This window comes from Pseudomonas sp. SZ40 (assembly GCF_052958135.1).
The window spans coordinates 1-49,728 of sequence record NZ_JBQWIF010000038.1; the positions used below are offsets into that span (position 1 = coordinate 1).

General features: G+C 63.7%; 47 protein-coding genes and 1 pseudogene. 27 read left to right on the forward strand and 21 right to left on the reverse strand.

Annotation, left to right across the window (positions count from 1 at the left end):
• Positions 1–494: 494 nt before the first annotated feature.
• Together ACT9T4_RS22220 and ACT9T4_RS22225 are read right to left on the reverse strand one after the other, a co-directional pair.
• The gene (locus ACT9T4_RS22220; protein WP_499118969.1) at positions 495–1,139 is read right to left on the reverse strand and encodes a UPF0149 family protein; all 645 of its coding nucleotides are present in this window, start codon (positions 1,137–1,139) and stop codon (positions 495–497) included.
• A gap of 81 nt (positions 1,140–1,220) precedes the next feature.
• Positions 1,221–2,102, reverse strand: coding sequence for a LysR family transcriptional regulator (locus ACT9T4_RS22225; protein ID WP_499118971.1), 882 nt, complete (start codon positions 2,100–2,102; stop codon positions 1,221–1,223).
• 187 nt (positions 2,103–2,289) lie between these two features.
• On the opposite strand from ACT9T4_RS22225, the gene ACT9T4_RS22230 reads away from it, so the two are divergent.
• The 3 genes from ACT9T4_RS22230 (at position 2,290) to ACT9T4_RS22240 (ending at position 6,668) form a co-directional block, all read left to right on the forward strand.
• Positions 2,290–3,273: an MBL fold metallo-hydrolase gene (locus tag ACT9T4_RS22230; RefSeq protein ID WP_179537770.1), complete on the forward strand. Its 984-nt coding sequence runs from the start codon at positions 2,290–2,292 to the stop codon at positions 3,271–3,273.
• Positions 3,274–3,463: 190 nt separating this feature from the next.
• A complete protein-coding gene (locus ACT9T4_RS22235) occupies positions 3,464–5,467 on the forward strand; it encodes a peptidase U32 family protein (protein WP_499118973.1) in 2,004 nt (667 codons plus the stop codon).
• A gap of 142 nt (positions 5,468–5,609) precedes the next feature.
• Positions 5,610–6,668 (forward strand): hypothetical protein, encoded by a 1,059-nt coding sequence (locus ACT9T4_RS22240; protein WP_499118975.1) that lies wholly within the window; start codon positions 5,610–5,612, stop codon positions 6,666–6,668.
• Positions 6,669–6,716: 48 nt separating this feature from the next.
• On the opposite strand, the gene ACT9T4_RS22245 is transcribed toward ACT9T4_RS22240, so the two are convergent.
• On the reverse strand, positions 6,717–7,616 hold the full coding sequence (locus ACT9T4_RS22245) for a DMT family transporter (RefSeq protein ID WP_499118977.1): 900 nt from the start codon (positions 7,614–7,616) through the stop codon (positions 6,717–6,719).
• Positions 7,617–7,747: 131 nt separating this feature from the next.
• On the opposite strand from ACT9T4_RS22245, the gene ACT9T4_RS22250 reads away from it, so the two are divergent.
• The gene (locus ACT9T4_RS22250; RefSeq protein WP_042552749.1) at positions 7,748–8,185 is read left to right on the forward strand and encodes an Lrp/AsnC family transcriptional regulator; all 438 of its coding nucleotides are present in this window, start codon (positions 7,748–7,750) and stop codon (positions 8,183–8,185) included.
• Between the two features lie 55 nt (positions 8,186–8,240).
• Here ACT9T4_RS22250 and ACT9T4_RS22255 read toward each other — a convergent pair whose 3' ends face one another.
• Positions 8,241–8,798, reverse strand: a complete 558-nt coding sequence (locus tag ACT9T4_RS22255) for a methyl-accepting chemotaxis protein (protein WP_413694638.1) — start codon at positions 8,796–8,798, stop codon at positions 8,241–8,243.
• Positions 8,778–9,611 (reverse strand): annotated as a pseudogene (locus ACT9T4_RS22260) (PAS domain-containing protein); the annotation flags it as partial. The gene ACT9T4_RS22255 and the pseudogene ACT9T4_RS22260, both read right to left, overlap by 21 nt.
• A gap of 239 nt (positions 9,612–9,850) precedes the next feature.
• Here ACT9T4_RS22260 and ACT9T4_RS22265 point away from each other — a divergent pair.
• Both ACT9T4_RS22265 and ACT9T4_RS22270 read left to right on the forward strand, forming a co-directional pair.
• Complete coding sequence (locus ACT9T4_RS22265; protein ID WP_042552747.1) at positions 9,851–10,276, forward strand: thiol-disulfide oxidoreductase DCC family protein; 426 nt, start codon at positions 9,851–9,853, stop codon at positions 10,274–10,276.
• Positions 10,269–10,625: a DoxX-like family protein gene (locus ACT9T4_RS22270; protein ID WP_042552746.1), complete on the forward strand. Its 357-nt coding sequence runs from the start codon at positions 10,269–10,271 to the stop codon at positions 10,623–10,625. Before ACT9T4_RS22265 ends, ACT9T4_RS22270 begins: the two co-directional genes overlap by 8 nt.
• 6 nt (positions 10,626–10,631) lie before the next feature.
• On the opposite strand, the gene ACT9T4_RS22275 is transcribed toward ACT9T4_RS22270, so the two are convergent.
• The 3 genes from ACT9T4_RS22275 to ACT9T4_RS22285 form a co-directional block, all read right to left on the reverse strand.
• Positions 10,632–11,216, reverse strand: a complete 585-nt coding sequence (locus ACT9T4_RS22275; RefSeq protein WP_042552745.1) for an eCIS core domain-containing protein — start codon at positions 11,214–11,216, stop codon at positions 10,632–10,634.
• A 286-nt stretch (positions 11,217–11,502) separates the two neighbouring features.
• Positions 11,503–12,900, reverse strand: a complete 1,398-nt coding sequence (gene hglS / locus ACT9T4_RS22280) for a 2-oxoadipate dioxygenase/decarboxylase HglS (protein ID WP_042552744.1) — start codon at positions 12,898–12,900, stop codon at positions 11,503–11,505.
• A 132-nt stretch (positions 12,901–13,032) separates the two neighbouring features.
• Positions 13,033–13,941, reverse strand: coding sequence for a LysR substrate-binding domain-containing protein (locus ACT9T4_RS22285; protein WP_042552887.1), 909 nt, complete (start codon positions 13,939–13,941; stop codon positions 13,033–13,035).
• A gap of 197 nt (positions 13,942–14,138) precedes the next feature.
• On the opposite strand from ACT9T4_RS22285, the gene amaB reads away from it, so the two are divergent.
• From amaB to ACT9T4_RS22300, 3 genes are all read left to right on the forward strand, one after another.
• Positions 14,139–15,629 carry an L-piperidine-6-carboxylate dehydrogenase gene (gene amaB, locus ACT9T4_RS22290; protein ID WP_499118980.1) on the forward strand — a complete coding sequence of 497 codons (1,491 nt, stop codon included), beginning with the start codon at positions 14,139–14,141 and terminating at the stop codon, positions 15,627–15,629.
• Between the two features lie 13 nt (positions 15,630–15,642).
• Positions 15,643–16,929: an L-pipecolate oxidase gene (gene amaA, locus ACT9T4_RS22295; RefSeq protein ID WP_499118981.1), complete on the forward strand. Its 1,287-nt coding sequence runs from the start codon at positions 15,643–15,645 to the stop codon at positions 16,927–16,929.
• A 256-nt stretch (positions 16,930–17,185) separates the two neighbouring features.
• Positions 17,186–17,731, forward strand: coding sequence for a GNAT family N-acetyltransferase (locus tag ACT9T4_RS22300; RefSeq protein ID WP_042552741.1), 546 nt, complete (start codon positions 17,186–17,188; stop codon positions 17,729–17,731).
• Positions 17,732–17,747: 16 nt separating this feature from the next.
• Here ACT9T4_RS22300 and ACT9T4_RS22305 read toward each other — a convergent pair whose 3' ends face one another.
• A complete protein-coding gene (locus ACT9T4_RS22305) occupies positions 17,748–18,938 on the reverse strand; it encodes a sugar transporter (protein WP_042552740.1) in 1,191 nt (396 codons plus the stop codon).
• 456 nt (positions 18,939–19,394) lie between these two features.
• Complete coding sequence (locus tag ACT9T4_RS22310; RefSeq protein WP_042552739.1) at positions 19,395–20,111, reverse strand: UTRA domain-containing protein; 717 nt, start codon at positions 20,109–20,111, stop codon at positions 19,395–19,397.
• A 314-nt stretch (positions 20,112–20,425) separates the two neighbouring features.
• Here ACT9T4_RS22310 and ACT9T4_RS22315 point away from each other — a divergent pair, with 314 nt between their 5' ends.
• From ACT9T4_RS22315 to ACT9T4_RS22340, 6 genes are all read left to right on the forward strand, one after another.
• Entirely contained in the window at positions 20,426–21,484 is a 1,059-nt protein-coding gene (locus tag ACT9T4_RS22315; RefSeq protein ID WP_499118984.1) for an ABC transporter substrate-binding protein, read from the forward strand.
• Between the two features lie 121 nt (positions 21,485–21,605).
• Positions 21,606–22,412, forward strand: a complete 807-nt coding sequence (locus ACT9T4_RS22320) for an alkaline phosphatase family protein (protein ID WP_499118986.1) — start codon at positions 21,606–21,608, stop codon at positions 22,410–22,412.
• Positions 22,409–23,257, forward strand: coding sequence for an ABC transporter permease (locus ACT9T4_RS22325; protein ID WP_499118988.1), 849 nt, complete (start codon positions 22,409–22,411; stop codon positions 23,255–23,257). Before ACT9T4_RS22320 ends, ACT9T4_RS22325 begins: the two co-directional genes overlap by 4 nt.
• A gap of 139 nt (positions 23,258–23,396) precedes the next feature.
• Entirely contained in the window at positions 23,397–24,185 is a 789-nt protein-coding gene (locus ACT9T4_RS22330) for an ABC transporter permease (RefSeq protein ID WP_042552735.1), read from the forward strand.
• The gene (locus ACT9T4_RS22335) at positions 24,182–25,168 is read left to right on the forward strand and encodes an ABC transporter ATP-binding protein (RefSeq protein ID WP_499118990.1); all 987 of its coding nucleotides are present in this window, start codon (positions 24,182–24,184) and stop codon (positions 25,166–25,168) included. Before ACT9T4_RS22330 ends, ACT9T4_RS22335 begins: the two co-directional genes overlap by 4 nt.
• A 265-nt stretch (positions 25,169–25,433) precedes the next feature.
• The gene (locus tag ACT9T4_RS22340) at positions 25,434–26,087 is read left to right on the forward strand and encodes an HAD family hydrolase (protein ID WP_042552733.1); all 654 of its coding nucleotides are present in this window, start codon (positions 25,434–25,436) and stop codon (positions 26,085–26,087) included.
• Between the two features lie 228 nt (positions 26,088–26,315).
• Here ACT9T4_RS22340 and rbsD read toward each other — a convergent pair whose 3' ends face one another.
• The 6 genes from rbsD to ACT9T4_RS22370 are packed head-to-tail and all read right to left on the reverse strand — an operon-like array spanning position 26,316 to position 32,173.
• Positions 26,316–26,720 carry a D-ribose pyranase gene (gene rbsD, locus ACT9T4_RS22345; protein ID WP_042552732.1) on the reverse strand — a complete coding sequence of 135 codons (405 nt, stop codon included), beginning with the start codon at positions 26,718–26,720 and terminating at the stop codon, positions 26,316–26,318.
• Complete coding sequence (gene rbsK, locus ACT9T4_RS22350; RefSeq protein ID WP_499118993.1) at positions 26,717–27,625, reverse strand: ribokinase; 909 nt, start codon at positions 27,623–27,625, stop codon at positions 26,717–26,719. Before rbsK ends, rbsD begins: the two co-directional genes overlap by 4 nt.
• 44 nt (positions 27,626–27,669) lie before the next feature.
• Positions 27,670–28,668, reverse strand: coding sequence for a LacI family DNA-binding transcriptional regulator (locus tag ACT9T4_RS22355; RefSeq protein WP_499118995.1), 999 nt, complete (start codon positions 28,666–28,668; stop codon positions 27,670–27,672).
• Between the two features lie 6 nt (positions 28,669–28,674).
• Positions 28,675–29,655, reverse strand: a complete 981-nt coding sequence (locus ACT9T4_RS22360) for an ABC transporter permease (RefSeq protein WP_042552729.1) — start codon at positions 29,653–29,655, stop codon at positions 28,675–28,677.
• Entirely contained in the window at positions 29,652–31,205 is a 1,554-nt protein-coding gene (locus ACT9T4_RS22365) for a sugar ABC transporter ATP-binding protein (protein ID WP_179540016.1), read from the reverse strand. The genes ACT9T4_RS22360 and ACT9T4_RS22365 overlap by 4 nt, the downstream gene beginning before the upstream one ends.
• 11 nt (positions 31,206–31,216) lie before the next feature.
• Complete coding sequence (locus ACT9T4_RS22370) at positions 31,217–32,173, reverse strand: sugar ABC transporter substrate-binding protein (protein WP_499118997.1); 957 nt, start codon at positions 32,171–32,173, stop codon at positions 31,217–31,219.
• A gap of 720 nt (positions 32,174–32,893) precedes the next feature.
• Here ACT9T4_RS22370 and ACT9T4_RS22375 point away from each other — a divergent pair.
• Entirely contained in the window at positions 32,894–33,145 is a 252-nt protein-coding gene (locus ACT9T4_RS22375) for a hypothetical protein (protein ID WP_179537759.1), read from the forward strand.
• An 18-nt stretch (positions 33,146–33,163) separates the two neighbouring features.
• Here the strand turns inward: ACT9T4_RS22375 and ACT9T4_RS22380 are convergent, their stop codons facing one another.
• The 3 genes from ACT9T4_RS22380 to ACT9T4_RS22390 all read right to left on the reverse strand — a co-directional run bounded on the left by ACT9T4_RS22380 (position 33,164) and on the right by ACT9T4_RS22390 (position 34,969).
• Complete coding sequence (locus tag ACT9T4_RS22380; RefSeq protein WP_499118999.1) at positions 33,164–33,565, reverse strand: hypothetical protein; 402 nt, start codon at positions 33,563–33,565, stop codon at positions 33,164–33,166.
• On the reverse strand, positions 33,562–34,440 hold the full coding sequence (gene pdxY / locus ACT9T4_RS22385) for a pyridoxal kinase PdxY (protein ID WP_499119001.1): 879 nt from the start codon (positions 34,438–34,440) through the stop codon (positions 33,562–33,564). Before pdxY ends, ACT9T4_RS22380 begins: the two co-directional genes overlap by 4 nt.
• Before the next feature lie 130 nt (positions 34,441–34,570).
• A complete protein-coding gene (locus ACT9T4_RS22390; RefSeq protein ID WP_499119003.1) occupies positions 34,571–34,969 on the reverse strand; it encodes a nuclear transport factor 2 family protein in 399 nt (132 codons plus the stop codon).
• A gap of 187 nt (positions 34,970–35,156) precedes the next feature.
• Between ACT9T4_RS22390 and ACT9T4_RS22395 the strand changes: the two genes are divergently transcribed.
• From ACT9T4_RS22395 to ACT9T4_RS22425, 7 genes are all read left to right on the forward strand, one after another.
• A complete protein-coding gene (locus ACT9T4_RS22395; protein ID WP_499119004.1) occupies positions 35,157–36,341 on the forward strand; it encodes an ABC transporter substrate-binding protein in 1,185 nt (394 codons plus the stop codon).
• A gap of 47 nt (positions 36,342–36,388) precedes the next feature.
• Positions 36,389–37,258: a branched-chain amino acid ABC transporter permease gene (locus tag ACT9T4_RS22400; RefSeq protein ID WP_042552722.1), complete on the forward strand. Its 870-nt coding sequence runs from the start codon at positions 36,389–36,391 to the stop codon at positions 37,256–37,258.
• Positions 37,255–39,750 carry a branched-chain amino acid ABC transporter ATP-binding protein/permease gene (locus ACT9T4_RS22405; RefSeq protein WP_499119006.1) on the forward strand — a complete coding sequence of 832 codons (2,496 nt, stop codon included), beginning with the start codon at positions 37,255–37,257 and terminating at the stop codon, positions 39,748–39,750. Before ACT9T4_RS22400 ends, ACT9T4_RS22405 begins: the two co-directional genes overlap by 4 nt.
• A complete protein-coding gene (locus ACT9T4_RS22410; RefSeq protein ID WP_499119007.1) occupies positions 39,747–40,964 on the forward strand; it encodes an amidohydrolase family protein in 1,218 nt (405 codons plus the stop codon). The genes ACT9T4_RS22405 and ACT9T4_RS22410 overlap by 4 nt, the downstream gene beginning before the upstream one ends.
• Positions 40,965–41,145: 181 nt before the next feature.
• The gene (locus ACT9T4_RS22415) at positions 41,146–42,168 is read left to right on the forward strand and encodes an ABC transporter substrate-binding protein (protein ID WP_499119009.1); all 1,023 of its coding nucleotides are present in this window, start codon (positions 41,146–41,148) and stop codon (positions 42,166–42,168) included.
• A gap of 11 nt (positions 42,169–42,179) precedes the next feature.
• On the forward strand, positions 42,180–42,944 hold the full coding sequence (locus ACT9T4_RS22420; RefSeq protein WP_042552718.1) for an ABC transporter permease: 765 nt from the start codon (positions 42,180–42,182) through the stop codon (positions 42,942–42,944).
• A complete protein-coding gene (locus ACT9T4_RS22425; protein ID WP_463564441.1) occupies positions 42,941–43,762 on the forward strand; it encodes an ABC transporter ATP-binding protein in 822 nt (273 codons plus the stop codon). The genes ACT9T4_RS22420 and ACT9T4_RS22425 overlap by 4 nt, the downstream gene beginning before the upstream one ends.
• 70 nt (positions 43,763–43,832) lie before the next feature.
• Here ACT9T4_RS22425 and ACT9T4_RS22430 read toward each other — a convergent pair whose 3' ends face one another.
• Positions 43,833–44,528 carry a GntR family transcriptional regulator gene (locus ACT9T4_RS22430; protein WP_499119012.1) on the reverse strand — a complete coding sequence of 232 codons (696 nt, stop codon included), beginning with the start codon at positions 44,526–44,528 and terminating at the stop codon, positions 43,833–43,835.
• A 414-nt stretch (positions 44,529–44,942) separates the two neighbouring features.
• Between ACT9T4_RS22430 and ACT9T4_RS22435 the strand changes: the two genes are divergently transcribed.
• Genes ACT9T4_RS22435 through ACT9T4_RS22445 form a run of 3 tightly spaced genes read left to right on the forward strand, consistent with a single transcriptional unit; the run spans position 44,943 to position 47,332 of the window.
• Positions 44,943–45,425 carry a L,D-transpeptidase family protein gene (locus tag ACT9T4_RS22435; protein ID WP_042552715.1) on the forward strand — a complete coding sequence of 161 codons (483 nt, stop codon included), beginning with the start codon at positions 44,943–44,945 and terminating at the stop codon, positions 45,423–45,425.
• Between the two features lie 24 nt (positions 45,426–45,449).
• Positions 45,450–46,766: a PQQ-binding-like beta-propeller repeat protein gene (locus tag ACT9T4_RS22440; protein WP_179537748.1), complete on the forward strand. Its 1,317-nt coding sequence runs from the start codon at positions 45,450–45,452 to the stop codon at positions 46,764–46,766.
• A gap of 47 nt (positions 46,767–46,813) precedes the next feature.
• Entirely contained in the window at positions 46,814–47,332 is a 519-nt protein-coding gene (locus ACT9T4_RS22445; protein ID WP_179537747.1) for an O-acetyl-ADP-ribose deacetylase, read from the forward strand.
• Positions 47,333–47,346: 14 nt separating this feature from the next.
• On the opposite strand, the gene ACT9T4_RS22450 is transcribed toward ACT9T4_RS22445, so the two are convergent.
• A complete protein-coding gene (locus tag ACT9T4_RS22450; protein ID WP_179537746.1) occupies positions 47,347–48,549 on the reverse strand; it encodes an MFS transporter in 1,203 nt (400 codons plus the stop codon).
• Positions 48,550–48,717: 168 nt separating this feature from the next.
• Between ACT9T4_RS22450 and ACT9T4_RS22455 the strand changes: the two genes are divergently transcribed.
• Complete coding sequence (locus tag ACT9T4_RS22455; protein ID WP_042552711.1) at positions 48,718–49,608, forward strand: LysR family transcriptional regulator; 891 nt, start codon at positions 48,718–48,720, stop codon at positions 49,606–49,608.
• Positions 49,609–49,728 lie beyond the last annotated feature (120 nt).

Below are 49,728 nucleotides of genomic sequence, written 5' to 3' on the forward strand. Positions count from 1 at the left end.
ATAACATCGCCGCATCCGCGCTGCCCGTGTAGGAGCCCGCTTGCGGGCGATGCGTTAGTGGTCATCCAGCAGAATCGACAGTGACGCCGCCATTCGCCGCCGGGTCGCGGTTCCTACGAGGCCCAGTGGATCATCAACTCGGTAGGAGCCCCGCCCCCGGGGCGAATCGATTGCGGCCGTCAGGCAATCTGCCGGTTCGCTTACCAATCGCCGGCAAGCCGGCTCCTACGGTCCGGTACCCCGATAACATCGCCGTATCCGCGTTGCCAGTGTAGGAGCCCGCTTGCGGGAGATGCGTGGGTGGCCATCCAGCAGAATCGGCAGTGACGCCGCCATTCGCCGCGGGGTCGCGGTTCCTACGAGGCCGAGTGGGTTATCAACTCGGTAGGAGCCCGGCCCCCGGGGCGAATCGATTGCGGCCATTCGGCAAACTGACGGTTTGCTTATCAATCGCCGGCAAGCCGGCGCCTATGCAGATGATGCCCGGGGCGAGCTCACTGCATGCAGCATTGCTTGTATTTCTTGCCGCTGCCGCAGGTGCATGGGTCGTTACGGCCAACCTTGGTTTCGTCCCGACGTACCGGCAGCAACGGTTCGAGATGTTCCTGCCAGTAGGCGTAGATCGCCACCGCAGCTGGTTCGAGGGTGGCGACGGAGGCATCGTACTCATCGTCTGACATGGCATTGAGCGCTTCCGAGCCGCTCTCTGCACCGTGCAGAATGATTACCGCCAACGAGGCTTCCAGCGCCTCGGGCAACCCGTCATCCAGCCAACCGGCAGTATTCGCGCCATGCAGGTAACCCGCACACCACTCGGAAACGATGAGCTTTTCACCCTTGCCGTTGTTGTCGGCCAGGAAGATCGCCTCGTAATCGTCCGGCTCTTCGCCAAGCATGTAAGCCGCTTCGCTCATCAGTTCGATGGCCAGCTTCCTGAAGGTTTCCGCCTCCTTGTCGCTTGGCCAGCGGGGCAGTTTGTCGGCCCAGATGGCCGGATACCAGACACCCGGGTCGATCTGCCGCGGCCCGGAGACGATCCCGGCAAAGAAACCATCCAGCTCGCTGGCGGACAGAACGGAATCATCGTTGCCGTACTTGAGCAGCAACTGGTCGAGCTTTTCGAGCCCCTTGTTATCCATCGAAAACGCTCCCCGGCAAAAAAGGCCGCTAATGTCCCACAGTTAGCCATCGCCCAAAAGCCTTGCCGGCAATTGTGCCGATCAATGCCCTGCCGTGATGGCTTCGATGAAGCGCTCACGCAGCCAGATCGACCCCGGATCATGGTGCGCCCTCGGGTGCCAGGCCATCGAAAACTGGAACTGAGGAATATCGAATGGCAGGTCGACCACTTCGAGCAGGGAATCGTAACGAGCCAGCAAGCGGCTTGGCATGGTTGCCACCTGATCACTGTGCGCCAGTACCAAGGCGACCTGGTTGTAGCTGGGCACGGCCATGGCGACGTGGCGTACACGCCCCAGATCCGCTAGAACATCGTCGATGGCGGTATGAAAATGCGCCCGTTGCGACACGATCACATGCTGCAGCTGGCAGTACTCGTCCAGGGTCGGCACCACCTTGCCACGCGGGTGGCCAATGCGCTGGGCCATCAGGAAGTGATCGCTCTTGAGGAAGCGAATCTTCAATACATCCGGAATCCTGGCCGCATCACCGAGAAACAGATCGACTTCACCGCGCGCCATGCGCTCGACCAAACCTTCTTCGCTCGCCGGTATCGAGGCAATGCGCAGTCCCGGGTTTTGCAACGCTGCGGCCTGAGCCATTACCGAGAGCCCGGCGATGGTGAATACGTTGTCGTTGGCAGCGATGACGAAGGTTCGCCGCGAGGTTGCGGGGACGAACTCGCTGTCGCTCACCACCGCCTCACGCAGGCCTGCCAGCGCCTGGCCAAGCGGCCCGCGCAGCTCCAGCGCTCGCGGGGTCGGCACCATACCGCGCCCGTTGCTGGATGGCATCAGCAGTGCATCGCCGAACAACATACGCAGCCGCGAAAGCTGCCCGGACAGGGTCGACTGGCTGATATTCAGACGCCGGGCGGCGCGGGTGACATTCTGCTCTTCCAGCAGCACGTCAAGCGAGATCAACAGGGGAAGCTCCGAGCGTCTGATATCCAAATCACCAATACCTCGTATGGAATCTGCCCACTAACACCCCTGAGCCTGGCGGCGTTAGCTTAGCAGCACCAGAGAAAACAACCTATGTTGGCTTACAGGCATCCTTAATACCGATACCTGATCGAGCCCGAGCGAACCAATCGACAACGGAGCATCCATGTCTCGCACGCCCCTCGCCCTCCTCCTCAGCGCCCTGACCCTTGCCACTGCAGGCGCGCTCCCCGCCCATGCTGCACAACCGGCGCTGGCAGCGAGCGCAACAACCGAGCAGGCCACTCAGGCCGGTTACTACCGCTTCAATGTCGGTGAGCTGCAGGTCACGGCACTGAGCGACGGTTCGGTTCCGGTGGACAGCCATGCGCTGCTCAAGGGACTGTCCACCGAGCAGATCGACAAACTGCTCGCGCGCGGCTTCCAGACCAATCCGGTGGAAACCTCGATCAACGCCTTTCTGATCGACACTGGCAAGCGTCTGGTGCTCGTCGATACTGGCGCAGGCACTCTTTTCGGCGCCCACACCGGCGGCAAGCTGCTAGGCAGCCTCTCGCGGATCGGCGTGAAGCCGGAGCAGATCGATGACATTCTCATCACCCACCTGCACAGCGACCACAGCGGTGGCCTGGTTCAGGGCGGGCAGATCGTGTTCCCCAATGCCGTGGTGCATGTGGCCAAGAGCGATATCGACTATTTCCTGGCCGCCGACCGCCAAAACGGCGTACCCGGTTATGACAAGTCCTACTTCAAGATCGCCAGCGACAGCATCTCGCCCTACCTGGCATCGGGTCAGGTGAAAACCTTCGAGGGCAGCAGTGAAGTGCTGCCAGGAATCACCACGATCCCGGCTCCAGGCCATACGCCTGGGCACAGCAACTTCCGCCTGAAGAATGGGGAAGACAGCATCACCTTTATCGGCGACCTGGTGCATGTCTATGCCGTGCAGATGCCCAACCCTAAGGTCACCATCGATTTCGACCTCGACCAACCGAGTGCCTCCGCCCAGCGCAAGAACCGCTTCGATGCCTTCGTCGCACAGCGCGAGCGCATTGCCGCTGCTCACCTGCCTTATCCCGGCATCGGCCATCTACGCCAGGACGGCCAGGGCTATGCCTTCGTACCGGTGGATTATCGTTTCCGGCCATAGTGCTCCTAGCTTTCCAGGGCAGGACGGCACCTGAACGACTTGCGAGGGCGGCAGAGTTGTGCAGGCTCGGCGCCTGCTGGCAGGGCTGGCCGCCGGCTACAGGCAACCAACCGGCGGCTCGGGGTGCCCTCCGCCCCGCAGGCCGGTACAATGCGCACCTCGACCGTGCTCAGCCCTATAAAGAAAAAACATGTCCTTGCCCAAGAACCACCTGGAACTGCTCAGCCCTGCCCGTGATGTCAGCATCGCCCGCGAGGCCATCCTGCATGGCGCCGACGCCATCTACATCGGCGGCCCGAGCTTCGGCGCACGGCACAACGCGTGCAACGATGTCAGCGATATCGCCGGGCTCGTGGAGTTCGCCCGCCGCTATCACGCCCGGGTGTTCACCACCATCAACACCATCCTGCATGACGATGAGCTGGAGCCAGCGCGCACGCTGATCCACCAGCTCTACGACGCGGGCGTGGATGCATTGATCGTGCAGGACCTGGGCGTGCTGGATCTGGACATTCCGCCGATCGAGCTGCACGCCAGCACGCAGACGGACATCCGTACCCTGGGCAGGGCCAAGTTCCTCGATCAGGCCGGTTTCTCGCAACTGGTCCTGGCCCGCGAGCTGAACCTGCAGGAAATCCGCGCCATCGCCGATGAAACCGATGCGGCCATCGAATTCTTCATCCATGGCGCGCTGTGCGTGGCCTTCTCCGGGCAATGCAACATTTCCCACGCCCAGAACGGCCGCAGCGCCAACCGCGGCGACTGCTCCCAGGCCTGTCGCCTGCCCTACACCCTGAAGGACGATCAGGGTCGCGTGGTAGCCTTCGAGAAGCATCTGCTGTCGATGAAGGACAACAACCAGAGCGCCAACCTGCGCGCGCTGGTCGAAGCTGGCGTGCGTTCGTTCAAGATCGAAGGCCGCTACAAGGACATGGGCTACGTGAAGAACATCACTGCCTACTACCGCCAGCGTCTCGACGACATCCTCGAAGACCGCCCGGATCTCGCCCGTGCCTCGAGCGGCCGCACGGCGCATTTCTTCCTGCCCGACCCGGACAAGACCTTCCACCGCGGCAGCACCGACTACTTCGTCACCGACCGCAAGGTCGATATCGGCGCCTTCGATTCGCCGACCTTCACCGGGCTTTCCGTTGGCCACGTCGAGAAAGTGAACAAGCGCGACCTGATCGCCGTTACCTTTGAACCGCTGTCCAACGGTGACGGCCTCAATGTGCTGGTCAAACGCGAAGTGGTGGGCTTTCGCACCAATATTGCCGAGTTGAAAGAAGAGTTCGAAGAAGACGGCGAGAAGCGCTGGCGCTATCGCGTCGAGCCCAACGAGATGCCGGCGGGCATGTTCCGCCTGCGCCCCAACCATCCACTGAGCCGTAACCTCGACCACAACTGGCAGCAGGCACTGCTCAAGACCTCCGCAGAGCGCCGCATCGGTATCCAGTGGAAAGCAGAACTGCGCGAAGAACGCCTGACCCTGACCGCAACCAGCGAGGAAGGCCTGAGCGCCTCTGCCAGCCTGGACGGCCCGTTCGGTGCGGCCAACAAACCGGAGCAGGCCCTCGATGGGCTGCGTGATCTGCTCACCCAACTGGGCACCACCATCTACCATGCCCAAGGCGTCGAACTGGATGCGCCCCAGGCGTTCTTCGTACCGAACTCGCAGCTCAAGAGCCTGCGCCGCGAGGCCATCGACGCGCTGACCGAAGCCCGCATCGCCGCCCACCCGCGGGGCGGGCGCAAGGCCGAAAGCACACCGCCCCCGGTTTACCCGGAGTCGCACCTGTCGTTCCTGGCCAACGTCTACAACCACAAGGCTCGCGAGTTCTACCATCGCCACGGCGTACAGTTGATCGACGCAGCCTACGAGGCCCACGAGGAACTGGGTGAAGTGCCGGTGATGATCACCAAGCACTGCCTGCGCTTCTCCTTCAACCTGTGCCCGAAACAGGCCAAGGGCGTCACCGGCGTGAAGACCAAGGTCGCACCGATGCAACTGGTACACGGCGATGAAGTGCTGACCCTGAAATTCGACTGCAAGCCTTGCGAGATGCACGTGATAGGCAAGATGAAGGGCCATATCCTCGACCTGCCACTACCCGGCAGCGCCGCGGCTCAGGTGGTCGGCCACATCACCCCGGAAGACCTGATGAAGACCGCACGCCAGCGCGGACCGCACTGAGCGAGGTGAGGGACCTGTGTAGGGTGGAACACGCTGCATCGTTCCCCTATGGTTAAGGCCAAGGCCGAACGCTACAGCGAAGAACTCAGACAGGCGGGCACACCGATGAGCCCGCCTCGACTATCGACAAGGATGTTGCCGCATGACCCGCTGGCTGGATAAACCCTCGATGGACAGCGACGAACTGATCGATCACGTGATCGAGCGTTCGCAGCGTTTCTTTGCCCGGTACTCCTCTCCTGTCGCCAAATTCTGTCCGCCATTATTCGGCTTCGCCATCTTCCTCTTCTACTTCAACCGACACGGGTTCTACCCGACCTTCGATCTGTTCCAGTTTTCCTCGTTGCTGCTGGCCGCAGCCATTCTCGGCTTCGTGCTCATCGGCACTTACGTTTTACTGCTGATGGTTCCCGGCGCCTGGCTGCACTACGGATTCACCAACTCCCCCGCCATCAAAGATGACCTGCGCTATATCCGACCGTCCAGCGACAGGCAGACCTATCGGTTTGTCGGGATTTTGATCGGCCTGGTCTACATTGCGCCATTCGCCGGCAGCGCGCTCAGCGTGATGTACGTGACAATCAACTACACGTCGCTATTTCAGCCGGCAATTTTTCTGATCCCAGCTCTGGTCACCCTGGTCTCCGGGCTGGCGGTGCAAAAGCTGCTGGAGCTGCGCAGCTACAGTTTTCTACGCTACATGTGGTCCGCCTATATTCCGGCCGTGATCGTTGCGCTCTTCAGTTTTCTGATCATTCGCGACGCAGCCACCGGCATTGACCGGATTGAGAGCGGCCTGCTGCGGGCCTGCGTCGTCTACGGCACCCCGCTCTTGATCAGTGCCTTGGCTGGACTCTGTGCCATCAGCTTCGTGGCCGGTTGGAGCTTCACCCTGCACTTCGCCACTTTCTTCGCGCTGCTGATCGCCTTCTACAGCGGTCTGTTAACCGCGTTGCCTGACAAGACCATTGGCAGCATCGGCCTGGGCAACTACCAGGCAGAACGGATCATCTTCGACGACGCGTATTGCGACGCAGAAACCAGGCAGGCGCTGGCGCTGGATGAGCGGTGCTCGCTGGAAAACGTGCATGTGGTCTGGCTGATGGGCGACACACTGTCGTTCAAGACCACGGCAGAGAGTGACCGGTTGATCCAGGTGCCGTCACGCTTCATCAAGCTCGTGATCAAGGCGCCCAAATGAGCCGAGTCACCCGCGTCAATGCGCCCAGCGATCACACGCGGCGGTGGCTCATCCGCCAATAGCCCTGAACGATCTCGAACGCAGCCCCCACCCCTGCTGCATACCCGCGGCGGCCAGCAGGATCGCCGCGACACCCAGCCACTGCAGCATGCTCAGTCGATGGTCGAACGCGATCCAGTCGACGGCGATCGCGGCGACCGGGTAGATGAAGGACAGCGCACCGGTCAACGCCGTGGGCAGTTTCTGAATGGCACCGTACAGCAGCACGTACATGCCGCCCGTGTGCACCACACCCAGGGTGATCAGAATTGACCAGACCTGCTCACCATGCGCAAGGCTGGAAAGGTCGACCAGCGGCGCCAGCACCAGTACGCCGACGCTGACCTGAATCAACGCGATCAGATGCGGCGGTACGCCCGTCAGCTTCTTGATGATCAACGCTGCAATCGCATAGAGAAACGCTGCGCCAAGCGCCAGGCCGATGCCCAGCAGATAGTCGCCGCCCCCCTGCTCCTGGCTGCCATGGGCACCGACGATGGCGAGCATGCCCAGGAAAGACACCGACAACCATGCCAACTTCTGCAGGGTGAGTTTCTCACCGAGAAAGATCGCCGCCAGGCCGACCAGCATGAAGGGCTGTACGTTGTACACCGCGGTGCCGATGGCGATCGAGGCGCGCGAATAGGAGGCGAACAGCAGGAGCCAGTTGCCGACGATGGCCAGGCCACTGGCAACCGCCAGCAACAGGGTGACGCGGGTCAGCAGGCCGGGGCGCAGCAAGCCCATGCAGGCGCAGACCAGCAGCAAGGTCACGGCGGCGAACACGCAGCGCCAGAACACCACGTCGATCACCGGCAGGCCAGACAGCATGACCAGCCAGCCGATGGTGCCGGAAATGAGCATGGCAGCAATCATTTCCAGCGAGCCTCGATTCACTTGCTTGTCCATTAGGGAGCTCCTTTTGCAGTGCGCAAAGTATGGCAAGCGCACCGGGTGCCACTCCATGGCGAAAGAAAGGCAGAAACCCCATCCAGCCTTTACTATCATGGCACTTAGAGAAAAAAGCCTAAGGTTCGACCATGACCGACGAAATCGACCATCTGCTGATCGTTGCGCTGACCGAAGACTCCCGGCGCTCGCTCAAGGCCCTGGCACAGATCAGCGGCCTGTCATCGCCAAGCGTTGCCGAGCGCCTGCGCAAGCTCGAAGAACGAGGCGTACTGAAGGGCTATGGTGTGGATATCGATCCCCGTGCCTTTGGTTACCAGCTACAGGCAATCGTGCGGATCCGCCCGCTGCCGGGGCAGTTGCATGAGGTGGAGCGGCAGATCGAGGCGACCCCGCAGTTCACCGAATGCGACAAGGTCACCGGGGAAGACTGCTTCATCGCAAAGCTTCACGTTCGCTCGATGGAGCAGTTGGACGAGATACTCGACCGCATCAACATCCATGCGGTGACCAACACCGCCATCGTCAAGAAGACCACGGTGAAGCGTCGCCTGCCGCCGATGTCGTGATAGCCATCGGCGGCACAGCGGCCGTCTTTCTCCAGCGCACTCCCTGGTTGACGGGCTACTTCAACTGGCTGGCGAAACGTTCGACCGCAGCCAGCACCTGCTTGGCGCCCTGGCGGATTTCGACGATCACGTCACCGGCCTCGTTGGCAAGCTCCAGACCCGCTTCGGCCTGGGTGCGGCTGCTGGCCATGTCACGCACGGCGGCATCCACCAGTTTCTGGTTTTCCTGAACCACGCCGACGATTTCCTCGGTGGCGTTGCTGGTGCGGCTGGCCAACTGCCGAACTTCATCGGCGACCACGGCGAAACCACGGCCCTGCTCACCGGCCCGCGCTGCCTCGATAGCGGCATTGAGCGCCAGCAGGTTGGTCTGCTGGGCGATGCTGCCGATGGTCTGCACCATGGTGCTGATCAGCACTGACTGCTTGCCCAGCGCTTCGATACCCTGGGACGCGGAGGTCATCTGCTCGGAAATCCGCTGCATGGTCTGCACCGTGTCGGTGACCACCTGGGCGCCGCGCTGGGCGGTGGTGTCGGTCTGCTGGGAAATTCCGTAGGCGATACCGGCGGCGTCGTTGACCTCTTCCTCACGATTCACCTGGTCGGTGATCACCGTGGCGAACTTGACCACCTTGTAGAGCTTGTCCTGGGTGTCGTGTACCGGGTTGTAGGTCGCCTCCAGCCAGACCACCCGGCCGTGGCTGTCGATGCGTTTGAAACGGCCAGCGACGAACTCGCCACGGTTGAGGCGCTCCCAGAACTGCTTGTACTGCGGAGTATGGGTTTCCTGAGGATCGCAGAACAGGCTGTGGTGCTTGCCCTTGATACGCTCCAGGCCATACCCCATGGCCTGCAGGAACTGATCGTTGGCGGTCAGCACGTTGCCACCGAGGTCGAACTCGATCACTGCGGTGGAGCGCAGCAAGGCGTTGATGAAATCCTCGTTCTCACGTGCCCGGTTCATGCTCTCGGTAATTTCCGAGCCGAAACACTGGACCCGTCGTACCACGCCGCTCTCGTCCAGCACCGGTTGCCAGCAGGCCTGAATCCACACCAGCGCGCCATCGGCACGCAGAAAACGGTAGCGATCACTTACCGATTTGCCGGTTCGCACCGCCTCGCGCAGGTTCTTGAAGCACGGCAAGGCCTTCACGTAGGCCGGCACGATATCGGTCATCGGCCGACCGCCCAGTTGTTCGGCGCTGTAGCCGACGAAACGGGTGAAGTTGGCGTTGCAATCGATGATTCGATACTCGGGATCGACCGTCAGCATGATCATCTCGGTCTGGATACCCTGATAAAGCTGCCGCAGCAATGACAGTTCGGCATCCTTGGTCTGCAATTCTTTTTTCAAGCGACTACCGAACATGCTCTTTCTCCATAAGCAATAAGCAATCTTGTCGAAGGTCATCGGCCGCTCGGGCATTTAATTGAGCGAACTTGGTAAACGACGCGAGCGCGTGCTGCGCCTGCCATCAAGCATAGAGGCCAGGTGCGCGGCCATGATGATTTCGAAGCAAATAATGACGCGCTGCCAGCCGGCGCAGAACGGGGGACGAATTGACATGTTTTTTTCCGCCGCAGGTGCCACGCGCCCATCAATACCTCGGTCACCGAGGCCGCGGTTGCGCTACTCTGGGCACATCATCGACACGGAGCTTACGCATGGCTTACCCACCCTATTTGCAGGCCGGTGATCGGGTCGTGCTGTTCGATGGCGTATGCAAATTGTGCAATGGCTGGAGTCGCTTCCTGATCCGCCATGACCGTGCAGGCAAGCTCAAGCTGTGCAGCGTGCAATCCCCGCAAGGCCAGGCGATCCTGGCCTGGTTCGGCATGCCGCTGGACCATTTCGACACGCTGCTCTATGTCGAGGGTGATCGGGCGTTGAAGCGCAGCGACGCCATTCTGGCGATCCTTCGGCAGTTGCCGGCTCCATGGCGCTGGGCGACGGTGCTAGGTGTCATACCGCGGAGCGTGCGCGACTGGGCTTACGATCCCATCGCTCGTAATCGCTACCGCCTGTTCGGGCGTCACGATCATTGCCAGATGCCCCGTCCCGAAGACCGCGAGCGCTTCCTGCATGACTGATGCCTTGTTGGCGCGCCTGACCCTGGGGGTGATCTTCATCTACCACGGCCTGGTACCGAAGCTGCTGTTTCTCAGCCCCACCGAACTGCGCATGCTCGACGCCCATGGCCTGCCTCACGCCGTGGCTGCGCTGGCAGGAGTCGCCGAGATCCTGCTGGGGCTGGCGATCCTGCTACTGCGTCGCCAGCGCTGGCCGCTGTGGTTGGCTCTGGCAGCGCTGATCCTGTTGCTGGTGGATGTGGCGATCTTCGTTCCGGCGCTGCTGGCGGATGCGTTCAACCCGGTGACCGTCAACCTGGCGGCCAGCGTGTTGTGCGTGATAGCACTGCGAGCCAAGCGCGCCGAGTAGGCGCGACTAGTTGCCGCCCCGCTCGCGCAACAGACGTGCAATTTCCGCCTGACGCCGATAGGCGGGTGCCTCGACCGCATTGAAATCGCGACTGTAGCGCGCGGCGAAGCCGGCGGTGCCCCACTCCCGATACTGCTGCACATGCAGCAGCTCGTGGGCCCACAGCGCGGCGTCCTGCCCGGCCATCTGCGCATCGCGAAACACGATGATATCGATCAGGGTGACGGCCTTGATGTCGGGGTTCTGCATCACGTTGCGCGCGGCGCTCAGCTCATCGAGGTCGCCTACCTTGTAGCGCACGGCGTCGAGCAATTCGGCGGCATAGAACGGCAGCAACTGGCGACGGATTTCAGCCGGAATCGGCAACGTGCCCTGGCGCGCCGCCGATTCGCGCGAGCGCAGGATCCAGCTTTCCAGTGCAGCCGCACTGATCTGCCCCGCTTGTTCCTGCATGGGACCCAGCACGCCGTTCGGGTCGGGTACGCAGATGCAACCGCCCAGGCAGACCTGGGTTTCACCGGGTGCACAGGCCAGCGCGGGGGATACCTGGAAAACCGCTAGAAGGACGAACGCCAGACCGCGTTTGAACATGGATCGCTCTCGATTACGCAAAGAGGCGACCTTGGCGTCAGCGGCGCAGAATGTCCAGCCTCTTGGAGACTGTTCCCAATCTCCATTCCGGGCGTTATCTACTTTGACTGCGACGTGGCGAAAGCGGACGGCCGACCGCCACTTGTGGGAACGGGCCATGCCCGTGATTTCGCGGGCATGGACTGGGCGTCCCCGCCCGCTCCCACAGGTACTGCATCGATGGCCGCTTTTGCCTTGTAGTTACCCGTACGCATGCCCAGAAAGATCGTGAACAGGCTCTTAGGTGTCAGCTCAGTGAGTCCAGGCCCAAAGCCTTGACGCAAGCCTGTAGCGAGCGACGCTGGGTGTCGGCGTACAGACTCAGTTCGTCCTGCACGCTGGCGCCCAGGGCTGCCTGGAAGTCCGCCTGGTTCGAGTCGACGGTGTAGTCGGTCTGCGCGCCTTCCCCGAGGTTGGACTGAAAGATCCCGGCAGCGCTGACCGGCAGAAAGTCTTCGTAAACCAGCGGCTCGAAGCGCACATGACCAGCTTCGATCAGGGCATCCAGTTGCTGCGGGCGCTCCTCCTGCAACGCCGCGGCGATACCTGCGGGCGTGGCGAAGTAGCGGAAGTAGGCCAGGCCATCGCGGCGCATGGCCTCATGATCGTCGGGGAAGGCCTGGAAGTGTTCGGCCATCAGCGCGTCGTAGCGCTCGGCATTGGCTTCGCTCGGCGTTTCGCCCAGGGCCTCGCGGGCGCTGTCGAGCAGGCGGTCGTAGAGTTCGCGACCTTTGGGCGTCAGTGCCGCGCCGCGCTGTTCGATCTCGCCGAAACGGGCGGTATGGCTACCCTGCGGGCCATCCTGGCCGACGAAGGCCACCGCCTCCTGCAGCGCCTTGAAGCTGGTCTGGCGCAGCAGGATCGGACAGTTGCGCCGCGGCGGCCCTTCGATCACCGCCTTGGCAGTGATGCCGTGGCGCGGCATGCCGGCCTGAATCGCGTCGATATCCAGGGTGCGCGGTGTCAGGTGATTGATGTGTGGCCCCTTGAACGCCACCACATCGGCGATCAGACGATGCTGGTCATGCAACCGCCGATACTGCTCGGCACTGACCGTCGCCTGGGTGTGCCAGCGGAACGTCTCCAGTGCCTCGCCGACGAACTCGTCCGCCTCGCCAGCCAGCAGGCCGCCAGCGGCCTCGCACTGCTCGATCAGCTCGATGGCACGCGGGGTGAAGATGCGTCGCCTGGCCAGCAATTCGGCGGCCATGCCGCGCAATCCGGCATCTTCGATCAGCTCCAGACGCAGCAGCGAAGTGAACACCCGGAACGGGCTGGCCTGCAGCGACGCTTCATGGGTGGCGCGAAACGCCGTCGAGTGCACCGGCACCCCTGCCGGGGCCAGGTCGTAATAGCCCACCGGCTGCATGCCCATCACCGCGAACAACCGGCGAATGGTCGACAGTTCATCGGCGGTGCCGAGGCGAATGGCACCGTGGCGCTCCACGTCCAACCGCTCGATCTCGCCGGTAACGCGCAGATGCTCGGCAACCTCGGGCTGGCCCTGCATGACCTGCGCATTGGTCTGCGCCACCAGCTCCAGTAGCTTGCCGTAGAGCGGTACTTCGCTCCGGTACAGATCGGACATGGCACGGGAAAACTGCGCACGGATACTGTCCGGGCTGACGAACGCGGAGGTGTGCATGGTGAGTGGTTTCTCCCTCGAATCAGAGCCGGCGGCCGGCTGCCACCTGATCAGGATTCTGCGCAGCCCGACCCAGCCTGGCAACCGACATCTCGTCAGCTTTTCATTCCGCCAGGGAATGCTGCACCACGATCATCGACGCTTGGCGCTTTCCACCCCGGCCCTGTCCAGCACCCACTCGACCAGCGCCCGGACCTTCGGCAACTCCAGCGACTGCTCGGCGCAGGCGATGTAGTGCGCACCGTCGCTGACCTTCAGGTGCTGCCAGGGGATCACCAGCTTGCCTTCGGCCAGCTCGTCCTCGACCAGAAAACGCGGTACCAGAGCCACCCCACAACCGTCCTGGGCAGCGCGTATGCACATATAGAAGGTGTCGAAACGCGGGCCGTGGTAACTGTACTCGGTATCGATGCCCTGCTCGTCGAACCACTGGTGCCAGGCTTCCGGCCGTGAAGCGCATTGCAGCAATACCAGAGAGGTCAGGTCCCCGGCGCTGGTGAACGCTGCGGTTGGCAGGATCGACGGCGCGCAGACCGCGATCACGTCCTCGCCGAACAGCTCGGTGCATACCGCGCCGGGCCAGGTGCCGTTGCCGTAGAAGAACGCCACGTCGGCCTTGGCCTGGACCAGATCGAAGGGCTCCAGCTCATTGCGGATATCCAGATGAATGTTCGGGTGCGCCCTGGAAAACCCCTTGAGGTTGGGGATCAGCCAGCGCACCCCGAAGGTGGGCTGGGTCGATACCCGCAGCACCTCGGTCTCGCCGCCGTAGGAAAGGATGTAGCGGCTGGAGATATCGACCTGGGTGAGTATCTTGTCGACCTCGGCCAGATACAGCTCGCCCGCGGGGGTCAGTTGCAGGCGCCGGCGAATGCGATGGAAGAGCAGATGCTGGAGCATCTCCTCGAGTTGCGCGACCTGCTTGCTGACCGCGCTCTGGGTCAGGTGCAGCTCCTCGGCGGCACGGGTGAAGCTCATGTGCCGGGCTGCCGACTCGAAACACTGCAGGGCGGCCATGGTGGGAAGCAGGCGTTTGGACATGAACACTCCGAGAACTCGTGCAGCGATGGTTCATTCTCCGAGGGAATGATGTGGTGCGTAAAGGTCGTTTGTTCGAAAAAAACATTCGGGTCGATACTGCGTGAAGTCACTGCAAACGACGCCCCTATTCAGAGCCTGCCGATGATCGGGCACCCAGCACGCCAGATCTTCACCAGGCTGCAACGCAGGAGAGAACGATGGTTGGTCAACTGCTAGAACGCCTCGGTGTACAACCACACACCTTTCAGGGCGGCGAACATGCCGTTTACACGCCGATCGACGGCAGCCAGATCGCCGGCGTACGCCTGGAAAGCGCCGAAGCGGTGCGCGCCAAGATCGCTACTGGCCACCAGGCGTTTCTGGCCTGGCGTGACGTGCCAGCCCCCCGGCGTGGCGAGCTGGTGCGCATCTTCGGCGAGGTGCTGCGCGAGCATAAGGCCGAGCTGGGCGAGCTGGTGTCCATCGAGGCCGGCAAGATCACCCAGGAAGGCCTCGGCGAAGTGCAGGAGATGATCGACATCTGCGACTTCGCCGTCGGCCTGTCGCGCCAGCTGTACGGCCTGACCATCGCCTCCGAACGTCCCGGCCACCATATGCGTGAAACCTGGCATCCGCTGGGTGTGGTCGGGGTGATCAGCGCCTTCAATTTCCCGGTCGCGGTCTGGGCCTGGAATACCACCCTGGCGCTGGTAGCCGGTAATGCGGTGATCTGGAAGCCCTCGGAAAAGACTCCGCTGACCGCCCTCGCCTCCCAGGCGCTGTTCGACAAGGCGCTGAAGCGGTTCGGCGACGCGCCGCAAGGCCTGGCACAGTTGATCATCGGCGATCGTGAGGCGGGCGAGGCGCTGGTCGACGATGCTCGCGTGCCACTGATCAGCGCCACCGGCAGCACGCGCATGGGCCGCGAGGTCGGGCCGCGAGTGGCAGCGCGCTTCGGTCGCAGCATCCTCGAACTGGGCGGCAACAACGCGATGATCCTGGCGCCCAGCGCCGATCTCGACCTCGCCGTGCGCGGCATTCTGTTCAGCGCCGTCGGCACCGCCGGGCAGCGCTGCACCACGCTGCGCCGCCTGATCGCCCACCGCTCGATCAAGGACGAGGTGGTCACCCGCCTCAAGGCGGCCTACGGCAAGGTGCGCATCGGCGACCCGCGCCAGGACAATCTGGTCGGCCCGCTGATGGACAAACAGGCCTTCGACGCCACGCAGAGCGCACTGGCCCGCGCCCGCGACGAAGGCGGCACGGTATTCGGCGGCGAGCGCCAGTTGCAGGATCGTTACCCGGATGCCTACTACGTCAGCCCGGCCATCGTCGAGATGCCCGGGCAGACCGACGTCGTACGCCATGAAACCTTCGCGCCCATCCTCTACGTGCTGAGCTACGACGAGTTCGAGGATGCCCTGCACCTGAACAATGACGTGCCCCAGGGCCTGTCGTCGTGCATCTTCACCCTCGACGTGCGTGAAGCCGAGCGCTTCCAGAGTGCCTCGGGCAGCGACTGCGGCATCGCCAACGTGAATATCGGCACCAGCGGTGCGGAAATCGGCGGCGCCTTCGGTGGCGAAAAGGAAACCGGTGGCGGTCGCGAATCCGGCTCCGACGCCTGGAAGGCCTACATGCGCCGGCAGACCAACACCGTCAATTACTCGCGCCAGCTACCCCTGGCCCAGGGCATCGTTTTCGACTGAGCGAGGTCGCGCCATGCGTCAATTGCAGCATGCCTGTCTGTGGGAAACGCTCACGCCGCGCGAATCATTGTCCGGGCCGCTGAATGGCGATGCGCAGGCAGATGTCTGCATCATCGGCGCCGGCATCACCGGGCTGTCGGCCGCCTTGCACTTGCTCGAACAGGGGCGCACGGTCTGCGTGCTCGACGCCCATGAAGTGGGCCACGGCGGCTCGGGGCGCAACGTCGGCCTGGTGAATGCCGGTACCTGGATCAAGCCCGATGATGTCGAGGCGACCCTGGGCCAGCGCCACGGCAGCCGCCTCAACGAGGTGCTCGGCCAGGCACCCGCTGCGGTGTTCGCGCAGATCCGGCGCCTCGGCATCGACTGCCAGGCACGCAACGACGGCACCCTGCACATGGCGCACAACGCCGCCGGCCTGGCCGACCTCAAGGATCGCGAAGCGCAGTGGCGGCGGCGCGGTGCCGATGTCGAACTGCTTACGGGAGCGGCCTGTGCCGACTACTGCGGCACCGACAGGATCACCGGCGCCCTGCTCGACCGCCGGGCCGGCACCATCAACCCCATGGCCTACACCATGGGCCTGGCCAGGGCGGTCATGCGCCTCGGCGGCCGCATCCACCAACACTCGCCGGTCAAGGCACTGACCCGCAGTGGTGATGCCTGGCAGGTGCGCAGCGGCCAGGGCGCGGTGAACGCACAGAAGGTGATCATCTCCACGGGCGCCTACACCGAGGGCGAATGGACGCAGCTGCAGCGTCACTACTTCCGCGGCTATTACTACCAGGTCGCCTCGGTACCGCTGCAGGGCGCCGCAGCCGATCAGGTGCTGCGCCACGGCCAGGGCTCCTGGGACACGCGCACGGTGCTCAGCAGCATCCGCCGCGACGCCGATGGCCGCCTGCTGCTGGGCAGCATGGGGCGCGCCAACAACAAGCCGGACTGGTTCATCCGCGGCTGGGCCGACCGCATCCAGCAGCACTACTTCCCGGAGTTGGGCAAGGTCGAGTGGCAACTGCACTGGACCGGCTGCATCGACTTCACCCCCGATCACCTGATGCGCCTGTTCGAGCCTGCTCACGGGCTGATCGCGGTCACCGGCTACAACGGCCGCGGCAACACCACGGGCACGGTGGTCGGCAAGGCCCTGGCCCAGTTCCTGTTGAGCGACGACAGCGCAGCGCTGCCCATCCCTTTCTCACCCATGCAGGCACTGCGCGGCGCAGAGCTGCGCAGCAGCATGTACGAGACCGGTTTCTCGCTGTATCACGCCGGCCAGTGCCTGAGGGTCATTCTCTGAGCCACCTCGAAGCGGCGGTCCAATAGCCCCATCATGGTCAGCCACCCTGCACGAGCTGGGCAGGCGTTGCAGGCCTGAGGCCCAATCGCCGGCGAGCCGGCTCCTGCAGGATCCGGGTTATCGCCAGTGCGTAGGAGCTGGCTTGCCGGCGATGAGAACTTGCCGTGCCCAGGCGTTGCGGCGTGAAAAGCAGGCATGACAACCGCTGCATCCATCGGCACTATCATTGGCTCATCGACAGCAATGGAATGCCTGCATGCCCCTTCCCACCCTGAGCACCCCTCGCCTGCTTCTGCAGCCTCTGCAACTGGCGGACGCCGAGCAGATTCAGCCGCTGTTCGCCCACTGGGAAGTGGTGCGCTACCTCAATAGCCGCGTGCCATGGCCCTACCCGCCCGATGGCGCGTTGACCTACCTGCGTGACGTCGCCCTGCCTGCGATGGCCAGCGGCGGCGAATGGCACTGGACGTTGCGCCCGGTCAAGGATGCCGAGCGGGTGATCGGCGTCATCAGTCTGATGGATGCGCCAGACAACAACCGGGGGTTCTGGATCGCCCCGGCCTGGCAGCGCCAGGGCCTGATGAGCGAAGCCTGTGCGGCGGTCAATCGCTACTGGTTCGAGGTGTTGGAGCGGCCGCTGATGCGTGTGCCCAAGGCCGTGGCCAACAGGGCCTCGCAACGCCTTTCGGAACGCGAGGGGATGTGCCTGGTGGAAACCGGCGAGAGCGATTACGTCTCTGGCCGGCTGCCTTCGCAGATCTGGGAAATCAGCCGTGAAGAATGGCGGCGGCAACAGAGCTGATCTGCTGCCCAACAGGCTAGAGAGGTTGCGGCTTGAGCGGCCTGGAGAAGTGATAGGTGGTCACGCAGCACAGCAGCAAACCGCCGATACCGAGCATACCGCCAACGATACCGACATTGGCCACGCCCAGCTGGCTGCTCACCAGGCTGCCGAGCAAGGCGCCGCCGCCGATGCCGATATTGAAGATGCCGGAAAACAGCGCCATGGCCACATCGGTGGCGTCCGACGCCAGGTTCAGCACCTTGGCCTGCAGGGCCAGGCCGAAGCACATCATGGCGATGCCCCAGACCACGCTGAGGGTCGCCAGGTAGGCGTGCTCGCGGGCCACTGGCAGCAGGAACAGCATGCACAGGCTCAGCACGCTGATCGCCGCGATCACGAAACCGCGCGGGTAGCGTGCGCTGTAGCGGCTGAACAGGATGGAGCCGATGATGCCCGCACAGCCGAACAACAGCAGCAGCACGGTGATCATGTCGCCAGCGATGCCCGCAACCTCCAGGGCGAACGGCTCGATGTAGGTATACGCGGTGAAGTGGGCGGTGATCACCAGCGCGGTGAGCACGTACACGGTGACCAGTGCCGGGCGCTTGAACAGCACCGGCAGGCTGCGCAGCGAGCCGGAGTTCTGGCTGGGCAGCAGCGGCAGGTTCTTCATCAGGCACAGCACCACCACGCCCGCCACCACGGCGATCACGGTAAAGGTCGTGCGCCAGCCCAGCACCTCGCCGATCACGCGGCCCAGAGGAATGCCCAGCACCATGGCCAGCGCGCTACCGGTCGCCAGCAGGCCGAGGGCTTGCGCCTGCTTGCCTTCGGGTGCCACGCGGACCGCCAGGGACGCGGTAATCGCCCAGAACAGCGCGTGCGCCAGGGCGATCCCGATACGGCTGACCATCAGCACGCTGAAGCTCCAGGCGATGCCCGACAGGACGTGGCTGGCGATGAACAGCATGAACACGAAAGCCAGCAGCTTGCGCCGCTCGATATTACGCGTCAGCAGCATCAGCGGCAGCGACGCCAGAGCCACCACCCAGGCATAGATGGTCAGCATCAGGCCGACACTCGCGGTGGTCATGTCGAAGCTGTGGCCGATCTGGCTCAGCAAACCCACCGGCACGAATTCGGTGGTGTTGAAGATGAAGGCGCCCAGCGCCAGTGCAATCACGCTCAGCCAGCTACCGCTATGCGCCTGCTCGGGTGTGTTCATTCGGGTGATATCCGCCCTTGGGGAACGCTTCAGCTACAACGGCCTTTCGCCCGCGGCCCGAATGGCAGCGAGCGGCTGTAGGAAGAGAACGAAAAAATGGAGCCCCCATACACGACGAACACGCACACGGCAGCTCGCGCTCCCGGGGCGATGAACGCGGGGAGTGGCGGATGCGGAGAGCGGAAAATTATAGGTATGGGGATGGCCTGCGACGGCGATTCTACGCTCGGCCAGGCACCTCGACAATACGCTCGGGAAGGCGTTGTAAGGGCGGGCGATGGCTGCTCTTCAGAACGAGCATCGATTGCCGTTTACGAACGTGGAAAGAGGTAGTTTCAAGGCAGAAGCGGACATCGATGCAGTACCTGTGGGAACGGGCCATGCCCGTGATTTTTTCGCGGGCATGGCCCGCTCCCACAAGTAGAGGCCTACGAACGCGTCCTCCACTTACCAGCCCTAATCCGGCACTTCCACGCTGATATGAATCGCATCATGGCGCCAGTACTCGAGGTCGCAATCGATAAGGCGGCCGCGCTGGTCGCGGTTGACCCGGACGATGCGCAACGCCGGACTGCCGGGCGCTACCTTCAGCGCCGCGGCGGCGTCGGCATGCAGTGCGGTGGGCACCATGTCGAAACGTACCCGGCCGTAGTGCACGTCGTACTCGCTGGCATACAGCTCGGTCAGCGACCGGGTCAGGTCGTAGTCGAGGATGCCGGGAAAATAGTCGGGGTTCAGGTAATGCTCGACATACAGCACCAGACGCCCGTCGATGCGCCGCGCCCGGCGGATCTGGTAGACGCTGGACAGCCCGGACAAGCCCAGCAACTGGCAGACCTGCGAGTGGGCCGGCATCAACCGCGCACTCAATACTTCGGTGGCGGGCACCCTGCCCTGCTCGGCGACCATGGCGTGAAAGTGGGTGCGCACCAGCGGGTTGTAGGCGACCCGCGCTGGCGAGACGAACCAGCCGCGGCGCTCTTCGCGGTACACCACGCCCTGGGCTTCCAGTTGCCCCAGCGCCTCACGCAGGGTGATCCGCGTAGTGTCGAACAATTCGCTCAGGCGGCGCTCGGCCGGCAGTTTGGCACCGGCAGGCAGCAGGCCATGCTCGATCTGTTCCTGCAACGCCCGGCAAATGGTGGTGACGGCCCGTGGCGTGTCGTCGCGCATCACGCTGATTCCTTTTGGACTAGACCAGCCCCATTACGGGGCAGGTAACAGCCATCGACTGGCTGCAATGCTCGCCTGCAAGCCTAGGCAAAGCGGATGACCGGCAGATGACAGGCTGCTTTCAAGCACGCCCCATGCCAGTGACAAGCCCGCCAATTCAAAGGCTTAACCTGGTCTACGCTTGCTGAGCGGGGCCTCGTCGCGAGCCCCGGATGTGCGCGGCGGCCATGCCGACACAAAACTGTCATTGGCACCGCCTACATTGGCTTGGGTCTTGCTGATCTAGACCAACCCTCAACGCAAAGGAGTTTCCAATGAAACAACTGCTACTGGCATCGCTGATGGGCAGCGCCATCGCTCTGGCCTCCCAGGCCATGGCCGCCGAGACGGATATAACTGCACTGGAACAGGCCGCACGCAAAGAAGGCGCCGTGAACAGCGTCGGCATGCCGGACAGTTGGGCCAACTGGAAGGACACCTGGCAGGACCTGAGCGACAAGTATGGCCTCAAGCACATGGACACCGACATGAGCTCGGCCCAGGAAATCGCCAAGTTCGCCGCCGAAAAAGACAACGCCAGCGCCGATATCGGTGACGTGGGCGCCGCCTTCGGCCCGATCGCCGTGCAGCAGGGCGTGACTCAGCCCTACAAACCGACCACCTGGAGCCAGATTCCTGAGTGGGCCAAGGACGCCGACGGCCACTGGATGCTCGCCTACACCGGCTCCATCGCCTTCATCATCAACAAGCAACTGGTCAAGGACGCCCCGAAAAGCTGGGCCGACCTGAAAACCGGCAAGTACCGCGTGGCCATCGGCGACGTCAGCGCCGCCGCCCAGGCCGTCAACGGCGTGCTGGCTGCGGCCATCGCCAACGGTGGCGACGAGAAGAACATCCAGCCGGGTCTGGACTACTTCGCCGAGATCGCCGAACAGGGGCGCCTGTCGCTGGCCAACCCGACCATCCAGACCCTGGAAAAAGGCGAAGTGGAAGTCGGCATCGTCTGGGACTTCAACGGCCTGAGCTACCGCGACCAGATCGACCCGAACCGCTTCGAAGTGCTGATTCCTTCCGATGGCTCGGTGATCTCCGGTTACACCACCATCATCAACAAGTACGCCAAGAACCCTAACGCCGCCAAGCTGGCCCGCGAGTACATCCTCAGCGACGCCGGGCAGATCAACCTGGCCAAGGGCAACGCCCGCCCGATCCGCGCCGAGCACCTGACCCTGCCGGCTGAAGTGCAGGCCAAGCTGCTGCCCAACGAGCAGTACGCCAAGGTCAAACCGATCAAGGACGCCGCCGCCTGGGAAACGACCTCGAAAACCCTGCCGCAGCTGTGGCAGGAAAACGTGATCATCAATATGGAGTAAGCGAGGCCGCAGCACGTAGGGTGGACCGGGGCGCGTAGCTGGCGTTTTATCCGTCCACCATTTTGATATCCCAGTGGTGGATGAAAGAAGCGTCATCCACCCTACTCCTCCAGGATTACCCATGCCGTCCAAGGTCATCCTCGTCATTCTCGACGGCCTCAACTACGAGGTCGCTCGGCATGCGCTCGGCCATCTGCAGGCGTATCGCGCCGCTGGCCGTGCAGCGCTGTACAAACTCGAGTGCGAGCTGCCTTCGCTGTCCAGGCCGCTCTACGAGTGCATTCTCACTGGCGTGACACCGATCGACAGCGGCATCGTGCACAACAACGTGGTGCGCCTGAGCCATCAACGCAGCGTGTTCCACTATGCCCGCGCCGCCGGCCGGAGCACTGCGGCTGCCGCTTACCACTGGATGAGCGAGCTGTACAACCGTGCGCCCTTCGTGGCGGCCCGTGACCGCCATACCCGTGATAGCGAGCTGCCGATCCAGCACGGACATTTCTATTACGTCGACCACTACCCGGACTCGCACCTGTTCGACGATGCCGAGAGCCTGCGCCTCGCGCATGCGCCGGATTTTCTGCTGGTGCACCCGATGAACATCGACGACGCCGGCCACAAGCACGGCCTCGACAGCAGCCAGTACCGCAACGCGGCGCGGGTCGCCGACATCCTGCTGGCCGGCTACCTGCAGACCTGGCTGGACGCCGGCTATCAGGTACTGGTGACCGCCGACCACGGCATGAACGATGACCGCTCGCACAACGGTCTGCTGGCCGAGGAGCGTGAAGTGCCGCTGTTCGTGCTCGGCGATGCCTTCAGCCTCGACGAGACCGCGACCCCGACGCAACTGGAGCTTTGCGGCACCCTCTGCGAGCTGCTCGGCGTTCCCCATGACAAACCTTCGTGCCCGGAGTTGTTGAAATGAGCACCACCCGCAAACCACGGGGCAAATGGCTGGCACTGCTGTGCCTGCTGCCCTTCGCGGTGTTCTTCATCGCCTTTCAGATCGCCCCGCTGGTATGGGTGGCGCTCAACAGCCTGAACACGCCGGATGGCTGGGGCCTGGGCAATTTCGAGAAGGCGTTTTCCTCGAAGTTCTACATGCAGGCGGTCAAGCACAGCCTGCAGATCGCTTTCTGGTCGAGCCTGTTCGGCATGCTCATCGCCATCATCGGCAGCTACTCGCTGCGCCAGGTGGATTCGAAACTGCGTGACTTCGTCATCGCCTTTTCCAACATGACCAGCAACTTCGCCGGGGTACCGCTGGCCTTCGCCTTCATCATCCTGCTCGGTTTCAACGGTGCGCTGACCCTGCTGCTGATCCAGGCCGGACTGATCGAGAGCTTCAACCTGTACTCGAAGAATGGCCTGATCGTGCTCTACACCTACTTCCAGATCCCCCTCGGCGTGCTGCTGCTCTACCCCGCCTTCGACGCCCTGCGCCAGGACTGGCGCGAGTCGGCAGCCCTGCTCGGCGCTGGCACCTGGGACTTCTGGCGGCATATCGGCCTGCCGGTGCTGACGCCGGCGCTGCTCGGCACTTTCGTGATTCTCCTGGCCAATGCCCTGGGCGCCTACGCCACGGTGTATTACCTGACCACCGGCAACTTCAACGTGCTGCCGATCCGCATCGCCGCGATGATTTCCGGGGACATTTCCCTCGATCCGAACATGGCCAGCACCCTGGCGATGATCCTCGTCGGCCTGATGGCAGCGATCACCCTCGTCCACCAGTTGCTGCTGCGAAGGAGCTACCATGTCCCGCGCTAACAGGCCGTTTAAAAACGTAGGCGAGGCCGCCGATGCGAGGCAAAAACAGGCGAAAAAGCGGAGTTTACTAAAAGTAAATGAGCATTTTGAGCCTGGTTTTAACGAAGCAGCGGCAACGCAGGTAGTTTTTAAACCGCCTGTGAAAGTGCCTGCTGCCAGCCTTTACCACCGCGTGGTGGTCTGGGTGCTGTTCCTGATCTTGCTGCTGCCGCTGGCCGGCACCCTGCTCTACTCGCTGTCCACCAGCTGGTCGGCAACCATCCTGCCGGACGGCCTGACGTTCAAGTGGTACCTGGAGCTCTGGGGAGAGCCGCGCTTCCTCAAGGCGTTCGGCCAATCGCTGCTGGTCTGCTTCGGCGCCCTGGCACTCTCGGTGCTGTTGATCCTGCCACTGCTGTTCGTCGTGCATTACCACTTCCCCAAGCTCGATGCGCTGATGAACGTGCTGATCCTGCTGCCGTTCGCCGTGCCGCCGGTGGTGTCCGCCGTGGGCCTGCTGCAGCTCTACGGCTCCGGGCCGCTAGCGATGGTCGGTACGCCGTGGATCCTGATCGGCTGCTACTTCACCATCGCCCTGCCGTTCATGTACCGGGCCATCACCAACAACCTGCAGGCGATCAACCTGCGTGACCTGATGGACGCCGCCCATCTGCTCGGCGCCAGCACCTGGAAAGCCGCCTTTCTGGTGGTGCTGCCCAACCTGCGCAAGGGTTTGATGGTGTCGCTGTTCCTGTCCTTCAGCTTCCTGTTCGGCGAGTTCGTGTTCGCCAACCTGCTGGTCGGCACACGCTATGAAACCCTGCAGGTCTACCTCAACAACATGAAGAACAGCAGTGGCCACTTCAACAGCGCCCTGGTGATCTCCTACTTCTTTTTCGTCCTGGTGTTCACCTGGGCGGCCAATCGACTGAACAGGGACAAGGCATGAGCTTCCTGAGCATCCAGAACCTGCACAAAAGCTACGGCGGCACCTCGATCTTCAGCGACATCAACGCCGAGATCGAGCAAGGCGAATTCGTCACCCTGCTGGGCCCATCGGGCTGCGGCAAATCCACCCTGCTGCGTTGTATCGCCGGCCTCACCGAGGTCAACGGTGGCAAGATCCTGCTCGCCGGCGAAGACCTGGTGCCCCTGGCGCCACAGAAGCGCGGCATCGGCATGGTGTTCCAGAGCTACGCGCTGTTCCCCAACATGACCGCCGCGCAGAACGTCGCTTTCGGCCTGCGCATGCAGAAGATCGGCAAGGACGAATCCGCCGGGCGCGTGCAGGAAGCCCTGGCCATGGTCGAGCTTGGCGACTATGCCGACCGCTACCCGCATCAGCTCTCCGGTGGCCAGTGCCAGCGCGTCGCGCTGGCCCGCTCGCTGGTCACCCGCCCACGCCTGCTGCTGCTCGACGAGCCGCTGTCGGCGCTCGACGCACGCATCCGCAAACACCTGCGCGAGCAGATCCGCAGCATCCAGCAGGAGCTTGGTCTGACCACGATTTTCGTCACTCACGATCAGGAAGAGGCGCTGGTGATGAGCGACCGTATCTTCCTGATGAACGCCGGGCGCATCGTCCAGAGCGGCGACGCGGAAACCCTCTACACCGCTCCCGCCAACGCCTTCGCGGCAGGCTTCATCGGCAACTACAACCTGCTCGACGCGGCCACCGCCAGCCGCCTGCTCGGCTATCCGATCAGCAGCCAGGTGGCCATCCGCCCGGAAGCCATCGTGCTCGGCCAGGGCACCATCGCAGCGCGGATTCGCAGTCACAGCCTGCTCGGTAATATCATTCGCTACCGGGTGGAAGCCGAAGGCGTTGAGCTGCTGGTCGACGTGCTCAATCGCAGCGCCGACGACCTGCATGCCGACGGCCATCCGGTCTCATTGGATATCGCGGCGAATGCCGTAAAAGAGGTGGGATAGGGTCTGTTCACCTTTCAGCACGAGCCGCGTTGCAGCGAGAACTTTCACCCGGTTAGGCGCAAGACGCAGGCAATGGCTGAACCAGCTTCACATCGTGTCACGACAGCGGGTGAAACTTCCCGCGCAACCCCTTGGGACGGGCCTATTTTTTCGCGATACTGCGTTTCTCGCTGACTCATTTGGCCCACCAAACTTCGCAACTCGCGCCTTGCCTCGCAAAAGAATAGGCGCCGGCGCGGTCGTACTGAAAGGAAAACAGACCCTCATGGCCCTGGCAATTTTCGATCTCGACGAAACCCTGATCAATGGCGACTGTGCCAGCTTGTGGAGCGAGCACATGGCAACGCTCGGCTGGGTCGACGGAGAAAGCTTCATCGCCAAGGATCATCAGCTGATGGCGCTGTACGCCGAAGGCAAACTGGCGATGGAGGACTACATGACCTTCAGCCTGTCGCCGCTGGTGGGGCGCACGCCGGAAGAAGTCGCCTTCGTCGTCGAGCCCTTCGTGGAAGACGTGATCGAACCGATCTTCTTCAGCGACGCCACCCGCTGCCTGGCCAACCACCGCGCAGCCGGCGACCGCATCCTGATCATCTCCGCCTCGGCGCACTTTCTGGTCAGCGCCATCGCCGAACGGCTCAAGGTCGAGGAAGTGCTGGCCATCGACCTGCACGAGGAGTACGGCCACTACAGTGGCAAGACCGTGGGCGTGCTGACCTACCGTGAAGGCAAGGTCACCCGCCTGCATGCCTGGCTGGAAGAACACGGCGAAAGCCTGGAAGGCGCCTACTTCTACTCCGACTCACGCAACGACCTGCCGCTGCTGCAACGGGTCGACAAGCCCCACGCGGTGAACCCCGATCCGGCACTGCGCGAGCATGCCGAGCGCGAAGGCTGGCCGATCCTGAGCTGGTCTTGAAGTCGCTTGGAAGCTGCTCATGATCTTTCGAAGCAGCTTCCAGCCATCCCAGATCAATAGCCGCAATAAGGCGCTAGCGGACCTTCGACTTGGTGGGCTAAAGCCCACCCTACAGCCGCGCATCTAGCCGTAGGGTGGGCTTTAGCCCACCAATTGTCCCCCGACTACGAACGGCTGCTATCGCCTCGAAGTAGCCCCTGCAGCGTGTCAGAAAAGGCCGTGAGCAGCCTAGAACGTGACACCCGCGATCAGCGCAATGTTGCTGTAGGGCCGGCACTCACCCGTACGGATCTGCACCCGAGCCCTGGCACAGGCGACCTTGAGCTCGTCGTGGCTGACCAATTGGCGCTCGCCCAGCTCGCCTTGGGCGGTCAGAGACTCGATGGCCTCAAGCGCCAGTGGCGCCACGTCCAGGGTTTCCCGGGCCAGCAGATGGCCCTGCACCTGCATCTCGCTGAGCACCACCCGCAGGGTGGTGACGAAGTCCGGCACTCCGGCGGTCAGGGCCAGGTCGATGCACGGGGTGCCCGGCGGCACCGGCATGCCGGCATCGCCGATGACGATGATGTCGCCATGGCCGAGCCGGGCGATGGCGGCGGAAAGCGCAGCGTTGAGCAGGGGCGTCTTCTTCATGCAGGCAACTCGTGACGGTAAGGAATCGAGGGTTGTGCGCCGGGCCGGGTGACGGCCAGTGCAGCGGCTTGCTGGCCCAGGCCGATGGCCGCTTCCAGCGACTGCCCGGCAGCCAGGGCGGCGGCGAAACCACCGACGAAGGTATCGCCAGCGGCCGTGGTATCCACGGCCACCACCGGGGCCACGGCGAAATGCGCGTGCCGCTCGCCATCGGCGTAGAGCACGCCCTGGGCGCCCAGGGTGATCAGCACACGGCGAGCACCGGCCTGCAGCAGCCGTTGCGCAGCGTGCAGGGCCGACTCGGGCGAGTCCACCGGCAGGCCGGTGAGTGCCGCGGCCTCGCTTTCATTGGGGATCAGATAATCGGCCAGCCCGTACCAGTGGGCTGGCAGCGGCCCACTGGCGGGCGCCGGATTGAGGATCACCGTGCAGCCGGCCTCGCGGCCACGGATCATGGCCGCCTCGACGGTGGCTTGCGGCACTTCCAGTTGCACCACCAGCACCTGAGCGGCAGCGAGCAGCGCCGCCTGCGCATCGAGGTGAGCAGGCGTCAGGGCACCGTTGCCACCTGCGACGATGACAATGGCGTTCTGGCCCGCGTCATCCACCAGAATCGAGGCGATCCCCGTCGGCACGCCCTCGATCTCGCTGACCGCCGTGCAATCGATACTTTCCACGAGCAACGCGGTACGCAAGCGTGCGCCGTAGGCATCGGCACCGACACAGCCGATCATCGCCACCTGCGCGCCGAGGCGTGCCGCAGCGACCGCCTGGTTGGCGCCCTTGCCGCCCGCAGCCGTGGCGAAGTCATGCCCGGCCAGGGTTTCCCCACCACGCGGCAGGCGCGGCGCACGCACGATCAGGTCCATGTTCAAACTGCCCACTACCACCAGATTGCCTTGCATCTGTTCCCGCTCCTCAGGACGCCGCTGCGCCCACTGGATAATCTTCAGCCGCCAGCGACGGCGGTGGACTCGCGCACCATCAGGGTCGGTTCGAGCAGCCATTGTTCGGCATCGAGTTCCGGGGTACGCACCCGCTGCAGCAAGCGCTCGGCAGCGCGCTCGCCGAGCTGGCCGATGTGCTGGCCGACGGTGGTCAGGGCCGGATGCAAGTAGCGACTCACTTCGATGTCGTCGAACCCCACCAGTGACAGCTCCTGGGGCACCCGCACACCACGCTCCGCGGCAGCGCGCAGCACGCCGAGGGCGATCATGTCGTTACCGGCGAAAATTGCCGTCGGCCGCGCCTCACCGCTCAGCAGGCCAAGCGCCGTGGCGTACCCCGCCGGGCTGGTGAAGGCACAGTGGGTTGGCTCGGCAGCTGGCAAGCCTGCCTCGACCAGCGCCCGTTGATAGCCCGCCACCCGCAACTGCGCCACCTGGGTATCCACGGGCCCGGCGATGCAGGCGATGCGCCGATGGCCGAGTTCGAGCAGATGCCGGGTCGCCAGATAGCCGCCCTGCTCATGATCGATCTGCAGGCGATCCGCACTGACCCCGTCCAGGGACCGGTCGACCAGCATCAACGGCAGCTTTACAGCTGCCAGGGCCTGGGCGAAGGCCGCGTCGCGGGTCACGGTGGCGACGATCAGGCCATCGATACGGCGCTCCAGCAACACCCGCAGGTAACGCAACTGCTTGGCACCGTCGTCATCGGAATTGCACAGGATCACGCTGTAGCCGTTGCGCTCGGCGTGATCCTCGATGCCCCGCGCCAACTCGGCGAAATAGGGGTTGCTGGCATTCGGTACCAGCAGCCCAAGGGTACCGGTGGCACGGACTCTCAGCGACCGCGCCACGCCACTGGGCACATAGCCCAGCTCGGCGATCGCCGCCTGCACCTTGTCGCGTGCGCTGTCGCTGACCGGGCGCGTGCCGTTCACCACGTGGGAAACCGTGGTGTAGGAAATACCGGCGCGTGCGGCGACGTCCTTGATGGTAGCCATGAACGATCAGGCCCTACGCTTGGCGCGATAGCTGCGGTAGGTGTCGAGGATCACCGCCACCACGATCACCGCACCGGTGATGATCCGTTTGGTTGGCTCGCTGGCGCCGATCTGCGCCAGCCCTGCGGCCAGTACGGAAATGATCAGCACACCGAAAAAGGTGCTGATCACCGAACCACGGCCGCCCATCAGGCTGGTGCCACCGATCACCACGGCTGCGATCACTTGCAACTCCAGGCCGGAACCGGCATTCGGGTCGGCCGCCTCCAGGCGCGAAATCTGGAACAGTGCCGCCAGCCCGGCGAGCAGGCCCATCAGCGCGAACACCGAGACCTTGTAGGGTTTGGGGTTGATGCCGGCCAGGCGCACCGCCTCTTCGTTGGTGCCGATGGCCACCAGATAGCGGCCGAACACGCTGCGTGTCAGCAGCAGGTGCGCAGCGAGGATCACCAGCAACGCGATGACGAACGACGGCGAGATACCTGCAGCGAACGGCGTCGACAGCCAGGCGTAGGCGTCGCCGATGTAAGCGGTGCGCGAGTCGGTGAGCTGGTAGGCCAGGCCACGGGCCATCTCCAGCACGCCGAGAGAGACGATGAACGACGGAATGCCCCAGGCCACGGTGATGAGCCCGGTCACGCTGCCGGCCAGCGCCGCGCAGGCCATGCCCAGCAACGCGGCGGGCACGATGCCCCAGCCGAAGCCGAGCGTCGCCACGCTGACCACGGCAGCCGCCAGCGCCAGTACCGACCCCACCGAGAGGTCGATGCCGCCGATGATCAGGATCAGCGTCATGCCCACCGCCAGCACCATCAGATCGGGAATCTGGTTGGCCAGGGTGGTGAAGGTGGCGTAGGAAAGAAAATGGCTGCTCAGCGAGGAAAACAGCACGATCATCGCCAGCAGCGCGCCAGCCAGACCCAGGTAGGTGCCCAGGCCCTGATGGGTACCACTGCGCTTGGTGGGCGTGGCGGATGGAGTGGTCATTGGCAAAGCTCCTGTAACGGGGGGGCGACCTCGCCGAGCATGGCTTCGCGGCTGCGGTAGCCGGCGAACGCGGCAGCCAGCAGGCGATCCTGACTCCAGTCATCGCGGTCGAACGTTTCGATGAGGCGGCCGGCAGACAGCACGCCGATACGGTCGCAGATCAGCATCAGCTCGCGCAGGTCACTGGACACCACCACGAGCGCCTTGCCCTGTCGCGCCAGTTCGCCGAGCAGGCCGTAGATCTCGAACTTGGCACCGACATCGATGCCGCGGGTTGGCTCGTCGAACAGCAGCACGCGACAGTCGCGCTCCAGCCAGCGGCCGATGACCACCTTCTGCTGGTTGCCACCGGACAGCTCGACCACGGCCTGATCGGGCCCGTTGCAACGGATGCGCATGGCATCGATTTGCCGCTGCGCCAGCGCCCGCTCGGCAGCCGGGCGCATCACGCCATGCCTGGAAACGGCCGGCATGTTGCCCAGCGCCAGGTTGGCGGCAATCGGCTGGCCGAGCAGCAGCCCTTCTCCCTTGCGGTCTTCGGTGATCAGCGCGATACCGTGACGCACCGCTTCGGCAGGCGAGCGGACACGCACCGGAGCCGGCGGGTTGCCTAGCGAAACCTGGCCGCTGTCGGCGCGGTCGGCACCATAGATCAGCCGCAGCAACTCGGTGCGGCCGGCACCGATCAAGCCGGAAATACCGTAGATCTCCCCTGCCCGCACGCTGAAGGAAACGTCGTCGACCTTGCCGCGGCGGCTGAGATTGGTCACCTGCAACAGCGGCGCGCCGATATGTCGCTCACCCAGGTCGATGGCTTCGCCGACCTCGCGGCCGACCATCAGGGTGACCAGTTCATCGCTGCTGTAACGGTCGATGGGTTCCACTGCCACCAGCTGACCGTCGCGCAGCACGGCGACGCGCTGCGCCACCTTCGCCAATTCTTCGAGGCGGTGAGAGATGTACACGATGGCCACACCCGCGGCGCGCAGACGCTGGATCTGCTCGAACAGCAGATCCACCTCGCGGGCGGTGAGCATCGCCGTCGGCTCGTCGAGGATCAGCACCCGGCAATCGCCGATCAGGTTGCGGGCGATCTCGACCATCTGCTGATGGCCGACGCCCAGCGCAGCTACCGGTGTATCCGGGTCCACCGCTTCCAGGCCGACCTGAGCCATGGCCTGACGCGCCATCTCGCGCAGGCGACCACGGGAAATCCAGCCGCCACGGCTGGGCAGATTGTCGAGAAACAGGTTCTCGGCCACGGTCAGGGTCGGCAGCAGATTGAGCTCCTGCAACACCATGCGCACGCCAAGGCGCTCGGCCTCGCGGCGACTGGCAGGCGCGTAGGGCTGGCCCAGGAAAGTCAGCGAGCCGGTAGTCGGCTGCTCCAACCCACAGAAAATCTTCGAAAGCGTGCTCTTGCCGGCGCCGTTCTCACCGGTCAGCGCCAGCACTTCACCGGCGCGCAACTCCAGCTCGACCCCACCCAGCACCGGCTGGGCGTAGGTCTTGCCGATATTGCTGGCGGCGAGAACGGTCTCGCCGGCCACTACAGCCGTGGTCACGGTTTGGTCACGAGTTCGACCGGGGTTTCGATCACACCGTCTTTGGCATCGGTGGCTTCGCCCTTGACCAGCTTGAGCGCCGCCTCGATGCCGAACACCGCCTGGCGAGCGGCGAACTGATCGGCAGTGGCGAGCACGCGGCCATCCTTGAGCATCGGTTTGATGGCGTTGATGTTGTCGTAACCGACCACCTGCACCTGATCTTTCTTGCCGGCAGCGCGCACGGCGGATACCGCGCCGAGCGCCATGCTGTCATTGCCGGCCAGCAGCGCCTTCAGATCCGGGTATTCGTTGAGCATGGCGGAGGCCACGGCGTTGCCACGGTCGATCTCCCAGTTGCCCGACTGCACGCCGACGATCTTCATGCCGGCTGCTTCCATCGCATCCTTGAAGCCCGCGGTACGTTGCTGAGCATTGGTGGTGGTGGAAACGCCTTCGATGATGCCGACCTCATCACCCGCCTTGAGTTTGTTCTGGGCCAGGTACTCACCGACCAGGCGTGCACCCTTGCGGTTGTCCGGGCCCACGAACGGCACGTCCAGGCCCTTGCTCTTCACCACCTCGGGGTCGAGTCGGTTATCGATATTGACGATCTTGATGCCAGCATCACTGGCCTTCTTGATCACCGGCACCAGGGCCTTGGAGTCGGCTGGCGCGATCACCAGCGCATCGACCTTGGCAACGATCATCTGCTCGACGATACGAATCTGCGCAGAGGTATCGGTCTCGTCCTTGATGCCGTTGGCGATCAACTCGAACTGGTCCGGGTGTTCTTTCTGATAGTCCTTGGCTCCGTCTTCCATGGTGCGGAAGAACTCGTTGGCGAGGGACTTCATGACCAGCGCGACCCGAGGCGTTTCACCTTCGGCGGCATGGGCAGGGGAGAAGCTGACGAGCGCGGCGGCACCGAGAGCGATGGCGGCGCAGAGACGGGCAGGACGGAAACCGGACATGGGCGAACTCCGTGGTTATTGTCATTTTTATAGGCACGCAAACGTTTGCGTGATGATGAAATTATGGAAAGACCCGCTTTTTGTCAAATATTCCACATGCCCATTCATCGTCCTCACTGCAGAAATATCATGACAAACGCGCCACTCGCCGGCAAAGCGCTGAAGTTTTCAGCGTTATCGAAATGATCTCGAGTATTGCACCAGCAAGACCGGGTGCTTCATGATCACCAGCGAACATTTCAAAGGAGCTCGAATGGACATCGGAGCCTGGTCCTACAAGGAAAAATTCTTATCGGCATTCTGGCTGGCCTGCCGAAATGGACCTGGTAGATCGACTCCAGCATGCCAGTCTTCTAAGCCTGGCTCTTGGCGCGATGGCCAGCCCCAGATTCTTCCTGACGCCGTTGAAGACGCAATTTCGATTGCGTAGCGCGCCCTCGAAAGCGCTCGTAGTGGGTCTGCTGGCGTTTTTCTTCTTCCAGTTGCTGGCAACCTTCTCGAGGCTGGCAGGTAGCTGAATTCGGTAAGAAGGCGCCACGAGGGACGATCGGTCGGACAATCCTTATCATCAGATTCGCTAGAAGTTCAGCACTGGTCTTATGGCCCCAGCAACGGCGGGGTGCGCAACCTGCGTCTCATCGACGGCAAAATGGTCGAGATAAGCATCGAGCGCCAACCCTGAGCCGGTCATTCGACACACTCACTCCAAGGACGAAACCTGTGAAATACACTCTCTATCTGCTACCTGCGGCTCTTCTCTCTGGCTGCATGACGCTTTCCGGCGTCTACGAGCTGTCGCTGCAGGACAAGGACGGCAAGCCGCTGCGCCAGAACATGACCATGGTCGCCGAAGGCAGCGGCATCTACACGATGCGCAACGCGATGTGTTCGGCTCACCCCGGCGCCACCGTCATCATCAAGGATGTCGAGAGCGGCGCCGAGCTGAAAAGCGAAAGCCCCTACCGGTGCTGATGCGCCCGCCCCGAGCGGTCATTCGATGCTGATGCGGTACTCCACTGCTCGTCGTTCCTGCTGATTGGGGAACGACGAGAACTTCACCGAGTCCTCACCCGCCTTGTCGCCCGCCAGATAGACGAAACGATCCACGTTCGCCACGTCACCCTCGACCTGATACTCGCGCTTGAAGCGGCCGAGTTTCGGCGTACTGCTGCCCAGTTTTTCTACCGGCATCCAGACTTCGCTGCGTGTCTTGCGGCCCTCTGCCGTCAGGTGATCGAGGATCACGCAGCGCTCACCGGTCTTGACCCGCACCGGAATCACGTAGTTGCCATGGGCGTCATCGCGAAAGGCCGCTGCCGTGTCGACCTCGCAGGCGACCGTGATGCCGCTCGCCAGTATCAACCCCACCATGCAAAGGCAGCGCCGGATCATTTGACCACCACTTCAGTCGCCTGGTAACGCTGCTGCGGTTCGACGATCTGTTCCTGGGCAACCACCAGCGGCAGATCACGGGATCCCTCGGCGGTTTTCTGCACCAGGGCGTACAGCGTGGCAGTGGCCAGTTCCAGCGCCTGGTGCAGCGCATGCCCGGACAGCAGACGGGCCAGCAGCGTCGCCGAGAACACATCGCCCATGCCGTTGGGCAGCGGATGCAGCGCCAGGCGCGGGGTGCTCACCAGCCAGGCGCCTTGACCATTGACCGCCAGGGTACAGAGCTGGTCGGCAGGAATGTCCGGCGTGGCCAAGCTGGTGATCACCACTACATCGGGCCCGCGACCGCGCAGTTGGCGTGCGGTGCGCACGGCCTCGTCGACGCTGTCGAGTTTGCTGCCGGTCAGCAGCTCGAACTCGAACTGGTTGGGGGTGATGATGTTGGCGCAGGGAATCGCCAGGTTGCGCAGAAAATCCGGGATCGCCGCGTTGACGAATACCCCTCGCCCCACATCGCCCATCACCGGATCGCAGAGGTAGCGCACGCCCGGGTTATCCCGGCGAATCTCGTCCACCGCTTCGAGGATCACCGCACCGATCGCCGCATCGCCCAGATAGCCGGAAAGCACTGCCGAGACCCGCGACAGCACGCCGCGATCGCGCAGGCCTGCGAGCACTTCACGGATATGCTCGGCATCGAAGACCTGGCCGCGGAACTGCCCGTAGCCGGTGTGGTTGGAGAACTGCACCGTGTGTACCGGCAACACTTCGAAACCCAGGCGCTGCAACGGAAACACGGCGGCGTCGTTGCCGACATGGCCCAGGGCGACATGGGACTGGATCGAGAGAACCAAAGGGGGTGTGGAGGCGCTCATGGAAAATGGATTCCTGTGTCGGGGCGGCGCTAGCCAATGGCGGCATTATTCGCCAATTCCCCCTGAGGATTCCACGACCTGACGCGAAAGCGGTCGTGACAGGCCGGCATGTCGACCTGTCACTGCGCGGTCAGGCCTTGGCGATTTCCGGTGTCAGCAGCCACTCGGCGCTGTCGTTCCAGACGTCCATGCGGGTGATCTTGCCGTCGCGGACTTCGAAACGATCCAGATAGCGATTACCGGAAAAACTGCTGCCGTCCGGCCACTCGCCATACAGCGTGCCGTTGGAATAGACGACGGTATGGTCGTCGCGCTCGGTCCAGTCGAACTGACCGAGGGCCTTTTTCACCCAGGCGTAGCGCGAGCCGTTGAATGCGGTGATGTCCTGGGGCGTAGGCATGTGGCGCCCGCCGGTGAAGGTGATGCGCACGTCGTCACTCATGTAGGTGGCTGCCTTGACCGGATCCGGAGCCATGGATGCCGCTAGAAAATCGCTAACAATCTGCACGGCCTCGTTCATTTCATTCATACCTGCTCTCCCAATTCGTTGATCGTGCCGAGGCACCGTTCGTGCCTGCATGTGGTGCGGCATGCACGCTATTCGTGCACGCTGGCGATGGCTATTCCGGGAAAACCGCGGAATGGCCAGTTTGCGCGTTATGGCACCAGGCTTGCTAGCAAATTATATACGAATGCTAGCAATCAGGAGAAAGCTCATGCGCAAACTGTTATCCCCACTCCGCCGCCTGTTGCCCTGCGCAGCGGCTGTTGCCAGCCTTGGCATGGCGCTGAGCGCTGCGGCGCACGCCGAGGAGCCGATCAAGGTCGGCCTGGTTGCCGCCTTGTCCGGGCAGTCGGCGAAGTCCGGCGAGGCGCTTACCCGCGGGCTCACCGTGGCCATCGATGAGATCAACGCCAAGGGCGGCATCCTCGGTCGCCCGGTGCAGCTGATCCGTCGTGACGATGAAAGCAACCCGGCCAAAGGCATGCTGGCCGCCCGCGAACTGGCGCAGCGGGAAAAAGTCAGCGTGCTGTTCGGTGGCCTCGATACACCGGTTTCCCTGGCCATCGTGCCACTGGCCAATCAGTTGAAAGTGCCGTTCATGGGCATCTGGGCCGCTGGCACCAAGATCACCGAGAACGGTGCCAAGGACAATTACGTATTCCGCGTGTCGGCGGTAGACGAGCTGGTCGACGAGGCGCTGGTCGAGTACGGCATCAAGAAGGGCATGAAGAAGCCCGGGATGATCCTGATCAACAATCCCTGGGGCGAATCCAATGAAATCGGCTTCAAGGATGCCCTGGCCAAACGCGGCATGGACTACGCCGGCATCGAGCGCATCGAAGACAGTGACCTCGACGTGGTGCCGCAGCTCACGCGCCTGAAGAATGCCGGCACCGACACCCTGCTGATGGTCGGCAACGTCGGCCCCTCGGCCCAGGTGGTCAAGTCCCTCGATCGCATGGGCTGGGATGTGCCGGTGGTTTCCCACTGGGGCCCGGCAGGCGGCCGCTTCAGCGAACTGGCCGGCCCCAACGCCAGCCGCGTGCACTTCATCCAGACCTACGTGTTCACCGAGAACAACAGCGCCAAGGGCGACCGCGTGCTGGCTGCCCTCAAGCAGCGCTTCCCGGAGATCAAGAGCCTGGCCGACGTGACCCCGGCAGTGGGAATCGCCAACGCCTACGACGCCATGCACCTGGCCGCCGCCGCCATCGAGAAGGCCGGCGACACCCAGGGCACCAAGGTGCGCGATGGCTTCTATGCGATCGACAGCTACCAGGGGCTGATCAAGGACTACACCCAGCCCTTCACCCCGACCAAGCACGACGCCCTGGGGCCGGACGACTACGTCTTCACCCATTTCGTCGACGGCCGCATCGTTCCACTCGCCCCTTGAAGCCGTGAACGGACGGGCCCTGGCGGCCCGCCCGGAGGATTATCGTCATGATCACCGCCGCCATCATCACCGGGCTCGGACTGGGCAGCATGTATGCACTGCTGGCCTTGGGTTTCCATATCACCTACGTGGTTTCGCGTACGGTCAATTTCGCCCAGGGCAGCGCCATGATGGTTGGTGCCGTACTTGGCTACAGCTTCACCATCACCTGGGGCTGGCCATTGTGGCTGGCGGTTCCGGCGACCCTGACGCTGTGCGCCGTCTATGGGCTGATCATCGAGCGCTTTCTGGTGCGCCCCTTCCATTCGCGCGGCTCCGAAGCCTGGCTGATGGCGACGGTGGCAGCGGGCATCCTGGTCGACAACCTGGCCCTGTTCACCTTCGGCAAGGAGCCACGGCAGTTCACTTCGGCGCTGGCCAATCAGCACCTGGAGCTGTTCGGCAACAACGTCGGCGTACTGCAACTGCTGATCCCCGTGGTAGGTGGCGGCATCGCCCTGGCGCTGTTTCTGGTGCGCCGCTACACGCGTCTGGGCAAGGTGCTGGAGGCCTGCGTACAGAATCCCAAGGCGGCGATGCTGATGGGTATTCGGGTCAATCGCGTGGTGGCCGTGGCCTTTGCCGTGTCGACCGTGTTCGCCGCCATAGCCGGCCTGTTGATCGCGCCGCTGTTCAGCGTGAATGCCGAGATGGGCATGTTGTTCGGCCTCAAGGCCTTCGCCGTGGCGATTCTTGGCGGTATCGCCAGCGCTGGCGGGGTATTCGCCGCCGGCCTGCTGTTCGGTCTGGTCGAGGCACTGGTGACCATCTATTTCGGTTCGGCCTTCACCCAGTTGTTCACCTTCGCCCTGGTCATTCTGGCCCTGGCGCTGCGCCCCAATGGCCTGTTCGGCAGCAAGACCCTGGTGAAAGTATGACCCTGAAGAATTCGCTGTTCGCCCCCGTTTCCCTCGCCCTGCTGACGCTGGCCTGCATCGCGGCGGCGCTGCTGCTCGACAGCTACTCGCTGCTGGTCTTCACCTTCTGCGCGCTGGCCGTGGTGGTCGGCGTGGGCCTGAACATCCTGATTGGCCTGAGCGGGCAGATCTCCTTCGGCCATATCGCCTTCTACGCCATCGGCGCCTACGTCTCGGCACTGCTGACCATGGCTGGCCTGCCCCTGGGCCTGGCGATGATCGCCGCTGGCCTGGCCTGTGGCGCCATTGGCGCGCTGCTGGCGATCCCGGCCCTGCGCGTCAGCGGCCCGTACCTGGCGATGATCACCATTGCCTTTGCCCTGGTGGTGCACCACGGGCTGATCGAATGGCGCTCGCTGACCGGCGGAGCCAACGGCCTGATGGGCATCCCCATGCCGGAAATCGGCAGCCTCGACCCGAGCGTGAGCATGGCGCTGATCGCCACCGGCCTGATGATCGCCGCCCTGGCGCTGTTCCAGCGCCTGCGCCACAGCGGCTGGGGCATGGCCATGCGCGCGGTGAAATCCACCGAAATCGCTGCCCGCTCGCTCGGTTTCAACCCGGTGCAGACCAAGACCCTGGCCTTCGCCCTGTCCGCCCTGCTCACCGGCCTGGCCGGTTCGCTGGTGGCGCCACTGATGATGTTCATCAACCCGGCCTCCTTCCCCTTCTCGCAGTCGATCCTGTTCGTGCTGGCGGTGATCGTCGGCGGCAGCGGCACTCTGTTCGGCCCACTGCTCGGCGCCCTGTTGATCGTGCTGCTGCCGGAAATGCTTTCGGATTTCGCCGAATACCGCCTGCTGATTTTCTCGGTGCTGCTGCTCAGCGTCCTCTGGGCTGCACCACGGGGGCTGCTCGGCACCCTGGCCAGCCTGTGGCTGCGGCCAGCTCACCAGAGCGCCCCGGCGACCTTGGACCAGGCACTGCTGAGCGCGTTCTTCCAGCAAGACAGCGCCGCCCGCGACGGCCTGCAGGTCAAGGACATCGGCATTCGCTTCGGCGGCGTCCAGGCGGCGCAGAACGTCAGCCTGCAGGCACCGCCCGGCAGCATCACCAGCATCATCGGCCCCAATGGCGCGGGCAAGACCACGGTGCTGAACATGATCAGCGGCTTCTACGCACCGGACAGCGGCAGCATCGACCTGGGTCGCCCACTGGCTGGCCTGCCCGCCTGGAAAATCGCCCGCGCGGGCATCGCCCGCACCTACCAGACCACCCAACTGTTCGGCGAACTGTCGGTACTGGAAAACCTGCTGGTGGCCATGCAGCAGGGGCGCCTCGGCCTACCCTTCAGCTGCGCCAACGATACCCGGCGCCAGCTCGCCCTGCAGTTGCTGACCCTGGTCGGCTACCAGGGCTCGGTGAACACCCCGGCCGATGACCTGGCCCACGTCGACCGGCGCCTGGTGGAAATCGCCCGCGCCCTGGCAACCCGCCCCAGCGTACTGCTGCTCGACGAGCCGGCAGCTGGCCTCAGCCGCAGCGACACGGATCGCCTGGCCGGTCTGCTCAGGACCCTCGCCGGGTTCGGCATCGCGGTCATTCTGGTCGAGCACGACATGGGCCTGGTGATGGCCGTGTCCGAGCGCCTGCTGGTGCTCGATGCCGGCAAGCCCATCGCCTGGGGCCTGCCGGATGAAGTGCGCAAGGACGAACGGGTCATCGCCGCCTATCTGGGCGGCACCAGCTACCAGGCCACGCCACGGGCCGAAGCCTGGGACGGTTCGCGCGATGCTCGTCTGTACATCAAGGATCTGGTCATCGACTACGGCGCCGCGCCGGTGGTCGACAGGGTCAATATCGTGGTCAACCCTGGCGAGCTGATCGCCATTCTGGGCGCCAACGGCGCCGGCAAATCGAGCATCCTGCAGCGCCTGGCCGGGCTGCATAAAGCCAGTGGCGGCAGCATCCTGCTCGACAACGAAAGCATCGAACACGCCGATGCCAGCACCATCGCCGCCCGGGGCCTGGCCCTGGTGCCGGAGGGTCGGCAGGTGTTCGGCCAGCTCAGCGTGCGTGACAACCTGCTGCTCGGCGCTTACTCACGCAAGGAGGCCTTCGATGCCGACGCGGAAATAGAAGCCATCCTGCGCCGCTTCCCACGCCTGCGCGAGCGTATCGACAGCCCAGCCGGCCTGCTCTCGGGCGGCGAACAGCAGATGGTGGCAGTGGGTCGCGGGCTGATGGCCAAACCGAAGATCCTGCTGCTCGACGAGCCTTCCCTGGGCCTGTCGCCAGCCATGATCGGCGAGCTGTACGACGCCCTGGCCGCCCTGCGCGACGAAGGCGTGACCCTGCTGCTGGTCGACCAGATGGCCAACCTCGCCCTGCAGGTAGCCGACCGCGCCTACGTGCTGGAGACCGGGCGCATCGTCAAATCCGGCAGTGCCGAAGCGTTGCGCGGCGACCCGGAACTGGAAGCGGCCTACCTCGGCGAAGGAGCCGCGGCATGACTGCGCTGACCATCATCAACGCCCGCCTCGGCGATGGCACCCAGGCGCTGCAGACCCTGTACGTGAAGGATGGCCGCTTCGTCAGTGCGCCCAGTGCCACCGCCGAGACCCTCGACCTGAATGGCAAGCTGCTGCTCACCGGCCTGGTAGAGACCCATATCCACCTGGACAAGGCCTGCATCATGCAGCGCTGCCAACTCAGCGAAGGCACCCTGGCCGAGGCCATCGCCCAGACCCGCTCGGCCAAGGCCGATTTCACCGAGGCGGACGTCTACCAGCGCGGCGCCCAGGTGCTCGACAAGGCCATCGCCCAGGGCACCACGCACATGCGCACCCACGTCGAGATCGACCCGCAGATCGGCCTGATCGGCTTCAACGCGGTGCGCCGCCTGCAGGCGGATTACGCCTGGGCCATCAGCCTGGAAATCTGCGTATTCCCCCAGGAAGGCCTGCTCAACAACCCGGGCACCGAAGCCCTGTTGTGCGAGGCGCTGGCCATGGGCGCCGAGGTGCTTGGCGGCTGCCCCTACACCGACAGCGATCCTGGCGCGCAGATTCGCCGGCTGTTCGAACTGGCGGTGGAGTTCGACCGTGACCTGGACTTCCATCTGGACTTCGACCTGAACCCGGAGGGCATGACCATCGGCGAGGTGATCCGCTGCACTCACCAGCACGGCTGGGCTGGCCGGGTGACCATCGGCCATGTGACCAAGCTGTCGGCACTGCCCAGGGACACCCTGCTGGCGGTCGCCGAATCCCTGGCCGAGGCCGGTGTGCAGGTCACCTGCCTGCCGAGTACCGATCTGTTCCTCACCGGCCGCGAGCACTTTCACAACCGGCCCCGGGGCCTGGCGCCCCTGCAGCACCTGCACGCCTGTGGCGTGACCTGCTCGCTATCGACCAACAACATCGGCAACCCTTTCACGCCCTACGGAGACGCGTCGCTGGTGCGTCAGGCCAACCTGTTCGCCAACGTCGCCCAACTGGCTACCGAGGCCGAGTTGCTGCGTTGCCTGAGCTGGGTGTCGAGTGAGTCGGCACGCCTGTTGCGCCTGCCCGACTATGGCCTGACGCCGGGCTGCCGCGCCGACTTCATCGTCTTCGATGCGCCCTCACCGGCCGCAGTGGTGGCCGAGATCAGCCCGCCGCTGATGGGCTACAAGGCCGGCCGCAAGACCTTCGAACGCGCACAACCACGCCTGCTCAGGCCGTGACAGCCCACATCACCGCACGCGCCAACCTGGGGCCTGTTCATCGACGCTGCGCGGATATCGCCCCAGCCAATCGTCAAAGGAACATGTAACTACTTGAATTTTATAAATTTATAAACCTGGAACGGCACGTGCTTGCAGCTATGCACACGCCACCTTGCCAACCCGAGAACAGGGAAAACCGATGAAAGACGTCAAACCTGAAAACCTTCCGCTCAATCTGGATCGTCGCCAATTGATGAAGTGGCTGGCCGTGACGGGGAGCGCCATGACGCTCGGCAGCCTGCTTCCCGCTGGCGCGTTTGCCGCCGATGACGAGGAAATCCGTATCGGCTATTGGCCCATCGTTGGCGGCTTGCCGCTGTATGTCGCCCTGGAGCAAGGTTTTTTCAAGGAAGCGGGGCTGAACGTCAAAGGCGTCAAGTTCTCCAGCCCGCAGCAAATCGTCGAGGGCATGATCACTGGCCGGATCCACGGCTGTGCGAACGGCACCGCGACCGGCGCCCTCGGCCTGGGGGCGATCACCATGCCGGGGCTGTTCAAGATCATCTGCTCCAACCCGTCGAACCATCGACTGGTTCTGGATGAATTTCTGGTTCCGCTCAATAGCACTGCGCAGAGCATCAGCGATCTGCAAGGCAAGAAAATCGCCTGCGGCCCGGGCATCCAGAACGTCACCATGGCCAAGATCATTCTGGAAAAGAACGGCTTCAGCGATCCCTCGGTCATCGAACTGCCTGTCGGCCAGCACGCGCCAGCCCTGGCGGCCGGCCAGATCGACGGGGTCTATACCCTGGAGCCGACCGGCACCGTGGGGCGCATGAAAAACCTGTCGCGCACGTTGGAAACCGGCGTCATCTCCAAATACGTGCTCGGTAATGCCGACGCCCCTTGGTTCGGTGGCGCAGCCGCGCTGAACAGCACCTTCATCGACAGCAAGCCGCTACAGACCAAAGCCTTCATCGCCGCCTACCAGAAGGCCGTGGCGTTCATCGCCGCGCAGCCGGAGCAGGCACGCAAGAACATCGTCGGCTACACCAGCATCGAATCGGATCTGGTCAACGAGGTGCCACTGCCGGGCTTCGTCATGTATTCCGACTTGCAAGGCGACAACCTGCAGTGGTTCCAGAAGTTCTATGACGTCTTCACCGAGCGAAAAATCTTCAGCAAACCGATCGACGTGGCTGCGCTGATCTATCAGGGCTGAGGAGAATCGTCATGACGTCACACTGGTCTTCGCGCCTGCTGCCGCTGATCGGCCCGCTGCTGCTGTTTCTGTTGTGGCAGCTGGCCGTCAGTGCGCAATGGCTGAATCCGGTTCTGTTGCCCTCGCCACTCGAGACCCTGGGCTTCATGTTCCAGTCGTTCGCCGAGCCGTCCATGCGTACCGACATCGCCTCGACGCTGTACCGAACCCTGGCCGCGTTCGCTTTCGCGGCTGCGGTGGGGGTGCCGTTGGGCGTCATTCTGGGCAGTAGCGAAAAGGTCTACCGCAGCCTGGAATTTTTGATCGACTTCTTCCGCTCGACGCCCTCCTCGGCGCTGATCCCGCTGTTCATGCTAATTTTCGGCATCAGCGATGCGAACAAGATCGCCATCGCCGCGTTCGCCGCCGTGCTGGTGATTCTGTTCAACAGCGCCTACGGCGTGATGAACGCCAAGAAAACCCGGCTGATGGCCGCCAAGGTAATGGGCATTTCGCGCTGGCACATATTCAAGGACATCCTGCTGATGGAAAGCCTCGCGCAAACCTTCGTCGGCTTGCGTACCGGGGTGTCCATCGCCCTGGTGATCGTGATCGTCGCGGAAATGTTCATCGGCTCGGAAAACGGCCTGGGGCACCGGATCATCGATGCGCAACAGGTATTCAACATCAAAGACATGTACGCCTCGATCCTGATCACCGGCGCCCTGGGCTATCTGCTGAACCTGGCGTTCCTGCTGATCGAGAAAAAAACCGTCCACTGGAGTAGCCAGGCATGACGCACGCTCTTTCCCTCGCCCCAGCCCTCGACAAGCCACAGGTACCCGGTGCGGCACCGCGTGCCGACACCCATGTCACCATTCGCGGCCTGAGCAAAGCCTTTGCCGGCCAGCCGTTGTATACAGATCTGGATCTCGATCTGCCGCGCGGCAAGATCGTCTCGACCTTCGGGCCCAACGGCTGCGGCAAGTCGACACTGATGAACATGATCGCCGGGCTGATGCCGATGGATAAAGGCGAGATTCTGTTCGATGGCAAGACGCTCGCCCAGACCAAGATCGGCTACGTGTTCCAGAACTACCGCGATGCGCTGTTTCCGTGGATGAGTGCCCGCGCCAACATCGCCTACCCGCTGGTTCGTCAGGGCATGAGCAAGGCCGATGTGAAAGCGCGCGTCGATGAGCTGACGCAGATGTTCGATATCCGCTTCGATCTGAATCGTTATCCGTACGAGCTTTCAGGTGGCCAGCAACAGACCGTGTGCATCATGCGGGCGCTGGCGCCGCGCCCGGAAGTGATGTTCCTCGACGAGCCGTTTTCCGCGCTGGACTTCGAGATGACCTTGTTCATCCGCGACAAATTGCAGGAGGTGCAGTTGGCGACCGGCGTGACCATGCTGATCGTTTCTCACGACCTGGAAGACGCGGTATTTCTGGCCGATGAGATCCTGCTGCTGACCCGGCGCCCCACCCAGATTGCCGAAATCGTCCCATTCGATCTGCCCCGACCACGGGGCGCGGAGATCATGAGCCATCCGGAGTTCGTGCGGGTCAAGGCTCATACGCTGGAGGTGTTCAGGCGGGAAATGGCGCTCTGAGTCGCAACCCATCGCGCAACGGCGAAGGCGCCGATCTGCCGCATTCATGGCAGATCCATGAGGTGCCGCGTTACAGGCCTGCCAGGGCCTGACGCAGGTTGACCTCGGGCTCGGCCTGATCGTCCAGATCCAGCTGGTCTTCGAGCTCGCCCAGGTGCTCGAGCATCACCGCAGCCGCCCGCTCATGCTCGCCCTTCTCCAGGGCGGTGATGATTTGCTGATGCTCGTCCGATGCGCAGGACGGTACGTCATTGCGCTGGTAAAGCGCGACGATCAGCGAACTGCGCACCATCAGATTGGCGAGGATCTCGCTGAGCACCGAATTGCCGCTGATCTCGCCGAGCATCAGGTGAAACTCGCTCAGCTCGCGAACGATGGCGCGGCGGTCGGTAGCGCTGGTGGCCTTGCGCTCATTGCTCATGTGCGTAGTCACCCGCTGACGCTGCTTGTGCATGATCGCCGGCGTGATGCTTTCGACGATGGCGCGCTCGATGGCGCGCCGTGCAGCGAAGACTTCGCGGGCTTCCTTGGCGCTGGGTTGAGCGACCATCGCGCCGCGGTTCGGCTCGATGGTGACGACGCGCTGCAAGGCCAGGCGCTGCAGCGCCACCTGAACATGATTGCGGTTGGCCTGCAGGGTCTCGACGATCTGCGCTTCGATCAGGCGAGTCCCGGGCCGTAAGCGATGCTGGGCGATGGCCTTGAACAGGACATCGACGATGCGCTGCACTTCGGCTTGCTTGCTGGTTACGGTCTTCGCAGCCATCCTGTCCTCTGATCCAACCTCGACGAGCCCTGATGGCCCGTCGCGAGCGCTTCCACTGACGCATTATCCGCCAGCCACATGGGTGGGGTAAATACGCCATGGCGACCTGATTCGCTAGCGCTGTGCAAATTGCCACCGGCTGGTGAGAAAGAGGGTAACGCCTGGCCCGAATGGGCCGCTGGAGTGCTCAAGGCGCAATGTTGCTAGCGATAGGTGAACCCCATGCTAACAACAAGATCTGCAGTGCCAAGGCATCCGCCTGGAACGAATGCCTGCCGCTACGCTCTACCTTGGCGCGAACGCGATGCAGTTGGCGCCTTGCAGATTCCTGGCCAGCTAGACTGCTGACTGGATTGGCGCGCAAAGCCCTCCGGCAACGCGAGAATGACCCTCCCCCATTCACCACAGGCCCTCATGAAAGCTGTTCTGCTTCTCTGTCTGCTGCTGTGCGGCGGCACCGTTCTCGCTACGCCCAAGGCCGATGCCGTGCGCGTCGACAAGAGCGCACGCACCCTGCAACTGATCGCCGAGGGCAAGCCTTTCGCGACGTTCGATGTGGTATTCGGCGCCAATCCCGATGGCCACAAACAGCAGGAAGGCGATGAGCGCACCCCGGAAGGACGCTATACCCTGGATTACAAGAAAGCCGATTCGGGTTACTACAAGGCCATTCACGTGTCCTACCCAAACGCTGCGGACGTAGCCAACGCCCGCTCCCGGGGAGTGGACCCAGGTGGCCTGATCATGATCCACGGCCAACGCAACGGCTGGGGCTGGTGGTCATGGCTGACCCAGCGCTTCGACTGGACCAATGGCTGCATCGCCGTTGACGATGCCTCGATGGAAACCATCTGGCAGGCCGTCGAGCCCGGCACACCGATTGAAATTCTGCCCTGAGCTTGGCCGCCGAAGGAGCGCTTTATGACGACGCTAACTCCCCAACAGCAATGGCAAGCCGCCGTGCTCGACTATGCCCGACAGGTCAATCGCTATGTCGAACAGGGTCTCAGCCAAGGCTGGGACGGCCTGAAGGAACCGCAACTGGCAGCGACCGAGCACCTGCTGCCGGCCCTGCTGGAGGCGTTGCAGGCCGCCAACGAGACGAATGCGGATGACGCCAGCCACGCCAACTTCCGTACCGACTGGCCACCGGCCCATCTGCCACTGGTGCCCCTGCTGGATGCCCAGGCCCAGGCGATAAGCGCCCTCGCCCTGCTCGACGACGGCAGCCTTCTGGCCCGCGTCGGCAGCGCCTACGAGCGTGGACGCCTGGTGCATATTCACGGCAACCAGTGGCACGACGTGATCGGCATCGACTTTTTCGGACGCTGCCCGGCACGCCGTTATTTCGCCTTTGCCAGGGCATCGGGCATCAGCGTGCACGATGGCTGGGCCGGCCCGCAGGTCGCCCAGTTCGCCTGGCCCACGGGGCTGGAAGGCTTGCCTGAGGGTGCCGGACTCGAGGCGCTGGAACACCCTCCAACGCCGACCGCGCTGATTCCCTTTCCGGATGGTCAGCGTGTGCTGCTGGTCAGTTCGGATGGCATCTTCGTGCTCGCCAGTGAGGCAACCACGCGCCTGCTGCCGCGCCCGGCGGATATCTGCGACGACCTGCACAAAGGCACCCCCGCCGACGACATCGTTCTGGGGCTGTCCATGGAGCACGGCGCCGTATCAGCGGATGGCCGCTGGATCGCGGTGGGCGAGCAATGTGGCAGTCATCTGGTGTTCGACAGCGCCCTGCAGCAGGTCGCCGAAGTAGGCCCGGCAGGCGAGTATCCGCATTTCGCCCTGTTCAATCGCCGCAGTGACCGCCTGATACTCAATGCCTGCCATTTCTACAACGGCGCGACCCTGAGCGTCGCCGTGGCGGACCTGCCCGGCATGCAGACCGACTTCTACAGCGACGATGAACGCACCCCGGTCGTGCAGGACGGTGCGCGGGTGTACGCCGGTGTCTCCCGTGGCGATACCTTCATCGTCGGAGATGCCTACGGCTATCTGCGGGCCTTCGACGAACAGGGCAACGAGCGCTGGCAGCATTTCATCGGCTCGACCATCTGTGCCATGGATCTGTCGGACGACGGCAATACCCTGGCCGTGTCCAGCTATGCCGGTTTCGTCTGCCTGATCGATCTGGACGCCGGTCGCCCGGCCTGGCAGATCGGTACCGGCGAGCATCAGGAACGGCAGCGCTGGCTGTTCTGGAAAGGCCAGAGCAAACCGCTGCTCTGGTGAGCCACGCCCCGTCACCAACGTTCGAACCTCGATCAGGAGACCCGGCCATGCCCGCCACCCTCACCGCTCTGCAGGGCGACATCACCAGACTGGACGTGGATGCCATCGTCAACGCGGCCAACTCCTCGCTGCTCGGGGGCGGTGGCGTCGATGGGGCGATCCATCGCGCCGCTGGCAGCGAGCTGCTGCACGAGTGTCGGCTACTCGGTGGCTGCAAGACCGGTGAAGCCAAACTGACCAGGGGTTACCGCCTGCCCGCCCGCTTCATCATCCACACGGTCGGCCCGGTCTGGCGCTCCGGCAGTCAGGGCGAGGCGCAGTTGCTCGCGTCCTGCTACCGCAATGCCCTGCGCCTGGCCGCGCAGCAGCGACTGAGCAGCATCGCGTTCCCCAGCATCAGTACCGGCATATACGGCTACCCGATCGAGCAGGCGGCGCGGATCGCCGTCACCACGCTGCGGACCGAACTGGCCAGCCATCCAGATATCGCTCAGGTGGTGTTCTGCTGCTTTTCGGCCGGTGATCTGGCGGTGTATGAGCGGGCTCTTGCAGAGCCGAACGCCTGAGCATCCTCGTGGGCCTAACCGGCGCGAGCGAAGCCGTGCACACGGGCCATGAAGATGACCAGCCATGCCAGCAATCCCAGACCCGCGGCGCCCCATGGCAGTGCTGCGGCGCCCAGGCTCTGCAGGAACAAGCCACCGCATAAGCCGCCCCCGGCAATGCCGAGGTTCCAGGCGGTCACGCACATCGATTGCGCGATATCGGCGTCCTTGCCCGCTGCGCGAATCGAGGCGGTCTGAAACAGCGTGGGTACACCGCCGAATGCCAGCCCCCAGGCGGCCACACCGGTATACACCAGCAACGCAGATGAACCGCTGACCGCCAGCATCACGCAAGCCAGCGCCAGCAAGGCCGCACTCGACAGGCTCAGCAAGCGCAACCAGCGGTCGATCAGCATGCCGGTCAGCCAGATGCCCAGCAGCGCTGCCAGACCGAACGCCAGCAGCACCCGATCGACTTCCGCGCGCATGCCGAGGGGAGCCAGGAATGCGGCGATATAGGTGTAGAACAGGTTGTGAGCCAGCACGTAGATGAGGATGGCGAGCAGTACCGGACGGACGCCGGGCAGGCGCAATACCCGCGCAATCGGCAGCGGACCGGCACTGCGCTGCCCGGCAAAGTCCGGCAGGATGATGCGCCCCCAGACCAGCAGAATCAGGGTCAGCAAGCTCATCAGCATGAAGGTGTAGCGCCAACCGATCGCATTGCCGAGAAAGGTGCCTGCCGGTATGCCGAGCGATAGCGCCAGCGGCGTGCCGACCATGGCCACCGCGATGGCCCGCCCCTGAAGATGAGGCGCCACCATACGCGCCGCGTACCCGGCGACCAGCGCCCACAGCAGACCAGCGAACACCCCGGCGAAAAACCGCACCACCAGGGTCAGGGGGTAATGGCTGGACAGCGCAGTGACCAGATTGACTACGGCGAACCCGCCGATGGCGATCAGCAACAGCGGTCGCCGCCGCCAGCTACGCGTCAGCATCACCAGCGGTATGGCCGCCAGCAGTGAGCCGAGCGCGTAGAGCGTGACCATCTGCCCGACCATGGCCTGGCTGACGCCCAGGTCCGCGCTCAGTTGCGGTAACAGTCCTGCTGGCAATGCCTCGGTAAGGATGGTGATGAAGCCAGCGCCCGCCAGCACCAGCAAGCCGTTCAGCGGCAAACGCTCGCGCTCGTTGGCCACCTGGCTTGCAGGCAGCAGATGTTCGTCTGTGTACATGGAAAGCGCCTGTAGAAGGGCTTGGCGCAGCGGAAAGCGGCCAATCGACCCGAGCAGCAGGTTAGGCAGCGGCGTTCTCGAGAAAAACAGGCTAAGGTTCGCAACTTAGCGGACATTTCTGTCCTCAATCCAATGCCCTTGCAGTCTGGGCCCGTGATGGAGTCCCGGATGGACAACCTCAGCGGTATCGGCGTGTTCGTACAGGTGGCCAACACCCGCAGCTTCACCGAAAGCGGCCGCCTGCTTGGCATCTCCTCTTCGGCAGTCGGCAAGAGCATCGCGCGACTGGAGCAGCGGCTGGGCATCCGCCTGCTGCACCGCAGCACCCGCAGCATGACGCTGACCGCCGAGGGTCAGCGCTTTCTCGAGCGCTGCCGGCGCGTGCTGTGCGAGCTGGAAGCCGCGCAACTGGAGCTCAGCAGCGCCGCCCTGGGGCCCAGCGGGCGCCTGCGCATCAGCATGCCGCGTGTGGGTGAACTGGTGATGCCGGTGCTGATCGACTTCATGCAGCGCTATCCGCAGATCGAACTGGATATCGACCTCTCCAACCGCATGGTGGACGTCTTCGAGGAAGGCTTCGATGCGGTGATCCGCACCGGCCCCATGCAGGACTCGCGGCTGACCGCCCGGCAGCTCGGCAGCTTTGCCCAGCAACTGGTGGCCAGCCCGGATTATCTGCACAGCCACGGCACGCCCCAGCAACCGGCGGACCTGCTCGAACATGCCTGCCTGATGTACCGCTTCCACGCCAGCGGCAAGCTTGATCGCTGGCCGCTGCGCGGCGCCAATGCGGAGTTGGAAGGTGCGCTCAGGCAGCGGGTGATCTGCAACACCCTCGACAGCCTGCTGCGGGTTACCCGCTCAGGCCTGGGAATCGCCTGCTTGCCGGACTTCCTGATCGCCGAAGACATTGCCGCTGGCCGCCTGCGGCCGGTGCTCGCCGATCACATGGAGCATGGTGGCGCGTTCTGGATGCTCTGGCCCAACAGCAAATATGCGCTGCCCAAGCTGCGTGTGTTCATCGATCATATGAGCACCACGCTATTCAGCAAGCCCTGAACGTGGCGAGTGGGTGACTGAAACGGGGCTCGTCATGGCCAGCGAATGGTGACCGCTGGTGGGCTGAAGCCCACCCTACCCCCAGAGGCATGAACCGTAGAATGGTTACCGCTGGTGGGC

What these genes read in the sequence shown, in the direction of transcription:
- ACT9T4_RS22250 (WP_042552749.1), top strand. Translation starts at nt 7,748, where the DNA reads ATGACCGACGAAATCGACCATCTGCTGATCGTTGCGCTGACCGAAGAC.
- ACT9T4_RS22400 (WP_042552722.1), top strand. Translation starts at nt 36,389, where the DNA reads ATGATCACCGCCGCCATCATCACCGGGCTCGGACTGGGCAGCATGTAT.
- ACT9T4_RS22275 (WP_042552745.1), bottom strand. Translation starts at nt 11,216, where the DNA reads ATGTTCAAACGCGGTCTGGCGTTCGTCCTTCTAGCGGTTTTCCAGGTA.
- amaB (WP_499118980.1), top strand. Translation starts at nt 14,139, where the DNA reads ATGGTTGGTCAACTGCTAGAACGCCTCGGTGTACAACCACACACCTTT.
- ACT9T4_RS22325 (WP_499118988.1), top strand. Translation starts at nt 22,409, where the DNA reads ATGAGCACCACCCGCAAACCACGGGGCAAATGGCTGGCACTGCTGTGC.
- ACT9T4_RS22335 (WP_499118990.1), top strand. Translation starts at nt 24,182, where the DNA reads ATGAGCTTCCTGAGCATCCAGAACCTGCACAAAAGCTACGGCGGCACC.
- ACT9T4_RS22425 (WP_463564441.1), top strand. Translation starts at nt 42,941, where the DNA reads ATGACGCACGCTCTTTCCCTCGCCCCAGCCCTCGACAAGCCACAGGTA.
- ACT9T4_RS22315 (WP_499118984.1), top strand. Translation starts at nt 20,426, where the DNA reads ATGAAACAACTGCTACTGGCATCGCTGATGGGCAGCGCCATCGCTCTG.
- ACT9T4_RS22435 (WP_042552715.1), top strand. Translation starts at nt 44,943, where the DNA reads ATGAAAGCTGTTCTGCTTCTCTGTCTGCTGCTGTGCGGCGGCACCGTT.
- rbsK (WP_499118993.1), bottom strand. Translation starts at nt 27,625, where the DNA reads ATGCAAGGCAATCTGGTGGTAGTGGGCAGTTTGAACATGGACCTGATC.
- ACT9T4_RS22380 (WP_499118999.1), bottom strand. Translation starts at nt 33,565, where the DNA reads ATGATCCGGCGCTGCCTTTGCATGGTGGGGTTGATACTGGCGAGCGGC.
- rbsD (WP_042552732.1), bottom strand. Translation starts at nt 26,720, where the DNA reads ATGAAGAAGACGCCCCTGCTCAACGCTGCGCTTTCCGCCGCCATCGCC.
- ACT9T4_RS22455 (WP_042552711.1), top strand. Translation starts at nt 48,718, where the DNA reads ATGGACAACCTCAGCGGTATCGGCGTGTTCGTACAGGTGGCCAACACC.
- ACT9T4_RS22420 (WP_042552718.1), top strand. Translation starts at nt 42,180, where the DNA reads ATGACGTCACACTGGTCTTCGCGCCTGCTGCCGCTGATCGGCCCGCTG.
- ACT9T4_RS22245 (WP_499118977.1), bottom strand. Translation starts at nt 7,616, where the DNA reads ATGGACAAGCAAGTGAATCGAGGCTCGCTGGAAATGATTGCTGCCATG.
- ACT9T4_RS22235 (WP_499118973.1), top strand. Translation starts at nt 3,464, where the DNA reads ATGTCCTTGCCCAAGAACCACCTGGAACTGCTCAGCCCTGCCCGTGAT.
- hglS (WP_042552744.1), bottom strand. Translation starts at nt 12,900, where the DNA reads ATGCACACCTCCGCGTTCGTCAGCCCGGACAGTATCCGTGCGCAGTTT.
- pdxY (WP_499119001.1), bottom strand. Translation starts at nt 34,440, where the DNA reads ATGAGCGCCTCCACACCCCCTTTGGTTCTCTCGATCCAGTCCCATGTC.
- amaA (WP_499118981.1), top strand. Translation starts at nt 15,643, where the DNA reads ATGCGTCAATTGCAGCATGCCTGTCTGTGGGAAACGCTCACGCCGCGC.
- ACT9T4_RS22240 (WP_499118975.1), top strand. Translation starts at nt 5,610, where the DNA reads ATGACCCGCTGGCTGGATAAACCCTCGATGGACAGCGACGAACTGATC.
- ACT9T4_RS22430 (WP_499119012.1), bottom strand. Translation starts at nt 44,528, where the DNA reads ATGGCTGCGAAGACCGTAACCAGCAAGCAAGCCGAAGTGCAGCGCATC.
- ACT9T4_RS22310 (WP_042552739.1), bottom strand. Translation starts at nt 20,111, where the DNA reads ATGCGCGACGACACGCCACGGGCCGTCACCACCATTTGCCGGGCGTTG.
- ACT9T4_RS22390 (WP_499119003.1), bottom strand. Translation starts at nt 34,969, where the DNA reads ATGAATGAAATGAACGAGGCCGTGCAGATTGTTAGCGATTTTCTAGCG.
- ACT9T4_RS22370 (WP_499118997.1), bottom strand. Translation starts at nt 32,173, where the DNA reads ATGTCCGGTTTCCGTCCTGCCCGTCTCTGCGCCGCCATCGCTCTCGGT.
- ACT9T4_RS22445 (WP_179537747.1), top strand. Translation starts at nt 46,814, where the DNA reads ATGCCCGCCACCCTCACCGCTCTGCAGGGCGACATCACCAGACTGGAC.
- ACT9T4_RS22305 (WP_042552740.1), bottom strand. Translation starts at nt 18,938, where the DNA reads ATGAACACACCCGAGCAGGCGCATAGCGGTAGCTGGCTGAGCGTGATT.
- ACT9T4_RS22320 (WP_499118986.1), top strand. Translation starts at nt 21,606, where the DNA reads ATGCCGTCCAAGGTCATCCTCGTCATTCTCGACGGCCTCAACTACGAG.
- ACT9T4_RS22300 (WP_042552741.1), top strand. Translation starts at nt 17,186, where the DNA reads ATGCCCCTTCCCACCCTGAGCACCCCTCGCCTGCTTCTGCAGCCTCTG.
- ACT9T4_RS22395 (WP_499119004.1), top strand. Translation starts at nt 35,157, where the DNA reads ATGCGCAAACTGTTATCCCCACTCCGCCGCCTGTTGCCCTGCGCAGCG.
- ACT9T4_RS22415 (WP_499119009.1), top strand. Translation starts at nt 41,146, where the DNA reads ATGAAAGACGTCAAACCTGAAAACCTTCCGCTCAATCTGGATCGTCGC.
- ACT9T4_RS22340 (WP_042552733.1), top strand. Translation starts at nt 25,434, where the DNA reads ATGGCCCTGGCAATTTTCGATCTCGACGAAACCCTGATCAATGGCGAC.
- ACT9T4_RS22220 (WP_499118969.1), bottom strand. Translation starts at nt 1,139, where the DNA reads ATGGATAACAAGGGGCTCGAAAAGCTCGACCAGTTGCTGCTCAAGTAC.
- ACT9T4_RS22285 (WP_042552887.1), bottom strand. Translation starts at nt 13,941, where the DNA reads ATGTCCAAACGCCTGCTTCCCACCATGGCCGCCCTGCAGTGTTTCGAG.
- ACT9T4_RS22410 (WP_499119007.1), top strand. Translation starts at nt 39,747, where the DNA reads ATGACTGCGCTGACCATCATCAACGCCCGCCTCGGCGATGGCACCCAG.
- ACT9T4_RS22265 (WP_042552747.1), top strand. Translation starts at nt 9,851, where the DNA reads ATGGCTTACCCACCCTATTTGCAGGCCGGTGATCGGGTCGTGCTGTTC.
- ACT9T4_RS22405 (WP_499119006.1), top strand. Translation starts at nt 37,255, where the DNA reads ATGACCCTGAAGAATTCGCTGTTCGCCCCCGTTTCCCTCGCCCTGCTG.
- ACT9T4_RS22440 (WP_179537748.1), top strand. Translation starts at nt 45,450, where the DNA reads ATGACGACGCTAACTCCCCAACAGCAATGGCAAGCCGCCGTGCTCGAC.
- ACT9T4_RS22450 (WP_179537746.1), bottom strand. Translation starts at nt 48,549, where the DNA reads ATGTACACAGACGAACATCTGCTGCCTGCAAGCCAGGTGGCCAACGAG.
- ACT9T4_RS22270 (WP_042552746.1), top strand. Translation starts at nt 10,269, where the DNA reads ATGACTGATGCCTTGTTGGCGCGCCTGACCCTGGGGGTGATCTTCATC.
- ACT9T4_RS22355 (WP_499118995.1), bottom strand. Translation starts at nt 28,668, where the DNA reads ATGGCTACCATCAAGGACGTCGCCGCACGCGCCGGTATTTCCTACACC.
- ACT9T4_RS22230 (WP_179537770.1), top strand. Translation starts at nt 2,290, where the DNA reads ATGTCTCGCACGCCCCTCGCCCTCCTCCTCAGCGCCCTGACCCTTGCC.
- ACT9T4_RS22360 (WP_042552729.1), bottom strand. Translation starts at nt 29,655, where the DNA reads ATGACCACTCCATCCGCCACGCCCACCAAGCGCAGTGGTACCCATCAG.